At 36.5% G+C, this 57,671-nt stretch carries 60 protein-coding genes, 2 riboswitches and 1 other annotated feature (1 of these 63 only partly in view); of the genes, 45 read left to right on the forward strand and 15 right to left on the reverse strand.

Annotation, left to right across the window (positions count from 1 at the left end; translation table 11 throughout):
• Positions 1-20: 20 nt before the first annotated feature.
• The 18 genes from B5P42_RS11805 (at position 21) to B5P42_RS11895 (ending at position 18,100) form a co-directional block, all read left to right on the forward strand.
• Positions 21-2,093: a sigma-54 interaction domain-containing protein gene (locus tag B5P42_RS11805; RefSeq protein ID WP_113734244.1), complete on the forward strand. Its 2,073-nt coding sequence runs from the start codon at positions 21-23 to the stop codon at positions 2,091-2,093.
• Positions 2,094-2,288: 195 nt separating this feature from the next.
• Positions 2,289-3,188 carry a phosphate butyryltransferase gene (gene yqiS, locus B5P42_RS11815; RefSeq protein ID WP_113734246.1) on the forward strand — a complete coding sequence of 300 codons (900 nt, stop codon included), beginning with the start codon at positions 2,289-2,291 and terminating at the stop codon, positions 3,186-3,188.
• Positions 3,189-3,223: 35 nt separating this feature from the next.
• Positions 3,224-4,324 carry a leucine dehydrogenase gene (locus B5P42_RS11820; RefSeq protein ID WP_113734247.1) on the forward strand — a complete coding sequence of 367 codons (1,101 nt, stop codon included), beginning with the start codon at positions 3,224-3,226 and terminating at the stop codon, positions 4,322-4,324.
• An 87-nt stretch (positions 4,325-4,411) separates the two neighbouring features.
• Positions 4,412-5,515 carry a butyrate kinase gene (gene buk, locus B5P42_RS11825; RefSeq protein ID WP_113734248.1) on the forward strand — a complete coding sequence of 368 codons (1,104 nt, stop codon included), beginning with the start codon at positions 4,412-4,414 and terminating at the stop codon, positions 5,513-5,515.
• A 4-nt stretch (positions 5,516-5,519) separates the two neighbouring features.
• Complete coding sequence (gene lpdA / locus B5P42_RS11830; protein ID WP_002033960.1) at positions 5,520-6,941, forward strand: dihydrolipoyl dehydrogenase; 1,422 nt, start codon at positions 5,520-5,522, stop codon at positions 6,939-6,941.
• A 27-nt stretch (positions 6,942-6,968) separates the two neighbouring features.
• Positions 6,969-7,970, forward strand: a complete 1,002-nt coding sequence (gene bfmBAA, locus B5P42_RS11835; RefSeq protein WP_002033961.1) for a 3-methyl-2-oxobutanoate dehydrogenase subunit alpha — start codon at positions 6,969-6,971, stop codon at positions 7,968-7,970.
• 13 nt (positions 7,971-7,983) lie between these two features.
• A complete protein-coding gene (gene bfmBAB, locus B5P42_RS11840) occupies positions 7,984-8,967 on the forward strand; it encodes a 3-methyl-2-oxobutanoate dehydrogenase subunit beta (RefSeq protein WP_000290070.1) in 984 nt (327 codons plus the stop codon).
• Positions 8,968-8,982: 15 nt separating this feature from the next.
• A complete protein-coding gene (locus B5P42_RS11845) occupies positions 8,983-10,290 on the forward strand; it encodes a dihydrolipoamide acetyltransferase family protein (RefSeq protein WP_113734249.1) in 1,308 nt (435 codons plus the stop codon).
• Between the two features lie 340 nt (positions 10,291-10,630).
• Positions 10,631-11,809, forward strand: coding sequence for an FtsW/RodA/SpoVE family cell cycle protein (locus tag B5P42_RS11850; protein ID WP_000831174.1), 1,179 nt, complete (start codon positions 10,631-10,633; stop codon positions 11,807-11,809).
• Between the two features lie 106 nt (positions 11,810-11,915).
• Positions 11,916-12,620: a DUF421 domain-containing protein gene (locus B5P42_RS11855; protein ID WP_113734250.1), complete on the forward strand. Its 705-nt coding sequence runs from the start codon at positions 11,916-11,918 to the stop codon at positions 12,618-12,620.
• 73 nt (positions 12,621-12,693) lie between these two features.
• On the forward strand, positions 12,694-13,152 hold the full coding sequence (locus B5P42_RS11860) for an NUDIX hydrolase (protein ID WP_107886369.1): 459 nt from the start codon (positions 12,694-12,696) through the stop codon (positions 13,150-13,152).
• Positions 13,153-13,295: 143 nt separating this feature from the next.
• Complete coding sequence (locus B5P42_RS11865) at positions 13,296-13,709, forward strand: BrxA/BrxB family bacilliredoxin (protein WP_002015097.1); 414 nt, start codon at positions 13,296-13,298, stop codon at positions 13,707-13,709.
• A gap of 250 nt (positions 13,710-13,959) precedes the next feature.
• Positions 13,960-14,739, forward strand: a complete 780-nt coding sequence (locus tag B5P42_RS11870) for a transporter substrate-binding domain-containing protein (RefSeq protein ID WP_044442658.1) — start codon at positions 13,960-13,962, stop codon at positions 14,737-14,739.
• Positions 14,740-14,775: 36 nt separating this feature from the next.
• Positions 14,776-15,435, forward strand: a complete 660-nt coding sequence (locus tag B5P42_RS11875; RefSeq protein ID WP_016100640.1) for an amino acid ABC transporter permease — start codon at positions 14,776-14,778, stop codon at positions 15,433-15,435.
• A complete protein-coding gene (locus B5P42_RS11880) occupies positions 15,428-16,150 on the forward strand; it encodes an amino acid ABC transporter ATP-binding protein (protein WP_002088545.1) in 723 nt (240 codons plus the stop codon). Before B5P42_RS11875 ends, B5P42_RS11880 begins: the two co-directional genes overlap by 8 nt.
• A 100-nt stretch (positions 16,151-16,250) precedes the next feature.
• On the forward strand, positions 16,251-17,219 hold the full coding sequence (locus B5P42_RS11885; RefSeq protein WP_002033971.1) for an aromatic acid exporter family protein: 969 nt from the start codon (positions 16,251-16,253) through the stop codon (positions 17,217-17,219).
• A 16-nt stretch (positions 17,220-17,235) separates the two neighbouring features.
• Positions 17,236-17,796 (forward strand): L,D-transpeptidase, encoded by a 561-nt coding sequence (locus B5P42_RS11890; RefSeq protein WP_002015103.1) that lies wholly within the window; start codon positions 17,236-17,238, stop codon positions 17,794-17,796.
• Positions 17,797-17,860: 64 nt separating this feature from the next.
• Positions 17,861-18,100, forward strand: coding sequence for a DUF3894 domain-containing protein (locus tag B5P42_RS11895; protein WP_002088543.1), 240 nt, complete (start codon positions 17,861-17,863; stop codon positions 18,098-18,100).
• Positions 18,101-18,190: 90 nt separating this feature from the next.
• Here the strand turns inward: B5P42_RS11895 and prli42 are convergent, their stop codons facing one another.
• A complete protein-coding gene (gene prli42 / locus B5P42_RS31985) occupies positions 18,191-18,283 on the reverse strand; it encodes a stressosome-associated protein Prli42 (RefSeq protein WP_000549036.1) in 93 nt (30 codons plus the stop codon).
• 188 nt (positions 18,284-18,471) lie between these two features.
• On the opposite strand from prli42, the gene B5P42_RS11900 reads away from it, so the two are divergent.
• On the forward strand, positions 18,472-19,017 hold the full coding sequence (locus B5P42_RS11900) for a GNAT family N-acetyltransferase (protein ID WP_002015105.1): 546 nt from the start codon (positions 18,472-18,474) through the stop codon (positions 19,015-19,017).
• A 127-nt stretch (positions 19,018-19,144) separates the two neighbouring features.
• Positions 19,145-20,263, forward strand: coding sequence for a tripeptidase T (locus tag B5P42_RS11905; protein ID WP_002015107.1), 1,119 nt, complete (start codon positions 19,145-19,147; stop codon positions 20,261-20,263).
• A gap of 51 nt (positions 20,264-20,314) precedes the next feature.
• On the opposite strand, the gene B5P42_RS11910 is transcribed toward B5P42_RS11905, so the two are convergent.
• On the reverse strand, positions 20,315-20,521 hold the full coding sequence (locus B5P42_RS11910) for a hypothetical protein (RefSeq protein ID WP_002129020.1): 207 nt from the start codon (positions 20,519-20,521) through the stop codon (positions 20,315-20,317).
• Between the two features lie 142 nt (positions 20,522-20,663).
• On the opposite strand from B5P42_RS11910, the gene B5P42_RS11915 reads away from it, so the two are divergent.
• Positions 20,664-21,902: a DNA polymerase IV gene (locus B5P42_RS11915; RefSeq protein WP_002088539.1), complete on the forward strand. Its 1,239-nt coding sequence runs from the start codon at positions 20,664-20,666 to the stop codon at positions 21,900-21,902.
• Positions 21,903-22,120: 218 nt separating this feature from the next.
• Here the strand turns inward: B5P42_RS11915 and mgtA are convergent, their stop codons facing one another.
• On the reverse strand, positions 22,121-24,826 hold the full coding sequence (gene mgtA / locus B5P42_RS11920) for a magnesium-translocating P-type ATPase (protein WP_113734251.1): 2,706 nt from the start codon (positions 24,824-24,826) through the stop codon (positions 22,121-22,123).
• A gap of 330 nt (positions 24,827-25,156) precedes the next feature.
• Positions 25,157-25,324: riboswitch (M-box (ykoK) riboswitch) on the reverse strand.
• A gap of 197 nt (positions 25,325-25,521) precedes the next feature.
• Positions 25,522-25,773 carry a DUF3932 family protein gene (locus tag B5P42_RS11925; RefSeq protein WP_000656495.1) on the reverse strand — a complete coding sequence of 84 codons (252 nt, stop codon included), beginning with the start codon at positions 25,771-25,773 and terminating at the stop codon, positions 25,522-25,524.
• Between the two features lie 189 nt (positions 25,774-25,962).
• On the opposite strand from B5P42_RS11925, the gene rnz reads away from it, so the two are divergent.
• From rnz to sdaAA, 4 genes are all read left to right on the forward strand, one after another.
• The gene (rnz, locus tag B5P42_RS11930) at positions 25,963-26,886 is read left to right on the forward strand and encodes a ribonuclease Z (RefSeq protein WP_002014952.1); all 924 of its coding nucleotides are present in this window, start codon (positions 25,963-25,965) and stop codon (positions 26,884-26,886) included.
• Between the two features lie 561 nt (positions 26,887-27,447).
• Positions 27,448-27,585, forward strand: a complete 138-nt coding sequence (locus tag B5P42_RS32585; protein ID WP_002066987.1) for a hypothetical protein — start codon at positions 27,448-27,450, stop codon at positions 27,583-27,585.
• A 45-nt stretch (positions 27,586-27,630) separates the two neighbouring features.
• Positions 27,631-28,290 (forward strand): L-serine ammonia-lyase, iron-sulfur-dependent subunit beta, encoded by a 660-nt coding sequence (sdaAB, locus tag B5P42_RS11940; RefSeq protein ID WP_002088527.1) that lies wholly within the window; start codon positions 27,631-27,633, stop codon positions 28,288-28,290.
• Positions 28,291-28,308: 18 nt separating this feature from the next.
• Positions 28,309-29,187: an L-serine ammonia-lyase, iron-sulfur-dependent, subunit alpha gene (sdaAA, locus tag B5P42_RS11945; RefSeq protein WP_113734252.1), complete on the forward strand. Its 879-nt coding sequence runs from the start codon at positions 28,309-28,311 to the stop codon at positions 29,185-29,187.
• A gap of 57 nt (positions 29,188-29,244) precedes the next feature.
• Here sdaAA and proI read toward each other — a convergent pair whose 3' ends face one another.
• Positions 29,245-30,084, reverse strand: a complete 840-nt coding sequence (gene proI / locus B5P42_RS11950) for a pyrroline-5-carboxylate reductase ProI (protein WP_002066991.1) — start codon at positions 30,082-30,084, stop codon at positions 29,245-29,247.
• A gap of 165 nt (positions 30,085-30,249) precedes the next feature.
• Here proI and B5P42_RS11955 point away from each other — a divergent pair, with 165 nt between their 5' ends.
• Positions 30,250-31,203 carry an MBL fold metallo-hydrolase gene (locus tag B5P42_RS11955; protein WP_002014957.1) on the forward strand — a complete coding sequence of 318 codons (954 nt, stop codon included), beginning with the start codon at positions 30,250-30,252 and terminating at the stop codon, positions 31,201-31,203.
• Between the two features lie 9 nt (positions 31,204-31,212).
• The gene (locus B5P42_RS11960; protein ID WP_044442686.1) at positions 31,213-32,007 is read left to right on the forward strand and encodes an SDR family oxidoreductase; all 795 of its coding nucleotides are present in this window, start codon (positions 31,213-31,215) and stop codon (positions 32,005-32,007) included.
• Between the two features lie 29 nt (positions 32,008-32,036).
• Here B5P42_RS11960 and B5P42_RS11965 read toward each other — a convergent pair whose 3' ends face one another.
• Positions 32,037-32,222, reverse strand: a complete 186-nt coding sequence (locus B5P42_RS11965; protein ID WP_002014960.1) for a YqzH family protein — start codon at positions 32,220-32,222, stop codon at positions 32,037-32,039.
• A gap of 224 nt (positions 32,223-32,446) precedes the next feature.
• Here B5P42_RS11965 and argC point away from each other — a divergent pair, with 224 nt between their 5' ends.
• From argC to B5P42_RS12000, 7 genes are all read left to right on the forward strand, one after another.
• Positions 32,447-33,484, forward strand: coding sequence for an N-acetyl-gamma-glutamyl-phosphate reductase (argC, locus tag B5P42_RS11970; protein ID WP_044442688.1), 1,038 nt, complete (start codon positions 32,447-32,449; stop codon positions 33,482-33,484).
• A gap of 10 nt (positions 33,485-33,494) precedes the next feature.
• Positions 33,495-34,718 (forward strand): bifunctional glutamate N-acetyltransferase/amino-acid acetyltransferase ArgJ, encoded by a 1,224-nt coding sequence (argJ, locus tag B5P42_RS11975; RefSeq protein WP_113734253.1) that lies wholly within the window; start codon positions 33,495-33,497, stop codon positions 34,716-34,718.
• Between the two features lie 11 nt (positions 34,719-34,729).
• Positions 34,730-35,497 carry an acetylglutamate kinase gene (gene argB / locus B5P42_RS11980; protein ID WP_044442690.1) on the forward strand — a complete coding sequence of 256 codons (768 nt, stop codon included), beginning with the start codon at positions 34,730-34,732 and terminating at the stop codon, positions 35,495-35,497.
• Positions 35,494-36,654 carry an acetylornithine transaminase gene (locus B5P42_RS11985; protein WP_060749642.1) on the forward strand — a complete coding sequence of 387 codons (1,161 nt, stop codon included), beginning with the start codon at positions 35,494-35,496 and terminating at the stop codon, positions 36,652-36,654. Before argB ends, B5P42_RS11985 begins: the two co-directional genes overlap by 4 nt.
• A gap of 12 nt (positions 36,655-36,666) precedes the next feature.
• Positions 36,667-37,617 carry an ornithine carbamoyltransferase gene (gene argF, locus B5P42_RS11990; protein ID WP_002014968.1) on the forward strand — a complete coding sequence of 317 codons (951 nt, stop codon included), beginning with the start codon at positions 36,667-36,669 and terminating at the stop codon, positions 37,615-37,617.
• Between the two features lie 148 nt (positions 37,618-37,765).
• Positions 37,766-38,317, forward strand: coding sequence for a DUF2062 domain-containing protein (locus B5P42_RS11995; protein ID WP_002167705.1), 552 nt, complete (start codon positions 37,766-37,768; stop codon positions 38,315-38,317).
• Between the two features lie 58 nt (positions 38,318-38,375).
• Positions 38,376-38,579, forward strand: a complete 204-nt coding sequence (locus tag B5P42_RS12000) for a hypothetical protein (protein ID WP_113734254.1) — start codon at positions 38,376-38,378, stop codon at positions 38,577-38,579.
• A 24-nt stretch (positions 38,580-38,603) separates the two neighbouring features.
• On the opposite strand, the gene B5P42_RS12005 is transcribed toward B5P42_RS12000, so the two are convergent.
• A complete protein-coding gene (locus tag B5P42_RS12005) occupies positions 38,604-39,050 on the reverse strand; it encodes a MarR family winged helix-turn-helix transcriptional regulator (RefSeq protein WP_113734255.1) in 447 nt (148 codons plus the stop codon).
• A 71-nt stretch (positions 39,051-39,121) separates the two neighbouring features.
• The gene (locus B5P42_RS12010) at positions 39,122-39,901 is read right to left on the reverse strand and encodes a GDSL-type esterase/lipase family protein (RefSeq protein WP_113734256.1); all 780 of its coding nucleotides are present in this window, start codon (positions 39,899-39,901) and stop codon (positions 39,122-39,124) included.
• Positions 39,902-40,263: 362 nt separating this feature from the next.
• Here B5P42_RS12010 and cpdB point away from each other — a divergent pair, with 362 nt between their 5' ends.
• A complete protein-coding gene (gene cpdB / locus B5P42_RS12015) occupies positions 40,264-42,675 on the forward strand; it encodes a bifunctional 2',3'-cyclic-nucleotide 2'-phosphodiesterase/3'-nucleotidase (protein ID WP_113734257.1) in 2,412 nt (803 codons plus the stop codon).
• A gap of 49 nt (positions 42,676-42,724) precedes the next feature.
• On the opposite strand, the gene nhaC is transcribed toward cpdB, so the two are convergent.
• Positions 42,725-44,098: a Na+/H+ antiporter NhaC gene (gene nhaC / locus B5P42_RS12020; protein WP_113734258.1), complete on the reverse strand. Its 1,374-nt coding sequence runs from the start codon at positions 44,096-44,098 to the stop codon at positions 42,725-42,727.
• A 277-nt stretch (positions 44,099-44,375) separates the two neighbouring features.
• Positions 44,376-44,595 (reverse strand) — a binding site (T-box leader).
• Between the two features lie 142 nt (positions 44,596-44,737).
• On the opposite strand from nhaC, the gene B5P42_RS12025 reads away from it, so the two are divergent.
• The 8 genes from B5P42_RS12025 (at position 44,738) to B5P42_RS12060 (ending at position 51,499) form a co-directional block, all read left to right on the forward strand.
• Entirely contained in the window at positions 44,738-45,094 is a 357-nt protein-coding gene (locus B5P42_RS12025) for a hypothetical protein (RefSeq protein ID WP_113734274.1), read from the forward strand.
• Positions 45,095-45,171: 77 nt separating this feature from the next.
• On the forward strand, positions 45,172-46,605 hold the full coding sequence (gene bioA / locus B5P42_RS12030) for an adenosylmethionine--8-amino-7-oxononanoate transaminase (protein ID WP_113734275.1): 1,434 nt from the start codon (positions 45,172-45,174) through the stop codon (positions 46,603-46,605).
• Positions 46,605-47,333 carry a dethiobiotin synthase gene (gene bioD, locus B5P42_RS12035; protein ID WP_113734259.1) on the forward strand — a complete coding sequence of 243 codons (729 nt, stop codon included), beginning with the start codon at positions 46,605-46,607 and terminating at the stop codon, positions 47,331-47,333. The genes bioA and bioD overlap by 1 nt, the downstream gene beginning before the upstream one ends.
• A complete protein-coding gene (gene bioF / locus B5P42_RS12040; protein WP_113734260.1) occupies positions 47,299-48,486 on the forward strand; it encodes an 8-amino-7-oxononanoate synthase in 1,188 nt (395 codons plus the stop codon). The genes bioD and bioF overlap by 35 nt, the downstream gene beginning before the upstream one ends.
• Positions 48,483-49,223: an alpha/beta fold hydrolase gene (locus B5P42_RS12045; protein WP_113734261.1), complete on the forward strand. Its 741-nt coding sequence runs from the start codon at positions 48,483-48,485 to the stop codon at positions 49,221-49,223. Before bioF ends, B5P42_RS12045 begins: the two co-directional genes overlap by 4 nt.
• Positions 49,189-49,998, forward strand: a complete 810-nt coding sequence (bioC, locus tag B5P42_RS12050) for a malonyl-ACP O-methyltransferase BioC (RefSeq protein WP_012261666.1) — start codon at positions 49,189-49,191, stop codon at positions 49,996-49,998. Before B5P42_RS12045 ends, bioC begins: the two co-directional genes overlap by 35 nt.
• 1 nt (position 49,999) lies before the next feature.
• Complete coding sequence (bioB, locus tag B5P42_RS12055; protein WP_002014986.1) at positions 50,000-50,998, forward strand: biotin synthase; 999 nt, start codon at positions 50,000-50,002, stop codon at positions 50,996-50,998.
• 180 nt (positions 50,999-51,178) lie between these two features.
• Positions 51,179-51,499: a hypothetical protein gene (locus B5P42_RS12060; protein WP_002088493.1), complete on the forward strand. Its 321-nt coding sequence runs from the start codon at positions 51,179-51,181 to the stop codon at positions 51,497-51,499.
• Between the two features lie 23 nt (positions 51,500-51,522).
• Here B5P42_RS12060 and ribH read toward each other — a convergent pair whose 3' ends face one another.
• From ribH to B5P42_RS12085, 5 genes are all read right to left on the reverse strand, one after another.
• Positions 51,523-51,984, reverse strand: coding sequence for a 6,7-dimethyl-8-ribityllumazine synthase (ribH, locus tag B5P42_RS12065; protein ID WP_000230892.1), 462 nt, complete (start codon positions 51,982-51,984; stop codon positions 51,523-51,525).
• An 18-nt stretch (positions 51,985-52,002) separates the two neighbouring features.
• Positions 52,003-53,196, reverse strand: coding sequence for a bifunctional 3,4-dihydroxy-2-butanone 4-phosphate synthase/GTP cyclohydrolase II (ribBA, locus tag B5P42_RS12070; protein WP_002167711.1), 1,194 nt, complete (start codon positions 53,194-53,196; stop codon positions 52,003-52,005).
• 12 nt (positions 53,197-53,208) lie between these two features.
• The gene (gene ribE, locus B5P42_RS12075) at positions 53,209-53,853 is read right to left on the reverse strand and encodes a riboflavin synthase (RefSeq protein WP_002088492.1); all 645 of its coding nucleotides are present in this window, start codon (positions 53,851-53,853) and stop codon (positions 53,209-53,211) included.
• Positions 53,835-54,947 (reverse strand): bifunctional diaminohydroxyphosphoribosylaminopyrimidine deaminase/5-amino-6-(5-phosphoribosylamino)uracil reductase RibD, encoded by a 1,113-nt coding sequence (gene ribD, locus B5P42_RS12080; protein ID WP_016092279.1) that lies wholly within the window; start codon positions 54,945-54,947, stop codon positions 53,835-53,837. The genes ribE and ribD overlap by 19 nt, the downstream gene beginning before the upstream one ends.
• Positions 54,948-55,256: 309 nt before the next feature.
• Positions 55,257-55,400: riboswitch (FMN riboswitch) on the reverse strand.
• A gap of 190 nt (positions 55,401-55,590) precedes the next feature.
• Positions 55,591-55,797 (reverse strand): CDGSH iron-sulfur domain-containing protein, encoded by a 207-nt coding sequence (locus tag B5P42_RS12085; protein WP_002128981.1) that lies wholly within the window; start codon positions 55,795-55,797, stop codon positions 55,591-55,593.
• A 283-nt stretch (positions 55,798-56,080) separates the two neighbouring features.
• Between B5P42_RS12085 and B5P42_RS12100 the strand changes: the two genes are divergently transcribed.
• The gene (locus B5P42_RS12100) at positions 56,081-56,326 is read left to right on the forward strand and encodes a DUF2552 family protein (RefSeq protein WP_002014992.1); all 246 of its coding nucleotides are present in this window, start codon (positions 56,081-56,083) and stop codon (positions 56,324-56,326) included.
• Positions 56,327-56,336: 10 nt separating this feature from the next.
• On the opposite strand, the gene B5P42_RS12105 is transcribed toward B5P42_RS12100, so the two are convergent.
• Entirely contained in the window at positions 56,337-57,260 is a 924-nt protein-coding gene (locus B5P42_RS12105) for an alpha/beta hydrolase (protein WP_002014993.1), read from the reverse strand.
• 82 nt (positions 57,261-57,342) lie between these two features.
• Here B5P42_RS12105 and B5P42_RS12110 point away from each other — a divergent pair, with 82 nt between their 5' ends.
• On the forward strand, positions 57,343-57,671 hold the 5' portion of the coding sequence (locus B5P42_RS12110; protein WP_113734262.1) for a GNAT family N-acetyltransferase. Its footprint extends 148 nt past the window's final position; 329 of the gene's 477 nt are visible here — the first part of the coding sequence; the start codon lies at positions 57,343-57,345; its stop codon lies off the right edge, out of view.

A 57,671-nucleotide genomic window follows, 5' to 3' on the forward strand; every position in this document is an offset into this window, starting at 1 on the left:
TTCGAGAGGAAGTGTAATATATGAAACAAAATGTGTTAATTGTTGGAGCAGGTGAAGGTGGGAGTACACTGCTGAGTCTGTTGCAAAATTCGAATATATTTCAAATTATAGGGGTTATTGATATTAATCCAATTGCGAAAGGATTACAAATCGCAAAGGAATATGGGGTTCCGATTGCTGATAGTGTGACTCCGTTTCTTTCTATGCATATTGATGTAATGTTTGATATGACAGGTGATTATGATTTACATAAAGTGTTATTAGGAAGTAAGCATAAAGATACTCTTCTTATACCAGGGGATATTGCGAAAATTGTTACGAGATTAGCGCATGAGAAGGAAGGTTTGATCGGACAGCTAGAGGAACAAACGCAACAAGGGAATTTAATTTTAAATTCAACGCATGACGGTATGATTGTTATAGACCAAGAGGGACAAGTTCGTCTGTTTAATAAAAGTGCAGAGCGTATTATCGGATATAAGAAAGAAGAGGTGATAGGAAAATATATTTTAGAAGTTATTCCAACGAGTAAGTTGCTTCGTATTATACGCACGAAAAAAATAGAAGTGAATCATGAACTGACGTTAGAGAATGAAAAAAAGATTATTACAACGCGTATTCCGATATTAAAAGAAGGTGGAGAGGTTCAAGGGGCATTTGCGATTTTTAAAGACATTACAGAAGTTGTAGATTTAGCGGAAGAAGTTACAGACTTAAAAGAAATTCAAACGCTACTTGAGGCGATTATTAACTCATCTGAGGAAGCAATTTCGGTTGTTGATGAGAAAGGAAGAGGACTAGTTATAAACCCTGCTTATACGAAGTTAACGGGTTTGACTGAAGAAGAAATTATTGGGAAGCCGGCTACAACTGATATTGTGGAAGGTGAAAGTATGCATATGAAAGTACTTCGGACGCGCCGAGCGGTACGAGGAATACATATGAAGATTGGGCAAAAAAAGCGAGATGTAATTGTAAACGTAGCACCGGTTATTGTCGATGGAATATTGAAAGGGAGCGTCGGGGTAATTCGCGATGTATCAGAAATTCAAAAGTTAACAAATGAATTGAATAGGGCAAGACAAATTATTCGAACGTTAGAAGCAAAATATTCATTTGATGATATTGTTGGTGATTCAGATGAAACGACGGCAGCTATTGAACAAGCAAAACTTGGAGCGAATACACCGGCAACAGTATTACTTAGAGGGGAATCTGGTACGGGGAAAGAGTTATTTGCACACGCTATTCATAACAGTAGTAATCGAAAATACAATAAGTTTGTACGAGTAAACTGTGCTGCTATTTCTGAGACTTTATTAGAAAGTGAATTATTCGGTTATGAGGAAGGCGCGTTTTCTGGAGCGAAAAGAGGCGGGAAACGAGGATTCTTTGAAGAAGCGAATAATGGAAGTGTTTTTTTAGATGAAATCGGAGAGTTATCTGCAAATACGCAAGCGAAGCTCCTTCGTGTGCTACAAGAAAAAGAAATTGTGAAAGTAGGGGGAACGAAAGCGATACCTATTAATGTTCGAGTGATCGCTGCGACGCATGTGAATTTAGAAAAAGCTATTTTAGAAGGGAAGTTCAGAGAGGACTTATATTATCGTTTAAATAAAATCCCGATTCAAATTCCTTCCCTTCGTCAGCGTAAAGGAGATATACCAGCGATTGCAGAAAGGTTAATTCAAAAAATTAATCAAGATTATGGTCGTAATGTAGAAGGACTCACCGATTCAGCCGTTTCGTATTTACAATCATATGAATGGCCAGGGAATGTTAGGGAACTTGAAAATATTTTAGGACGAGCTATTATCTTTATGAATTATAACGAGATATATATTGATGTACATCATTTACCGCCTTTACATAAAGAAGAACAAGTAGAGACGAAACAAAATAATTTATTACCTGAATTAGAAGAGAAGGCCCTTGAACACCTAGTGACAGAATTTGAGGGGAATATTATCCGTGAATATTTAGAGAAATTTGATGGGAACAAAACGAAGACTGCAAAAGCGTTAGGAATTTCAGTTCGAAACTTATATTACAAGCTAGAAAAGTATGACTGCGCAAAAAATAGCATGCAATAAATTGCGTACCGTGCAATTTATTGCGTGGTATACAAAAAGCGACAAAACGAGACAGAATATTTCGTTGTTTTCCAAAGTATTGATTTTACTGCATTTTGAATGCGTTTTCATTATTGGTAAGACCACTTTTGAAAGTTGGCACGGTATTTGCTTAATGAATAGACGAGGGACGACGGAAAGGGTTGATTACAAAATATGAAGTTAGAACACTTAATTGATCAAGCAGCAGGACAGCCTAAAAAAACTGTGGCTGTAGCAGTAGCTGAAGATCATGAAGTAATTGAAGCTGTAGCGAAAGCAATCAAGTTACAGCTAGCTCAATTTCGTCTATATGGAAATCAAGATAAAATAATAGGGATGCTACAAGAGCATGGGCTACAAACTTCAGAACATATTGAAGTGATTGCAGCAGCGTCAAGTGCTGAGGCTGCAGAACTTTCTGTTAAATCTGTAAGCAATGGCGAAGCAGATGTGCTAATGAAGGGGAACATCCCAACAGCAAATATTTTGAAAGCTGTATTAAATAAAGAGTGGGGACTTCGTAAGGGCAGCGTGCTTTCACATGTTGCAGCGTTTGAAGTTCCAAATTACGATCGTCTTATTTTTGTTACAGACGCAGCGATGAACATTGCACCTGATGTAACACAAAAAGCTGCTATTATACAAAATACTGTAGAAGTTGCCCAGGCAATAGGAATTGATTTGCCAAAGGTAGCGCCAATTGCAGCGGTAGAGGTTGTTAATCCTGCGATGCAAGCGACAATTGATGCAGCGATGTTAACTCAAATGAATCGCCGCGGACAAATTAAAAATTGTGTCGTTGATGGACCACTTGCTTTAGATAATGCAGTATCACAAATTGCAGCAGAACATAAAGGCATAGTAAGTGATGTAGCAGGTAAGGCAGACATTTTACTCGTCCCAACGATTGAAGCTGGAAATGTGCTATATAAATCACTCGTCTATTTTGCAAATGCAAAGGTAGGAGCGATGATTGCTGGCGCTAAAGCACCGATTGTTTTAACATCACGTGCTGATTCAGCAGAAACAAAAGTATATTCATTAGCATTGGCAGTTGCGACTGCTTCAAAATAAACCAAATAGGGTAAAACAATTAGGGGGAAACGACAATGACATTAGAAATCTTCGAATACTTAGAAAAATATGATTATGAGCAAGTGGTATTTTGTCAAGATAAAGAATCTGGTTTAAAAGCAATCATTGCAATCCATGATACAACACTTGGACCAGCTCTTGGTGGAACAAGAATGTGGACATATGATTCTGAAGAAGCGGCGATTGAAGATGCATTGCGTCTTGCAAAAGGGATGACATACAAAAATGCAGCAGCTGGTTTAAACTTAGGTGGTGCAAAAACAGTAATTATCGGTGATCCACGTAAAGATAAAAGCGAAGCGATGTTCCGTGCATTAGGACGCTACATTCAAGGACTAAACGGACGTTACATTACAGCTGAAGATGTTGGTACAACAGTAGATGATATGGATATTATCCATGAGGAAACTGATTTTGTAACAGGGATTTCACCATCATTCGGTTCTTCTGGTAACCCATCTCCAGTAACTGCATACGGTGTTTACCGTGGTATGAAAGCAGCTGCAAAAGAAGCATTTGGTACAGATAACCTAGAAGGAAGAGTAATTTCTATTCAAGGTGTTGGTAATGTAGCATATCACCTATGCAAACATTTACACGCTGAAGGAGCAAAATTAATCGTTACAGATATTAATAAAGAAGCTGTACAACGTGCAGTAGAAGAATTCGGTGCAACAGCAGTTGAGCCAAATGAAATTTACGGTGTTGAATGTGATATTTACGCACCATGTGCATTAGGCGCAACAGTTAATGATGAAACTATTCCACAACTTAAAGCAAAAGTAATCGCAGGTTCTGCAAATAACCAATTAAAAGAAGATCGTCACGGCGACCTTATTCATGAAATGGGTATTGTATACGCACCAGACTATGTTATTAATGCAGGTGGCGTAATTAACGTAGCAGACGAATTATATGGATACAATAGAGAACGTGCATTAAAACGTGTTGAGTCTATTTATGACACAATTGCAAAAGTAATCGAAATTTCAAAACGCGATGGCATAGCAACTTATGTAGCAGCAGATCGTCTAGCTGAAGAGCGCATTGCAAGCTTGAAAAACACTCGTAGCACATATTTACGCAACGGTCACGACATTATTAGCCGTCGCTAATCATTCATATGAAACTTTTACGAAAGGTGTGGTTACCTCTTATGAGGTTTCCACTTCCTTTTAAATTTATTAGTGGAGGTAGCAACATTGTCCTTAAATCGAATTCTTGTTATTAATCCGGGTAGTACATCCACAAAAATTGGTGTTTTTGATAATGAAAGACCCGTTTTAGAAGAAACAATTCGTCATGATGAAGAACAAATCGGAAAATATAAGCGAATTATCGATCAATATGAGTTTCGAAAGGAAACAATTTTAGAAGTTCTACATTCTCACGGTATTAACATTTCAAAATTGAACGCTGTTTGTGGTCGTGGTGGATTACTTCGTCCAATCGAAGGTGGCACGTACACAGTAAACGATGCAATGTTAGAAGATTTAAAAAATGGATTTAGCGGTCATCACGCTTCAAATCTCGGAGGCATTCTAGCTTATGAAATCGCTTCTGGATTAAATATTCCTGCATTCATTGTGGATCCTGTCGTTGTAGATGAAATGGAACCGATTGCTCGTATTAGCGGTATTGCCGGTATGGAACGTAAAAGTATTTTCCATGCATTAAACCAAAAAGCGGTTGCTCGTAAAGTAGCAGATGAATTAAATCACAAATATGAGGATTTAAATTTATTAGTTACACATATGGGCGGTGGTATTACAGTTGGTGCTCATAAAAAAGGAAAAGTTATCGATGTTAATAATGGCTTAAACGGAGAAGGACCATTTAGTCCAGAGCGTGCTGGTACAGTACCAGTAGGACAATTAGTTGAAATGTGTTTTTCTGGTGAGTATTACCGAGACGAAATGGTTAAAAAACTTGTCGGACAAGGTGGACTTGTAAGTCTTATCGGTACAAACGATGCAATTAAAGTAGAACAAATGGTTGAAAAAGGTGATCCTGAAGCAACTCTTATTTATAAAGCAATGGCGTATCAAGTTGCAAAAGAGATTGGCGGAGCTAGTGCTGTACTTCACGGGAAAATCGATGCAATCGTATTAACTGGTGGACTTGCGTACAGTAAAATTCTTGTTGATGAAATAAAAGAACGTGTTCACTGGATTGCAGATGTTATCGTACATCCAGGAGAAGATGAATTACAAGCGTTAGCAGAAGGAGCACTTCGTGTATTACGTGAAGAAGAAGCTCCAAAAGAATATATTGTACGAGAAAAACAAACAGTAGCTAGGGGTTGAGATAATGGCAAGAGAATATGATTTAGTCATCGTTGGCGGCGGTACTGGTGGATATGTTGCTGCTATTCGTGCATCACAACTAGGGTTAAAAACTGCACTTGTTGAAAAAGAAAATCTTGGTGGTACTTGTTTACACAAAGGATGTATTCCTAGTAAAGCTCTTTTACGTAGTGCGGAAGTATACGCAACTGCTAAAAAAGGAGAAGAGTTCGGAGTTATTGCAAGTAATGTAGAACTAAACTTTGCTAAAGTACAAGAGCGTAAAGAGAAGATTGTAACGCAGCTTCATAAAGGCGTTCAGCATTTAATGAAACAAGGTAAAATTGATGTGTTTGAAGGTATTGGCCGTATTCTTGGCCCATCTATTTTCTCTCCAATGCCAGGTACAATTTCAGTTGAACTTGCAAGTGGAGAAGAGAATGAAATGTTAATTCCAAAAAATGTACTTGTTGCAACAGGTTCTCGTCCAAATTCATTACCAGGATTAGAGTTAGACGGAGAGTATGTAATGTCTTCGGATCATGCCCTAAAAATGGAAACGCTTCCTAGCTCAATCATTATCGTTGGTGGCGGTGTAATTGGTATTGAGTGGGCATCTATGCTTGCTGACTTCGGTGTAGAAGTTACTGTATTAGAATATGCGAAAAACATATTACCACTAGAAGATAATGACGTTTCAAAAGAAATGCAACGTCTATTCAAGAAAAAAGGTATTAAAGTGGTAACTGGTGCAAAAGTATTACCAGAAACATTGGTAAAAGATAATGGAGTAACAATTCAAGCTGAACATAACGGTGAGAACAAAGCATTTAAAGCAGAAAAAATGCTTGTATCTGTAGGAAGACAAGCGAATACGCAAAATATGGGCTTAGAGAACACAGATATTGTTGTGGAAAAAGGATACATTCAAACAAATGAGTTTTATCAAACGAAGGAATCTCATATTTACGCAATTGGAGATGTAATCGGTGGCTTGCAACTTGCTCACGTTGCTTCTCATGAAGGAATTGTTGCAGTAGAACATATCGCTGGTAAAGAAGTTACACCAATTGATTATTCTATGGTATCAAAATGCGTATATAGTAGTCCAGAAGTTGCTTCTGTCGGCTTAACAGAACAAGAAGCAAAAGAAAAAGGCTATAAGTTAAAAGTCGGTAAGTTCTCATTCCGTGCAATCGGAAAGGCACTTGTATACGGAGAATCAGACGGTTTTGTAAAACTTGTAGTTGATGAAGAAACAAATGACATTCTCGGTGTTCATATGATCGGACCACATGTAACAGATATGATTTCTGAAGCTGGTCTTGCAAGAGTACTTGATGCAACACCTTGGGAAGTAGCACATACAATTCATCCGCATCCATCATTATCTGAGGCGATTGGTGAAGCTGCACTTGCTGTAGATGGAAGAGCGTTACACGCATAAAAATGTGGATTTAGGAGGTTATGAAAAATGGCAGAAGTAAAAGAAAAGCGCCATGAAGAGCTTGGCTTAAGTGATGAGCAAGTATTAGAAATGTTCCGTACGATGTTACTTGCACGTAAAATTGACGAACGTATGTGGTTATTAAACCGTGCAGGTAAAATTCCATTCGTAATTTCTTGTCAAGGACAAGAGGCTGCACAAGTTGGAGCGGCGTTCGCTCTTGATAGAGAGAAAGATTATGCATTACCATACTACCGTGATATGGGTGTTGTACTAGCGTTTGGTATGACAGCTAAAGAGCTTATGTTGTCTGCTTTCGCAAAAGCTGGAGATCCAAACTCTGGTGGTCGTCAAATGCCTGGTCACTTCGGTCAAAAGAAAAATCGTATTGTTACAGGATCATCACCAGTAACAACGCAAGTACCACATGCAGTTGGTATTGCACTAGCTGGAAAAATGGAGAAGAAAGATTTAGTAACGTTCGTTACATTCGGAGAAGGCTCTTCAAACCAAGGTGACTTCCATGAAGGGGCAAACTTTGCTGGTGTACACAAACTACCTGTTATTTTCATGTGTGAAAATAACAAATATGCAATCTCTATTCCAGTTGAAAAACAATTAGCATGTAAAAACGTATCAGATCGTGCAATTGGTTACGGTATGCCTGGATATACAATAGACGGAAACGATCCGCTTGCAGTATATAAAGCTGTAAAAGAAGCAGCAGACCGCGGTCGTCGTGGTGAAGGTCCGACTTTAATTGAAGCAGTATCATATCGTTTAACAGCACATTCTAGTGACGACGATGATCGTGTTTATCGTGATAAAGAAGAGGTAGAAGAAGCGAAGAAAAAAGATTCAATTATAACATTTGCAGCTTATTTAAAAGAAGTTGGTGTGTTAACTGAGGAATTTGAAAAACAAATGCTAGACGAAATTATGCATATCGTAAATGAAGCAACAGAATATGCAGAAAATGCTCCGTATGCAGCACCTGAAGATGCATTGAAGCACGTATACGCAGAATAGGGGGGAACGTTTCATGGCTGTAATGTCTTATATTGATGCTATTACATTAGCAATGCGCGAAGAAATGGAACGCGATGAGAAAGTATTCGTTTTAGGAGAAGATGTTGGTAAAAAAGGTGGCGTGTTTAAAGCGACACACGGTTTGTATGATCAATTTGGTGAAGATCGTGCGCTTGATGCACCGCTTGCAGAATCTGCAATTGCTGGGGTAGCAATTGGTGCGGCAATGTATGGTATGCGTCCAATCGCTGAAATGCAGTTTGCTGATTTCATCATGCCAGCAGTAAACCAAATTGTTTCTGAGGCAGCAAAAATTCGTTATCGTTCTAACAACGATTGGACTTGTCCAGTTACAATTCGTGCGCCATTCGGCGGGGGTGTTCACGGTGCATTGTATCATTCACAATCTGTAGAAGCGATGTTTGCAAACCAACCAGGTTTAAAAATTGTTATCCCTTCTACACCATATGATGCAAAAGGCTTATTAAAAGCTGCAATTCGTGATGAAGATCCAGTATTATTCTTTGAGCATAAGCGTGCATATCGCTTAATTAAAGGTGAAGTGCCAGAAGATGACTATGTATTACCAATCGGAAAAGCAGATGTAAAACGCGAAGGTGATGATATTACTGTTATCACTTACGGATTATGTGTTCACTTTGCTCTTCAAGCAGCTGAGAAGTTAGCACAAGATGGAATCTCTGCACACATTCTTGATTTAAGAACGGTATATCCGTTAGATAAAGAAGCGATTATTGAAGCGGCTTCTAAAACAGGTAAAGTTCTTCTTGTAACAGAAGACAATAAAGAAGGAAGTATTATAAGTGAAGTGGCAGCTATTATCGCTGAAAATTGCCTGTTTGATTTAGATGCACCAATTGCACGTCTTGCAGGCCCAGACGTTCCAGCAATGCCATATGCACCAACAATGGAAAAATTCTTTATGGTAAATCCAGATAAAGTTGAAAAAGCAATGCGTGAACTTGCGGAATTTTAATCGGGGGGACTATACATGGCTGTAGAAAATATCACAATGCCTCAGCTCGGGGAGAGCGTTACAGAGGGTACAATTAGTAAATGGCTCGTTAATGTTGGCGATCACGTAAACAAGTATGATCCGCTTGCAGAAGTAATGACTGATAAAGTAAATGCTGAAGTGCCATCTTCTTTCACTGGTATTGTGAAAGAATTAATCGCTGGTGAAGGTGAGACGTTAGCTGTAGGTGAAGTTGTTTGTGTCATTCAAGTAGAAGGCGCAGATGAAGTAGCAGCGACAGCTGTTGAGGAAAAAACAAAAGAAGAACCAAAGGCAGAAGTAGCTACGCCTGAAAAAGCACCGAAAGCAAAACAACCAACTGATGGAAAACCACGTTTTTCACCAGCTGTTTTAAAACTTGCGGGTGAGCATAATGTTGATTTAGATTTAGTAGAAGGTACGGGAGCAAATGGCCGTATCACTCGTAAAGATATTTTAAAGCTAGTGGAATCTGGAAATATTCCGCAAGCAGGTGCGAAGAAAGAGGAAGCGGTAGCAGCAGTAGTAGAAGCACGTCCAGAAGCAGCGCCAGTAGCACAAAAAGTAGAAGCTGCAAAACCAGTTTCTGTACCAACAATGCCTGGCGATATCGAAATTCCAATAACAGGTGTGCGTAAAGCAATTGCAGCAAATATGTTACGCAGTAAACATGAGGCACCTCATGCTTGGATGATGATTGAAGTAGATGTGACAAACCTTGTATCATACCGTAACTCAATTAAAGGCGATTTCAAAAAGCGTGAAGGCTTTAACTTAACGTTCTTTGCTTTCTTTGTAAAAGCAGTAGCACAAGCGTTAAAAGAATATCCTCAAATTAACTCAATGTGGGCTGGCGATAAAATCGTTCAGAAGAAGGACATTAACCTTTCTATCGCTGTTGCAACAGAGGAAGAACTATTTGTACCAGTAATTAAGCACGCGGACGAAAAAACGATTAAAGGCATCGCTCGTGAAATTACAGAGCTTGCAGGAAAAGTACGTACGAAATCGTTAAAAGCGGACGAAATGCAAGGCGGAACATTTACAATTAATAACACAGGATCATTCGGTTCTGTTCAATCTATGGGTATTATTAATTACCCACAAGCGGCTATTTTACAAGTTGAATCAATTGTAAAACGCCCAGTAATTATGGATAATGGTATGTTCGGTGCTCGCGACATGGTTAACTTATGTTTATCACTTGATCACCGTGTACTAGATGGCTTAATTTGTGGTAAGTTCTTAGGACGTGTAAAAGAAATTTTAGAAAATACGTCAGAAAACAATACATCTGTATATTAATAAAAAGCTCGCTTATGCGAGCTTTTTATCATCTTATTTCTTCATCTGCATCCTACTATATGTACAAAACTTTTCCCAGTAATCTTACAATGAACGATTATGTATTAGGAATTTACGAAAATACATTGCTGATATATGGTATATAGATATAAAATAAGAAAAGAATAATTTTTTTGGCAAATCTTACTGATGAAACTGTAGTATAATATATTGTATTGTATGAAAAAGAGAGTTATTCTATATAAGTGTTTTATAGATAATGTGTAATCAGTCGTCAAAACATGAAGAATGTTGACTCCTGGTTTTTTATTTTGCTGTAACAATGTTTCAGGAGGATGTCATGAAAAGAAGTACCGAGTTTCTAAAAAGTTTAGATGTAAAATTAATTTTAATTTTGTGTGCATTTTGTGTTATAAGTATAACTGCTATATATAGCAGTCAGCAAACCGGACAGTATGGAGATGCAAACTTTGCTATGAAGCAGGGAGTTAACTACATAATTGGGGTTGTATTGTTACTTCTTGTTGCTAGCATCGACTTAGATCAGTTGCAAAAATTGTCTTGGCCGCTTTATATTGCTGGGTTTGCTTCACTTATTCTTTTGAAAGTATTACCACCATCAGGTTTCACACCTGAAAAGTTAGGGGCAAAAAGGTGGTTCGTTTTTCCAGTACTTGGACAAATTCAGCCATCCGAGTTTTTCAAAATCGCATTGCTTCTTGTAGTAGCAAGTATAGCAGTGAAGCATAATGCACAGTATATGGCAAGGACATTCCAAACGGATTTAAAATTAGTAGGTAAAATTATGCTAGTATCCCTCCCGCCTATGGCCGTTGTATATAGCCAACCGGATACAGGTATGGTGTTCTTATATGCAGCAGCTATCGCATGTATTTTATTTATGTCAGGAATTCAAAAGAAATTAATTGCGTTATGTACAGTCATTCCGGTGACCATATTGTCTACATTAATATTTATATTTGTAAAATATCCAGATTTCTTCTTTAATAAATTAGTTACTTTGTTAAAACCTCACCAACAATCACGTATTATAGGTTGGCTAAATCCATTTGAGAATGCAAATGAAGGCTATCAAACACAGCAATCGATTTTAGCTGTAGGTAGTGGAGGTATGGAAGGGAAAGGATTCGGCGAAGGGAACGTCTATATTCCAGAGAAACACACTGACTTTATTTTCGCTACAATTGCCGAAGAAGGTGGATTTATAGTAGCGGCGTTAGTTGTATTCTTGTTCCTATTACTACTATATCGAACAATTATTATCGGTTATTCTGCTGATAATTTATTTGGTACATTATTATGTGCTGGATCAATAGGAATACTAACGGTTCAAATATTCCAAAACATCGGTATGATCGTTGGATTAATGCCTGTAAAAGGTATCGCATTACCTTTCTTATCATATGGGGGAAGTTCCTTATTTTCGAATATGATTATGATGGGGCTCATATTATCGGTACGGAAAACGTATAAAAAATATATGTTTTCAGTTAAGTAAAAAAGCTAGTTCGTGTAAAAACGAACTAGCTTTTTTACATATATGCCCTTAAACGTTGCAAACTAAGACAGAATAGCAGTTTGAGACGGGTAAGGAGTGCAAAGTGATGCATATGCATATTTTTGAAGGAGCACGGCATCTATCTAATAGTGAATGGGTTATTCGAGCTATCATAGCATACATATTTTTAATATTAGTTGCGAAAGCGATGGGACAAAGGTCCATCGCACAACTTCGTTTTTTAGATGTCGTATTAGTATTATTGCTTGGTGGGAATATTTCTAACGCATTATCTGATGAAAAAGTGGGGTTACTCGGCTCGATGATTACAACGTTCATACTCGTTGTACTTCACATTATAAGCTCAGTCTTAATGTTGAAATGGGATAGATGGAGACGCTTTTTAGAGCCAGCACCTATTATTCTTATACATAATGGTTCCATTGATTTTAGCAATTTGAAAAAAGCGAGAATTACGGTGGAATATTTATTTTCGGAACTTCGTATGCGAAATGTGAGCGATATTCAAACGATTAAATTAGCATTGTGGGAAGCGAATGGTGTTGTTTCTATATTTCAGTATCCAGAATATGAAGCAGTTTCGCGGCTTGATCTGAAAGTGGCGGGAAGAAGATCTCCAGTTTCTTTTGTATTAGTAAAGGATGGGAGGGTTCAGCAAGATGTTCTAGCTTTAGTAGGAAAAACAGAAGAGTGGGCGAGAGAATTTCTAGAGAAGAGTGCAGAAGTCGAATCCATTATGTTAGCTACAGTAGATGAAGCGCATAAAATAAATGTTTTGTTAAAAAAATGAAAAATAGACGCATTTTGTCGTTTCATACATATGATACAATAGTGTGGACAACGAAAAAATGGGAGGTGTTTCCATGGGATATGTAGAGGAATTACGAAAAGTAGTTGGTCATCGCCCTTTAATTTTAGTTGGTGCTGTTGTACTCGTTATAAATGAAAGTGGATATGTATTATTACAGCAAAGAACAGAGCCTTACGGAAAATGGGGGTTGCCTGGCGGGCTAATGGAGCTTGGTGAATCACCAGAAGAAACAGCTTACCGTGAAGTATATGAAGAGACAGGAATAGAAGTAAAGAACCTCCGATTAATCAATGTATTTTCTGGAGCGAACTATTTTTCAAAATTAACAAACGGTGATGAGTTTCAATCCGTAACGACAGCCTATTATACCGATGAATACGAAGGGAATTTTGTTATGAATAAAGAAGAAGCGGTTCAGCTTACATTCTTCCCGGTAACAGAGCTACCTGATTATATTGTAGGATCGCATAAAAAAATGATTGTTGAATATATGAAAATTATGGAAAAGTGACAAAAAGGTGTTAGATCAGGGCTCTAACACCTTTTCTATGCCTAAATACAAGTAAACTTACTTGTATTTCATAAACATTAACTGGTAAGATACAAATAGGTAGAATTAGAGGAGGGAAAAGATTGATTAACTTTAACTTTTTTATGAATGATGTTGTCCGTCAAGCGCGTGAAGAGATTGTCTCTGCGGGATATACAGAATTGACGACACCAGAAGCAGTCGAAGAAGCATTTAAAAGAAATGGTACAACACTTGTAATGGTAAACTCTGTATGTGGTTGTGCAGGTGGCATTGCTCGTCCTGCTGCTGCACATTCCGTACATTATGATAAACGCCCTAACCACCTTGTAACGGTATTTGCGGGTCAAGATAAAGAAGCAACAGCAAGAGCTCGTGAATATTTTGAAGGATATCCACCTTCATCTCCATCATTTGCGTTATTGAAAGATGGAAAAATTGTAACGATGGTAGAACGTCATGAAATTGAAGGTCATGAACCAATGCAAGTAATTGCAAAACTACAATCTTATTTCGAAGATAATTGCGAAGAACTATAAGGAAGAGAAAAAGGCGGTACGTTCACGATCAAGTGGGTGTACCGCCTTTTTTATTTAGTTTTTAAAATAATTAAATATGCAGGAAGTTTTTATTTTATGCATATTTTTATGCATTAACAACAGCTTTAATGCTGTTTTTGTATTTATTTTTATTTTAAATATTGCATAAAAATGAAAGTGCTGATACAATACAAACATCGAATAAATATTCTATTAAACTTTTAAATATACATTATTAGGGGGAAGAAAGATGAAGAAGTTATTATCAATATCATTTGCACTTATTTTAATTGTAAGTATGTTCAGTGCTTGTAGTAATGGGGAAGAAAAGGCGAATGGCGAAAATAAAAAAGTACTCGTTATGGGGACTTCGGCAGACTATAAACCGTATGAATACGTGGAAGCTTCAAAAAGTGATGAAATTATCGGCTTTGATGTTGATATTGCCAAATATATCGGAAAAGAACTTGGGTACGAAGTGAAAGTGAAAGACATGGATTTCGGCGGATTATTAGCATCTCTTAATTCAGGAAAAGTTGATTTCGTTATGGCAGGTATGACGCCAACTGCAGAGCGTAAAAATAATGCTGATTTCACAGATATTTATTTTGTTGCTAAAAATATGATCGTTTCAAAAAACGGCTCTAATATTAAATCGTTAGAAGATTTAAAAGGGAAAAAAGTAGGGGTACAAACAGGGTCAATTCAAGAAGAAAAGGCAAAAGAATTTCAGAAACAAGTCGATTTCAAAGCTGAGGGACGTGACCGTATACCAGAAATCGTACAAGAAATTAAAGCTGGTCGTTTTGACGCTGCAATTATAGAAGACACAGTTGCAAAAAATTATTTAGAAAAAATGAAAGAACTACAAGGAATTGAAATTCAAGAAGCACCAGAAGAAGTAGGTGCAGCAATTGCTCTTCCGAAAAATAGTGATAAAACAGAAGAATTTAATAAAGTAATTAAGAAAATGCAAGAAAATGGAGAAATGGATAAATTAGTGAAGAAATGGTTTGGCAGCGGAAAATAAGCTGCCTTTCACTTTTCTGTGAGGGGAATGAAAAGGATGAATCTAGATTTTTCGGCAATTACGCCTTCAATACCATATATATTAAAGGGATTAGAAGTTACATTGAAAATTGTAGCTACATCAGCTGTGGTAGGATTTATTTTAGGAACGTTATTAGCACTTTGCAAAATTGCTAGAATACGAGTATTAAATATTGCAGCAGATATTTATACGTCAATATTTCGTGGCACACCGCTAGTATTACAATTAATGATTATTTATTTCGGTGTTCCGCAAATGATGGGTTATGAGATACCAGCCTTTTTAGCAGCTGTACTTGCATTTAGCTTAAATTCAGGTGCATATATGTCAGAAGTAATTCGTGCCGGCATTCAAGCAGTCGATAAAGGACAAACAGAAGCAGCAATGGCTTTAGGTATTCCGTACAGTAAAATGATGAGAAATATTATTTTTCCTCAAGCTTTAAAAAATATATTACCAGCACTTGTGAATGAGTTTGCGACACTTACGAAAGAGTCGGCTGTAGTAACCGTAATAGGAGCGACTGATTTAATGCGCCGTGCTTATATTGTAGGTGGTGAAACATTTAAATATCTTGAGCCATTACTTTTTGTTGGACTTATTTATTATATATTAGTAATTATTCTTACATTAGTTGGGAAAGCGATTGAAGGGAGAATGAAGAAAAGTGATTAAAATTGACAACCTTCATAAATCATTTGGGAAAAATGAAGTATTAAAAGGAATTACAACAACGATTGAGAAAGGAGAGGTTGTTGCAATTATTGGACCGTCTGGATCTGGAAAGTCAACGTTTTTACGCTGTATGAATGTATTAGAAGCGCCGACAGATGGTCACATTTGGATTGGAACGGAAGAAGTAACGAATCCGAAAACAAATATTATGCACGTTCGTGAAAATGTCGGAATGGTATTTCAACATTTTCACTTATTCCCTCATATGACTGTATTAGAAAATATTACGTATGCTCCTATCAATGTAAAAGAAGTAACGAAGCAAGAAGCTGAAAAAAAAGCTGAGAAACTTCTAGAAAAAGTGGGGTTATTAGATAAGAAAGATGCATATCCAAATCGTCTTTCAGGAGGACAAAAGCAACGTGTAGCAATTGCAAGAGCGTTAGCGATGGAACCGGAAGTTATGTTATTTGATGAACCTACCTCTGCGCTAGATCCAGAAATGGTGAAAGAAGTGTTAGAAGTTATGAAATCATTAGTTACGACAGGAATGACGATGGCAATCGTTACACATGAAATGGGATTTGCAAAAGAAGTAGCAGACCGTGTTCTCTTTTTAGATGGTGGAAAGCTCGTAGAAGATAGTAATCCGGAAGAGTTTTTTACAGCACCAAAAAGTGACCGTGCAAAAGAATTTTTGCAAAAGATATTGTAATATGTGAAGGGTACGTGAATAATAGGTAGAAAAGGATGACATTGCGTCATCCTTTTTTTATACTATTTTTAAATACATTTATACATATAGGAGTAATGATATGTTTAAAATTGGATATAGAACAGTGAAAACAGCGCTTGGAACGGGAGCGGCAGTTTTTATTGCTCAGTTATTAGGATTAGAATTTTATAGTTCAGCTGGTATTTTAGTCATTTTATGTGTGCAAAATACGAAACGAAAATCCGTTCAAGTATCGTTGCACCGTTTTTTAGCTTGTGTATTATCAATGGTATTTGCGTTTTGTATTTTTGAAACGATTGGTTATACACCACTTGCGATTAGCGTATTACTGCTTACCTTTATTCCAACTGCAGTTATGTGCAAAATTCAAGAAGGGATTGTCACGAGTTCGGTTATCGTTATGCATCTGTATTCATTAAAGCAAATTACATGGTCTATAGTTGGTAATGAAATTGCTATATTAACGATTGGAATTAGTGTCGCTTTATTAGTAAACATGTACATGCCAAGCAGTGAGAATAAACTGAAAGAGTATCAAGGAAAAATAGAAGAGCATTTCAGAACGATTTTGTTTGAAATGGTCGTTTATTTACGGAATCGAGATAGTAATTGGAGTGGGGCCGAATTAATTGAAACAGAAATGATGCTGAAAGAAGCGAAAGATTTATCATTTAAAAAACTTGAGAATGAATTTATGCGTGAAGATGACTATTATTATCGGTATTTTGATATGCGTATGCAACAATTTGAAATTTTGGAGCGCATGATACCATTAGCTGCATCACTATCTTGGACGTATGAACAAGCTGATATGATTGCAGACGTAATTGAAAATATAGGGAATTCTATTCGACCTGAAAGTACAGGGGTCATTTCGTTAAGACAACTTCAAGAAATGCGAGAAGTATTTAGAGAAATGCCTTTACCAGTCTCGCGAGAAGAATTTGAAATACGTGCAAAACTTGTTCAACTTGTTTATGAGATGGAGCAATATTTACTCATTAAAAGTCGTTTTAAGGGAAAGGATAATATAAAAGAACTTATTTAGAAGGTAGGAACTATATATGCCGTATCTTCTTTCTTTATTATTATGTCTTTCTCTATCACCGATCTGGCCTCTTGGTGATAACCCACGTGCTGGAGATCCTTTTATAATTGTAAATAAAGCAACGAATAAACTAGCTTATATCGATGATGGGAAGATCCAAAAGGTTTTTCCAGTAGCGACAGGGAAAACAAATGAATTAACCCCAGAAGGAACCTTTGACATTGTATTGAAGGCGAAGGATCCCTATTATATTGCGAAGGATATTCCTGGGGGCTCTCCCAAAAATCCACTTGGATCGAGATGGATGGGATTTAATGCAAGAGGAACGGATGGAAGTAAGTATGGGATACACGGGACAAACCAACCTAGTTCAATTGGAAAATATATTTCGCAAGGATGTATAAGAATGAAGAAACATGATGTGGAATATTTGTTTGATCGTATTCCAATTGGAACGAAAGTATCGATTGTGAAATCGAAAAAAACATTTCAGCAATTGGCGAAGGAAAAAGGGGCCATAGTATTTGGAAAAGTCAACGAAACGGTTGGCTTTTTCTTTTATTATAAGTTGTCTTGACATGTGTACATAACCATGCGTTAATGAGAATATATAAAGATAATTGAGTAAAGGGGTTGCTCATATGTATTTAAATCCAAAAATTTCTTACATGCAGTTTTGTGTTGGTTTTCTATTTGTTATTACATTCATATTGGCAACTTTTAATATATGTTCTTACGTTGTAGCGATTGTATTTATGGCATTACTCAATCTTACTTTTGTTATTGGGGCATTTCAGCAGAAACAATATACAAGTTTTGTAATAGCACTTGTAATGGCCTTTTCCTTTAGCATTGTAGCAATTGTAATATATATAAAATAAAATGTTCATTACAAGATAGACTATCTCGATTTCGAGATGGTCTATTTTGTATGTGTAAGCAGTAAAAAAAGGACGAGTGAATCGTCCTTTTTACCAAAACATACTTGCGCCAGTAAGTAATGTTGTTACAAGCATAGAAATTAGCATTATATAAACCATAATTTTTTGAGCTTTTTTATGCATCGTTAAACCTCCTTGCAAATCAGTACAATTTCATTGTAACGAGAAATGAAATTGTGGACAAGGGGAGAGAAAGGACAAAATTCGGGAAGGGGGTGCAAAATATTACAGGAAATTTGAGCATACGTAGAGAATATGTTAAAAGATAGATTATTAATTTTTTGTTATGCAAGCTGAAGAATGGAGATACAATGATGAAAATATACGAAACAGATCGTTTACATTTAAGAGAAATTGATGAGTCGTATGCGGAAAAAGTTCTTCAATATTACGACAAAAATCGTGAATTTTTAAAAGCGTGGGAAGAGTATAGACCGGAGGGGTTTTTCACGTTAGATTATCAAAAGAAAAAGTTACAAAAGGATAGAAAAGAGTTCGCGGAAGGCAAGATTATCAGGCTTTGGATTTTTAAAAAGGGTGATGATACAAAAATTATTGGATGTATTTCATTTAATCTAATTGTTCGCGGAATTTATCAATCTTGTGTACTTGGTTATAAATTAGATAAGGAAGAATTGAATAAAGGTTACACAACAGAAGCGCTTAGAAAAGCAATTCAAGTTACCTTTGAAGAATTTCATTTACATCGTATAGAAGCACCAATTATGCCACGAAATTTAGCATCTATACAAGTAGTGACGAAGATAGGATTTCAATATGAAGGTGTATCTCGAAAAATGCTAATGGTAAATGGCATCTGGGAAGATCATATGCGCTGGGTATTGTTAAACGAGTAATAGAAGGCAGATGGGTATCTAGATGTGTTAACCATCTGTTTTTTGTCTTGTATTTCGAAACTTTTGCGGAATTCTGTTATAATTAATGTTGTTACATACATAATGGTAGTGCAGGAGGCGCAGTCTTATGATTAATCAAGAACGTTTAGTAAATGAATTTATGGAGTTAGTACAAGTAGATTCTGAAACGAAATTTGAAGCAGAAATTTGCAAAGTGTTAACAGAGAAATTTACTGCTTTAGGTGTAGAAGTATTTGAGGATGACACGATGGGTGTGACTGGTCATGGTGCAGGTAACTTAATTTGTACTTTACCAGCAACAAAAGACGGTGTTGATACAATTTATTTCACTTCTCATATGGATACAGTAGTTCCTGGTAATGGAATTAAGCCTTCTATTAAAGATGGATATATCGTATCAGATGGTACTACAATTTTAGGAGCCGATGACAAAGCTGGATTAGCATCTATGTTTGAAGCAATTCGTGTCTTAAAAGAGAAAAACATTCCTCATGGTAAAATTGAATTTATTATTACAGTTGGAGAAGAATCTGGTCTTATTGGCGCAAAAGCGTTAGATCGCGAGCGCATTACAGCAAAATATGGTTATGCATTAGATAGTGATGGAAAAGTTGGTGAAATTGTAGTTGCAGCGCCAACACAAGCGAAAGTGAATGCGATTATTCGCGGGAAAACAGCTCATGCTGGCGTAGCACCAGAAAAAGGTGTATCTGCAATTACTATCGCAGCAAAAGCAATCGCAAAGATGCCACTTGGTCGTATCGATTCTGAAACAACTGCAAATATTGGACGTTTTGAAGGTGGTACACAAACAAATATCGTTTGCGATCATGTTCAAATCTTTGCAGAAGCTCGTTCTTTAATAAATGAGAAAATGGAAGCACAAGTTGCAAAAATGAAAGAAGCATTTGAAACAACTGCAAAAGAAATGGGTGGTCATGCAGACGTTGAAGTAAACGTTATGTATCCAGGATTTAAGTTTGCTGCTGGCGATCACGTTGTAGAAGTTGCGAAACGTGCAGCTGAAAACATTGGTCGTACGCCTTCTCTTCACCAAAGTGGTGGCGGAAGTGATGCGAACGTAATCGCAGGACATGGTATCCCAACAGTTAACTTAGCAGTTGGTTATGAAGAAATTCATACAACAAATGAAAAAATTCCTGTTGAAGAATTAGCGAAAACAGCAGAATTAGTTGTAGCTATTATCGAAGAAGTAGCGAAGTAAGTAATAAAGTCAAAAAGACGTGTGAACCAATTATGGTTTACACGTCTTTTTTTATTTTGATTCAATTGCTTTCACAAGGCGGATAAGCCAATATAAGAAGACCCACGGAAGTACATAAGTTGTTGCAAAACGTATGAAATGAGAGAAGATTCCTAAAGCGTAAATGTTAATGTTAAAAAGGGGAAGTAACAAATAATTAATCGCAAGGATTACTATAATAATAATAAATACATAATTGAGTTTATTATGTTGTTTCATAACGATTCACCTCCTTTACAATAATATCCATTTGTTACGTACAGTATAGCAAAAAATAGATAGAGAAAAGCCAATAATTATTATAACGTGTAAAGAAATTTGATATAATGAAGGAACAAATGTTCTTTAAGGGGTGAGTAGTATGCGAGAAATGTATCCGAAAAATGGACGTGTTATTTTACATGTAGATATGAATTGTTTTTTCGCATCTGTCGAAATTGCTCATGACCCATCATTACAAGGAAAGCCATTAGCGATTGCGGGGAATGAAAAAGAGAGAAAAGGGATTATCATAACATGTAGTTATGAGGCGAGAGAATATGGAATACGTACGACGATGCCTCTATGGGAAGCGAAGCGATTATGCCCGCAATTAGTTGTGAGGCACCCTAATTTTACATTATATCGAGAAGCTTCATTTCAAATGTTTCAAATTCTTTCCCGTTTTACAGAAAAAATACAACCGTTTTCTATAGATGAAGGGTATTTAGATATTACAGATTGCTATGCGCTCGGTTCGCCTCTTGAAATAGCGAAGATGATTCAACAAGCGTTACTAACAGAGTTACAGCTTCCATGTAGTATTGGGATTGCCCCAAACCTTTTCCTAGCAAAGACTGCTTCAGATATGAAAAAACCTCTTGGAATTACAGTACTTCGAAAACGTGATATCCCAGAAATTATTTGGCCACGATCAGTTGCAGAGATGCATGGAATCGGAGAGAAAACAGCTGAAAAACTAAAAGACATTCATATACATACAATTGAACAGTTAGCAAAAGGAGACGAGCATATCATTCGCGCTAAAATTGGAAAGCACGGTGTTGATTTACAAAAACGTGCAAAAGGTATGGATGACAGGGAAGTTGATCCGAATCAAATGGGACAACATAAAAGCGTTGGAAATTCGATGACTTTCTCAAAGGATATGGACGAAGAAAAAGAATTACTTGATATGTTAGAAAGATTATCGAAATCAGTAAGCAAAAGGCTACAAAAACGAACTCTCGTTAGTTATAACATTCAAATTATGATTAAATACCATGATCGTCGCACGGTAACACGGAGTAAACAATTGAAAAATGCAATATGGGAAGAACGGGTTATTTTCCAAGCAGCATCACGTTTATGGAAGCAACATTGGGATGGTGATTCTGTTCGTCTGTTAGGTGTTACAGCTACTGAATTAGAGTGGAAGACAGAATCAGTGAAACAGTTAGATTTGTTTTCATTCGAAGAAGATGCGAAAGAAGAGCCGTTACTTGCTGTTATTGATCAAATTAATGAAAAGTATGGAACACCTCTTTTACAGAGAGGTAGTCAATTATTGCGTAAGCAAGAAAAGTCGTTTCAGCAAAAATTAGAAAATAAGTTTATGTAGAAGGTTTTAGAGATTTAAACCCTTCTTTTTTAGATGGAAGAGAGGATCCAGCCATTCGATGTCTCCATTGTCTTTCCATTTCGATGCAAGCTCCTACAATAATTGCTATAAATAACCTTAATACGATGTCATATCATATCATCATGGTCACCTCCATACATATAAGTACATGTTATATTTTTTGAGAATGAGTGAGAAATACCCACTCATTCTCATTTTTACAACCAGCTATGGAATTTTTTAATATAAAGCTTTTTCAGGAATTGTGTTAAGAAAGCATAACCTAATAATATTCCTATGAGCCACGGGAAGTAGCTTACTGGTAATGCTTGTAAACCAATTGCTGCACCAAGTGGTGAGAATGGAATGTAAATTCCGATTGCCATAATACAAGCGGTTAATACAAGAACTGGTATTGATGCTGTACTTTGAATGAACGGAATTTTCTGTGTTCTAATCATATGGACAATTAATGTTTGAGTTAGCAACCCAACGACAAACCAACCAGATTGGAATAGCGATTGTTCTCCAGGTGTATTTGCACCGAACACATTCCACATGACAACGAATGTGATAATATCGAATATAGAGCTAATTGGACCGATGCAAATAATGAAGTTACGCAAGTTTGCAGTATCCCATTTTCTAGGCTTCTCTAGAAATTCCTTATCCATTTTATCCCATGGAATTGAAAGCTGTGAAATATCATAAAGTAAGTTTTGAATTAAGAGATGAATTGCAAGCATCGGTAAAAATGGAATGAAAGCACTTGCCACTAATACACTAAATACATTTCCAAAGTTAGAGCTAGCTGTCATTTTTATATATTTTAAAATATTGCCGAAAGTAGTGCGTCCTTCTAAAATACCTGCTTCTAATATAGTTAAACTTTTTTCAAGTAAAATAATATCGGAAGATTCTTTTGCAATGTCAGTAGCAGTATCAACAGATATTCCAACATCAGCATCACGTAGTGCAACGGCATCGTTAATACCATCCCCCATATAACCTACAGTATGACCATTACCTTGCAATACGCGAATGATGCGGGACTTTTGCATTGGATTTAGTTTTGCGAACACTGTTGTTTCTTCTGCCAGTGTTGCTAATGTTTTATCTGGTAAAGAATCAATTTCGTAACCGAGGACAGGCTCACCTATATTTAATCCCACTTCTTTACAAACTTTTTTTGTAACAATTTCGTTATCGCCTGTTAAGATTTTCACTTGTACGCCATGTTTTTGCAATGCTTGAATTGCAGAAGCAGCAGATGGTTTAGGTGGATCTAAAAAGCCGATATATCCAGTAAGGATCATAGCGGATTCATCTTGTACTGCATAAGCTTTATGATAAGGTTTGTTATCGTTCTTGTATGCTACAGCGATGACACGCATTCCCTCACTATTTAAAGTTTCGCTAAGATGTTTTACATTTACTCTCATTTCTTCAGTGAGAGGGACAATTTGTCCATCAACTTCAGTGTAGTTACAAATTGATAAAATTTCTTCTACGGCACCTTTACAAACCATTGTATGTTCACCTAAAATATTTTTCACGATGACAGACATGCACCGCCGAGCAAAATCGAATGGAATTTCATCTAGCTTTTGAAAAGCTGATGGATCAAATTTATGGTTCTCCTCTGTATGTTCAATAACAGCTTTATCTATTAAATTTTTCAATCCAGTTTGATAGAAGCTATTTAAATAGGCAAAGTGTAATACACGATCGCATTCATTTCCGTTAGGATCTAAATGACGAACTAGGACAACTTTATCTTCTGTTAAAGTTCCAGTTTTATCTGTGCAAAGAATGTTCATAGCACCTAAGTTTTGGATTGAGTTGAGCTGTTTTACAATTACTTTTTGTTTAGACATGTTCACGGCGCCTTTAGCTAAATTAGCAGTTACAATCATTGGCAGCATTTCAGGTGTAAGGCCAACTGCAACAGCAATAGCAAAGAAAAAAGCTTCTTGCCAATCTCCTTTTGTGAATCCATTAATGAGAAGGACAATGGGTGCCATAATAAGCATGAATGTGATTAAGAGCCAACTTACTTTGTTTACGCCTTTATCAAAGTTTGTTTCTGCACGTTTTCCGATAACCTTTTTTGCTAAAGAGCCGAAATACGTATCCGTACTAGTTGAAACAACAACAGCTTTTGCGCTACCGCTAACAATATTTGTACCCATAAAGCAAAGGTTTTCCATATCGAGCGGATTGTAATTTTTTTTCATGTTTTTCGGTAATATATGTTTATTTTCCGTATGGTAGCAGTTTTCGTATTTTTCTACAGGAAGTGCTTCCCCGGTTAAAGAAGACTGATTAACAAATAAATCTTTTGCGGATAAAATACGCACATCAGCTGGCACGATATCACCAGCTGAAAGTGAAATAATATCGCCAGGTACAAGTTCTTCAATTGGAATTTCTGTTGTGTAATTTCGATTTAAATTTGTTACGTTTTTTGTTTCGTCTACAAATCCATCTATTCTAAAGACACTAGCAGTTGTTCGAACCATAGCCTTTAACTTATCCGCCGCTTTCTGAGAGCGGAATTCTTGTAAAAAGCGAATCGTTGCACTTAGCAGTACCATTACAGATACGACAATTGTTCCTTGTATATCATCTGTGAAAAAAGAGAGTGCTCCAAGAGCTAACAAAACAAAAATAAATGGATTTTTAAATGCCAGCAGAAATTGAATGTACCACGGCAATGTTTTATTATGAGCGATTTCGTTCGGACCATATAAAGAAAGTCTACGAGACGCTTCTTGTTTAGAGAGTCCATCTTGTGTTGTTTCTAAGAGTTTTAACGCAGAGTTTACATCCTGTGTTGCAACTTCCACTAATAATTCGTTATTTGCTTTCATGCTATCTTGATCGTAAGCATGCTTCGTTTCTTGTTTTTGTAAATTTAACATTGGTAGTTCCTCCTTTTCATGAAGGAGGAAACAATCTGTTACTCGACTATTTAAAATTGGGAGGAACAGCTTCTTTCCTACCTACATGATGAAATATAAATGTAAAACATATGGGTATCTGGGCCGAATCATCACTTGCCACTGTTCCTCACCTCCGTACAATTAGTAGTTTCTGAATATGCTATGTTTGTTTCATAGTAGGGTGCATAAAGATATAAAAAAGACCTTTACTCAAAACGAGTAAAGGTCTGAATTCGTAGTCAAAAAGAGTCAACAACAAAGACTGTTAGTAAACATAGGTAAAAACAGTTTTTGTGTATGACAAAACATACGCACCTCTCCCTCGTTGAGTTTTAGCACTGTATAGCATAGGTACTGAAACCAGCTACGTTAAAAAAGGCCTTCATTCCGACCTTTCCTGTTGACCCATTGGCGTCTCTCGACATTTTTGGGCAGCAGCGTTTCTCTATACAGGAGCCTCACCTAACAGAGACCATATTCAATTACACGTTGAATATTAGCACTGTAAAATCGTAGTGTCAATATCTTTTTAATCTATTTTTTTTGAAAAATCAAATAGATTTATGATGGCTATATAGTAGGAAATAAGCGGAGTTTTTTGAAATAAGGCGGGAAAATAAATACTTTAATGAACATAAATAAAAAGCACTGATTACAGTGCTTTTTATTATAGATTATGAGATTGTAGCATTTTCAAAAATAACAATTTCTGAACTGTTTGTTGTTGAAACGCGTTGTGCGTAATATGTTAAAGCTGAAGAAATATATGTTGGTAACGAATCATTTGTATGTGTTGTTGTATATTCATGGATTAATTCTTTTAAAGTCGTCCATTCTAATTGTGCTGGGTGATCAGAAACGAAAGAACTTACCCAGCGATCAAATGAAGATGAAAAATCAGTTTGTAAACGAAATGCTTCTTTCATAATAAAACGCTCCCTTAAAATGTAGTATAATCATTTTAACATATAACACGAACGATTACTAAGTTTTTTGAATATAACGTTCGTGTTATATAGTTGTCTAGATGATTGGTTATGTAAATTCGATTTGCCATTTGAAATAACATTCCGTAAGATGAAAGATAGATTATATAAAGAGCTGGAGGAAAGAAAGTGGAATTTGTATTTTTAGGAACTGGTGCAGGTGTTCCTTCGAAAGGAAGGAATGTTTCAGCAATTGCTTTGCAGTTGTTAGAAGAACGAGGACAGACTTGGTTATTTGACTGTGGCGAGGCGACGCAACATCAAATATTACATACATCAGTACGTCCACGCCGCATTGAAAAAATATTTATTACGCATTTACATGGCGATCATATTTTTGGATTGCCGGGTTTATTGGGTAGCCGTTCGTTTCAAGGTGGAACAACAAAATTAACAGTGTACGGACCAAAAGGAATTAAACAATTTATTGAAGTGGCATTATTAGTAAGTACGACACATGTTAAATATCCACTTGAAATCGTTGAGATTACGGAAGAAGGTATTGTGTTTGAGGATAATGAATTTTGTGTAGAAACAAAAAGGTTATCACATGGAATTGAATGCTTCGGATATCGAATTGTAGAGAAAGATATACAGGGAGCTCTTTTAGTGGATAAGTTACTGGGAATGGGTGTGAAACCTGGTCCCGTTTTTAAACGCTTAAAAGATGGTGAAGTAGTTGAATTAGAGAATGGCACAGTGTTAGATGGAAAAGATTTTATTGGCCCGCCTCAAAAAGGAAGAGTTATTACAATTTTAGGCGATACACGATATTGCGAAGCGAGCAGAGAGCTTGCGCAAGATGCTGACGTACTTGTTCATGAAGCGACTTTTGCGGCAGAAGATGAACAACAAGCGTATGATTATTTTCATTCCACATCTAAGCAAGCTGCGAGTATTGCACTTCAGGCAAATGCAAAACGCTTAATATTGACTCATATTAGTTCTCGTTATCAAGGAGATACATATAAGGAATTATTGAAAGAGGCAAGAGAGCTATTTTCTAATACAGAAATAGCTACGGATTTAAAATCATTTCCAGTAGAAAGATAATAATGGTGTGAAAAAATGGTGACGATAGGTTGCCATTTTTTTTATTTCTAAAAAAATTAAAAATAAAACTGTTATCATTTTATTTGTATATAGGATGACACAGAAAGTTTTAATGATGTGAAGATATAGGATAAAAATACATAATACCGATTATTTAGAAAAACTGTTATATAAGTCAGACGACATACGAGTGGTACAAGTAGCGAAAATGGATTTTTATTCAGAACTTTTAAAATTTATTAAAAGTAAGCGTTTTATTAAAAACAAGCTATAATGAGGGCAGATTATAATTTATTGTAGGCTACACGCGTTTTAGCCATTTTTCATAACAAGTGAAGTTGACTAAATCGTGAGAGAGCAACATGGAAATTATAATAGGAAGGATATTACTATTATTTGTACTAAGTCTTTTTTCACTTTTTAGCTTTAAAATATCAAAAGGTATGAAAGCAATGGGAGTTTCACTTGTTTATGCTATGCTTGTAAGGGGTTCTGTGTTAAACTTTGGATTGCTACCAGACTTTATTGTGGACTATCTTATATTATTTTTAAATGCAGGTAATGCTAAGTTTCTTATTTATTATTATAACTGGTATTATTTCAGGATATATTGCTTCACTGTTATTCAAAAACTATCCAATTCTTACAGCGGAACAAATTCGTGGTACGACTGGAACAGCAACCGATTCGGTAGCTTAATAGAATAGTAAATAATTTTTTCATAGAGGTTTAGGGGGAGTTATGATGAAGTATCGCTCAGTGTTTGATATTATTGGTCCGGTTATGATTGGTCCATCAAGTTCACATACAGCAGGCGCGGCAAGAATGGGGCAAGTTGCTCGTCAGCTGTTTCGTCATGAACCAGAGAGAGTTAGCATTTCATTATATGGTTCATTTGCAAAAACATACCGTGGTCACGGTACGGATGTAGCGCTAATCGGTGGAATACTAGGATTTGAAACAGATGATTTACGTATTCCAAGTGCGTTAGATATTGCAAAAGAACGCGGGATTGAAGTGGAATTCATTGAAGAAGATGCAAATGCTCCGCATCCAAATACAGCGAAAATTCGTCTGTATAAAGGTGAAGAGGAAATTGAAGTTGTTGCTTGCTCAATTGGTGGCGGTAAAATTGAAGTTGTAGAATTAAACGGATTCGATCTTCAATTAACAGGCACGAGTCCAGCACTACTTATTGTAAATAACGATCGCTTTGGTGCTATCGCAGCTGTAGCTTCAATCCTTGCTAAGCATGAGATTAACATAAGTACAATGAGTGTTTCTCGTAAAGAAAAAGGAAGAAGAGCGCTTATGGTCATTGAAACAGATGAATTATTAGCAGATGAAGTAATTGCGGAAATAAATGGGCAACAAAATATTTGTCAAGTAACTATTATGGATTAATTGCAGGGGGGACACACCATGTTTCGGAACGCAGCGGAACTAGTGGCGCAAGCTAAAGAGCAAAATGTAAAAATCGCAGAAATTATGATTCAATGTGAAATGCAAACAAGAAATATCTCACGTGAAGAAGTAATTGCTGGAATGGAAAAGAACTTAGTCGTGATGGAACAAGCAGTAGAACGCGGTATTCGTGGTGTAAAATCACCGACTGGTTTAACTGGCGGGGATGCTGTGAAAGTCCAAGCGTATATGCAGAGTGGAAAAGGTTTATCTGGAGATACGATTTTGGACGCAGTGAGTAAAGCTGTTGCGACAAATGAAGTAAATGCGGCGATGGGAATTATTTGTGCAACACCAACAGCAGGATCTGCTGGAACAGTGCCAGGTGTACTGTTTGCACTGCAAGAAAAATTAAAGCCGACACGCGAAGAAATGATTGAATTTTTATTTACAGCAGGAGCTTTCGGTATGGTTGTTGCGAATAATGCTTGTATTTCTGGCGCGGCAGGAGGTTGCCAAGCTGAAGTAGGTTCAGCAAGTGGAATGGCAGCTGCAGCAGCAGTTGAGATGGCTGGTGGAACACAAGATCAAGCAGCTACAGCGATGGCGATTTCATTAAAGAATATGCTTGGTTTAGTATGTGATCCTGTTGCAGGGCTTGTAGAAGTACCTTGTGTAAAACGTAATGCAGCAGGAGCTGCGAATGCCATGATTTCAGCTGATTTATCATTAGCTGGTGTAACTAGTACAATTCCATGTGATGAAGTCATTGAGGCGATGTTTAGAATTGGACAAACGATGCCAGTAGCACTTCGTGAAACAGCAGAAGGTGGCCTTGCAGCAACACCGACAGGTCGTCGTTTGCAAGAAGAGATTTTTGGTAAGAGTAATAACTAAAAGCATATCATATGATTAAAGTAAAAACGGAGCTCAAATAAAGTTGAGCTCCGTTTTTTATTTTTCTTTTGCTATTTCTTCTAATGTTTTTCCAAGATCGTGTGATCGTTTCGTTGCTTGTGTAATACATGAGATTAATGCTTGTTGAAAATTATGCTCCTTTAATACTTCAATACCTGCTTCAGTTGTTCCGCCAGGAGAAGTAATTTCTTTTCGCAAAATAGAAGGGTGTTTTTCGCTTGCTTTTAGCATTTCAGCAGAACCAATCATCGTCTGAAGAATAAGAGATTTTGCAACATCTTCTTTTAAACCAATTTTTTTTGCTGCCTCTTCCAGTGCCTCTACCACGTAATAAATATAAGCTGGTCCACTTCCAGATAATGCAGTGATAGCATGCATATCTTCTTCTTCTACAACAGAGACGAGACCAATCGTTTCAAATAAAGATGTTGCAGTGCGAATATGTTCCTCCGTTGTGTGTTCTGAAGGTGAGATAGCGGTAGCGGATTTTAAAATGGCTGCAGATGTATTTGGCATTGCACGAATAATCGGAACGTCTTTTTGAAGTAGGTTTCTAATTGAATGAGTAGAAACACCTGCTAATAACGAAATAATAAGCAAGTCATTATTTATGTATTCTTTAAGAGGAATAACCGCTTCTGCGACATCTTTTGGCTTCATAGCTAGAAAAAGAATATTCGCATCAGCAAGTAATTCCTTTTTATTATGTGTACCTTTGACACCGTATTTTTTGTGTAACTCCTGTAATCTTGTCTCGTTAGAACGATTACTTACAGTGACGTGTTCTCCCTTAACAACATTTGCGTTTAATAAGCCACCAATAATCGCTTCGGCAATAGAGCCTGCACCGAGAAAGGAAATGTTTTGCATAGACATGATGTGCCTCCTTTAAATTTGGTTAGAAATACTTATAAATGTACATACATTCGTTTTTTTATGGAAAAGACCTCTTTTTATCTGAAAATAATGACAAATTTATAGGGAAGTTGTAAACTGAAGAGGTATTCATTTTTGAACCGGAAAAAGACAGGGGGGCTAAGCATGACGGCGATTCATCGAATGGAGATTCCTGTTCCATTTGCAGTTGAGACAGTGAATGTGTTTTTAGTTGAGGGAGAAACATTAACGTTAATTGATACAGGGACAAATACAGAAGAAGCAAAGAAAGCACTAGAAAGTCAATTAGGTGCATTAGGATATAAGATAGAAGATATTGAAACGGTAGTGATTACGCATCACCATGCGGATCATTGCGGACTTTTAAATACATTTTCTGAAAAAGTAAAGATTATCGGACATCCTTGGAATGAACCGTGGATTACACAAAATGCTGAATTTTTAAAGAGGTATCATGAATTTTTTAAAGAGACAGCCTTGCAGTTCGGCGTTCCAGCAGTATTTCTGAATGGTGAGGCATTATTGACGACGAAGACACTTAAATATTCTTGTAATAGATCGTTAACACATACTGTGAGAGAGGGAGATCGTATAGATTCGTTACCTGGATTTACAGTGATTGAAACCCCGGGTCATGCTTCCACTCATATTTCATTATATAGAGAATCTGATGGAATATTAATTGGTGGGGATGCTCTCATTAGTCATATTTCTTCAAATCCAATATTAGAACCACCATATGAAGGGCAAACAGAAAGAGCGCATCCTTTATTGCAGTACAATCAAACGTTAAAACGTTTAAGTGAAATGAATATTTCACGGATTTTATCAGGGCATGGGGAAGATGTTCTGAATGTGAAACAACTTATTGAAACAAGATTACAAAAGCAAGAGACACGTGCTTTTAAAGTGCTTGAACTATTAAAGGAAAAGCCAATGACAGCATTTGAGGTGTGTGTAAAACTATTTCCGGTATTATATAAAGAGCAATTACCACTTACTATCTCAGAAACTGTTGGACAATTAGACTTTTTAGCATATAATCAACAGGTGATGATTGATGAATCTTCACAACAATTGATTTATTATGCAAAGTAGGTGACAGCAATGACGGGACGTTTACAAGAAAAAGTAATCGTCATTACAGGTGCTTCTAGTGGAATTGGAGAGCAAGTTGCAATGCAGGTTGCAGAGCAAGGGGCGACGCCGGTATTAATGGCTCGAACAGAAGAGAAGCTACAAGCATTAGCAGACAAAATTAAAGTAACGTATAATACGCCTTGCTATTACTATGTATTAGATGTAAGTGAAGAAACGGAAGTACAATCTGTTTTTTCAAAGGTATTACAAGAAGTAGGACGTATTGATATATTGGTAAATAATGCTGGGTTTGGTATCTTTAAAACGTTTGAAGATGCTTCAATGGATGAAGTAAAGGATATGTTTCAAGTAAATGTATTTGGATTAGTAGCTTGTACGAAAGCGGTATTACCTAATATGGTAAAAAGGAACGAAGGACAAATTATTAATATTGCTTCATTGGCTGGAAAAATTGCAACTCCGAAGTCGAGTGCTTATGCAGCAACAAAACACGCTGTATTAGGATTTACGAATAGTTTACGTATGGAGTTATCTAACACAAATGTGTATGTAACAGCAATTAACCCAGGACCGATAGAAACGAACTTTTTTGAAATAGCCGATCAATCAGGTACATATGTGAAAAATATGGGACGTTACATGTTAAAACCAACATATGTAGCAGAACAAATCGTAAAGACGATGCAAACGAAAAAACGTGAAGTAAACTTGCCGAAGTGGATGGGAATGGGGCCAAAGCTCTACGCATTATTCCCAGGTTTATTTGAACGCGTTGCAGGCAAATCATTAAGTAAAAAATAGGAGATTTCCATATGGAAATCTCCTATTTTTTATTTTCCAGTCACATAATCGTAAACGATATCCTCAACAGCCTCGTATACATCAATTTCAGTATTTGAATGAATTATCATTTGAATATGTTTAATTAGCATTTCCTGATCCTCTTTTGAAACAGGATTACATTGATATTGCCGAAAACTTTTTATAATCATTTTCTCAATTAATTTTTTATTCATGTTTTTCCCCGCCTGTATGTATACATGTATTGTTTTATTGTACTTGAAGTGAAATGAAAATACTACTATGCACTATTTTTGCATAAAAATCCACTTGTGTATATTGCTTTTATAGCAAGATTAATATTTTGAAGTTTTTAAAAATTATAAATATTTAATTGACTTTATAATTATGCAATATTATAATCAAACTTAATTTAAAGAATAGATATGAGGAGGAGCTTATGAAAGTCGCAATTATTGGAGCAACTGGATATGGAGGTATTGAGTTAATTCGGTTATTAGAGCAACATCCATATTTTTCGATAGCATCTCTCCATTCTTTTTCACAAGTCGGTGAATTTATAACAAATGTATACCCGCATTTTCGAAATGTTCTTGTCCATACGTTACAAGAAATTGATGCGGAGAAAATAGAGAAGGAAGCTGAAATTGTATTTTTAGCAACCCCAGCGGGAGTATCGGCAGAGTTAACACCAAAATTATTGGCAGTAGGTTTAAAAGTAATTGACCTATCTGGAGACTTTCGTATGATAGATCCCTCGTTATATGAATTGTGGTATAAAAGGCCAGCTGCACAGGAAGAACTTCTTAGGAAAGCAGTATATGGATTAAGTGAATGGAAAAGGCCTGAGATCCAAAATGCAAATTTAATTGCAAACCCAGGATGTTTTGCTACAGCTGCATTATTAGCGGTAGCGCCGTTAGTACGTAGCGGCATGATTGAAGAAGCTTCGATTATTATTGATGCGAAATCAGGAGTATCTGGAGCGGGCAAAACGCCAACAACAATGACTCACTTTCCTGAGTTATACGATAACTTACACATTTATAAAGTTAATCAGCATCAGCACGTTCCTGAGATTGAGCAAATGCTTGCAGAGTGGAATCGTGAAACGAAGCCAATCACGTTTAGTACACATTTAATACCGATATCACGAGGGATTATGATTACACTTTATGCAAAAGTGAAAAAGGAAATGAAAATAGAGCAACTTCAAAAGTTGTATGAAGAAACGTATGAATACTCAGCTTTCGTTCGAGTTCGCTCGCAAGGAGAATTTCCAAGTCCGAAAGAAGTAAGGGGCTCAAATTATTGTGATATTGGGATAGCTTACGATGAAAGAACAGAAAGAGTTACGGTCGTTTCTGTTATAGACAATATGATGAAAGGTGCGGCAGGGCAAGCAGTTCAAAATGCAAATTTATTAGCGGGACTAGAAGAGACAACGGGTTTACAGCATATGCCGCTTTATCCATAAGGGGGAAATTATGATTAAAGCATCGTCTATTACAAAATTAGCAAATGGTTCAATTGTTACACCAAAAGGCTTTTTGGCAATCGGTACTGCAAATGGTCTGAAAAAGGTGAAAAAGGATATGGGTGCAATCGTTTGTGAGGTGCCAGCATCATGTGCCGCTGTGTATACAACAAATCAAATACAAGCAGCGCCGTTGCAAGTAACGAAGGATAGCATAGCAGCAGAAGGGAAATTACAAGCAATTGTTGTAAATAGCGGCAATGCAAATGCTTGTACGGGGATGAAAGGATTGCAAGATGCTTATGAGATGCGAACATTAGGAGCGGAACACTTTGGAGTAAAAGAAAAGTACGTCGCAGTCGCTTCAACAGGTGTAATTGGAGTACCTTTACCGATGGATATCATTCGAAAGGGAATTGAATCTCTTGTGCCAACAAAGGAAGTAAGTGAAGCTTATTCTTTTTGTGAAGCAATTTTAACGACAGATCTTATAACGAAAGAAACTTGCTATGAGATGATAATTGATGGGGAAGCAGTGATCATTGCTGGGGTCGCAAAAGGATCAGGGATGATCAAACCGAATATGGCAACGATGCTTAGTTTTATTACAACAGACGCCAATATAGAGCATGAAGTATTGCAAACAGCATTATCACAAATTACGAATCATACGTTTAATCAAATTACGGTGGACGGAGATACTTCTACAAATGATATGGTCATCGCTATGGCAAGTGGATTATCAGAAACGAAAACGATGAATATGGAACATGAAGACTGGGAAACTTTCGTAGTTGCTTTACAAAAGGTATGTGAAGATTTAGCGAAAAAAATTGCACAAGATGGTGAAGGTGCTACGAAGTTAATAGAAGTAAACGTGTTAGGGGCTAGAACAAATGAAGAAGCAAAGAAAATTGCAAAACAAATAGTCGGTTCCAGTCTTGTGAAAACAGCGATATACGGTGAGGACCCAAATTGGGGACGAATTATTAGTAGTACTGGACAGAGTGAAGTAATTATTAACCCAAATACAATTGATATCACTCTTCAATCTATCGCCGTATTAAAAAATAGTGAGCCTCAAATGTTTTCTGAAGAGGAAATGACAAAGAAATTACAAGAACATGAAATAAAAATTGAGGTGTGTTTACATTTAGGAGATGAAACGGGATCAGCTTGGGGCTGTGACTTAAGTTATGAATATGTGAAAATAAATGCTTGTTATCGTACATAAGGAGAGAGAAGATGAGTGATTATATTGTAGTTAAATGTGGCGGTAGCATGTTGAATCGATTAAATAGTGTCTTTTTTGATTGTATAAAGAAATTGCAAAATAAGTATAAGGTTGTTATTGTCCATGGCGGTGGCCCAGAAATTGATGCCAAGTTAGAAGACGCTAATATCGAGATAGAAAAGAAAGATGGATTAAGAGTAACGCCGAAAGAGGTTATGGATGTTGTTCAAATGGTGCTATGCGGAAGTACGAATAAAAAATTCGTAATGAATTTACAAAAACATGATTTACTTGCGGTGGGGCTTTCAGGATGTGACGGTAATTTACTTCAAGTTCAACCTGTTGGCGAAGCGATAGGATATGTAGGAGAAGTAAGTTATGTAGAAACAGCCCTATTGAAAGGGTTGATAGATATGAATTATATTCCTGTCATTGCCCCAATTGGGATAAATGGTAATGAGGTTTATAACATAAATGCAGATACCGCTGCAGCTGGAATTGCAGCCGCACTATCCGCAAAAGAACTCATTTTTATAACGGACGTAGATGGAGTATTACACGAAGGAAGATTGGTAAAGAAAACGGATGAATATGAAATTCTTACTTTTATAGAACAAGGCGTCATTACAGGTGGAATGATTCCGAAAGTACAGGCGGCACTTACATCGTTAAAAATGGGAGTGAAAAAGGCTAGTATCGTAAATGGTACAAAGGATTTTACTGAGGTTACAGGAGAGTGTGTTGGAACTACGGTAACAAAAGGAGTGAGTATCGTATGACAAGCCATCTTTTTCAAACATATGGAAGAAGAGAAATTGAATTTCTAAAGGGCAATGGGGCGAAAGTTATTGATAAAAGTGGTGAGCAATATTTAGATTTCACTTCTGGTATTGGAGTATGTAACTTAGGACATTGTCATCCTACGGTTGTAAAGGCAGTAGAAAAGCAACTTAGAAATATATGGCATATATCTAACTTATTTACGAACTCCTTACAAGAAGAGGTCGCATCATTATTAACAGAAGATACAGCATTAGATCATGTGTTTTTTTGTAATAGCGGGGCGGAGGCAAATGAAGCGGCTTTAAAGCTAGCACGTAAGCATACTGGAAAATCTCTCGTAGTAACATGTGAGCAATCTTTCCACGGGAGAACATTTGGAACGATGAGTGCAACAGGGCAAGATAAAGTGAAAGAAGGATTCGGTCCATTACTTCCGTCTTTTTTACATATACCATTTAACGACATACGAGCATTAGAGGAAGTAATGAATGAAGAAGTTGCGGCGGTAATGGTAGAAGTTATTCAAGGAGAAGGAGGAGTAATATTAGCTGATCCATCCTTTTTGAAGGAAATTGAAAAACTATGTAATCAGTACAATTCTCTTTTTATTATAGATGAAGTACAAACTGGAATAGGCAGAACAGGAACACTATTCGCTTATGAGCAAATGGGAATAATTCCTGATATCGTTACCATCGCAAAGGCGCTTGGGAATGGTATTCCAGTTGGAGCGATGATTGGCCGAAAAGAACTAGGTTCTTCTTTTACTGCCGGGTCACACGGTTCAACTTTCGGTGGGAATTATATTGCTATGACTGCAGCGAAAGAAGTATTGCAATTCATTAAGGAACAATCGTTTTTTAAAGAGGTACAGGAAAAGGGCGAGTACGTATTAAAGAAATTGCAAGAAGAATTACGACACGTTGAATGTGTTCAAAATATTCGTGGGAAGGGACTTATGATTGGAATCGAATGCAAGCATGAGGTTGCAAATGTCATAGAACAACTAGAAAAAGCAGGACTTCTCGTATTACAAGCAGGGCCTAATGTTATAAGACTATTACCACCACTTATTGTAACGAATGAAGAGCTAGAACAGGCAATATATATGATAAAAAGAGTGGTTTGTACAAAAAATGCATCAATAATATAAGGGGGAAATTTCATGTCAACTGTACAAGTACCGAAATTAAATACGAAAGATCTTTTAACGTTAGAAGAATTGACGCAAGAAGAAATCATTTCTTTAATTGAGTTCGCTATATATTTAAAAAAGAACAAGCAGGAGCCTTTATTACAAGGGAAAATATTAGGTCTCATTTTTGATAAACATTCAACCCGTACTCGCGTTTCTTTTGAAGCAGGAATGGTACAGCTCGGAGGACATGGAATGTTTTTAAGTGGAAAAGAGATGCAAATTGGCAGAGGAGAAACGGTGTCAGATACTGCGAAAGTACTATCTCATTATATTGATGGAATTATGATACGCACATTTTCGCATGCGGATGTAGAGGAGCTTGCAAAAGAGTCCAGTATCCCAGTTATTAACGGTTTAACTGATGATCATCATCCTTGCCAAGCATTGGCAGATTTAATGACGATATATGAAGAAGTTCATACGTTTAAAGGAGTTAAATTAGCTTATGTAGGTGATGGGAATAATGTATGTCATTCACTATTGCTAGCGAGTGCAAAAGTCGGAATGAATATGACTGTTGCAACTCCCGTAGGGTATGAGCCGAATGAAGAAATTGTTAAAAAAGCATTAGCGATTGCTGATGAAACAGGGGCTGAAATTGAAATTTTGCATAATCCTGAATTAGCGGTAAGTGGAGCAGATTTTATTTATACTGACGTTTGGATGAGTATGGGCCAAGAAGGAGAAGCAGAAAAATATACTTTATTCCAGCCTTTCCAAGTAAATAAAGAGCTTGTTATACATGCAAAGCAAACATATCGTTTCCTGCACTGCCTGCCTGCTCATCGTGAAGAAGAAGTAACTGGAGAGATTATAGATGGGCCACAGTCTATCGTTTTTGAACAAGCTGGTAACAGGTTGCACGCGCAAAAAGCTTTATTAGTGAGTTTATTTAAAAATATAGAAGAGCCTTCCTAAAAGGGAGGTTTTTTTATATGGAAATGTCGGATGTATATTTAGTTAATTATCTCTATATCATTTATAATAAAAAGAGAAAACTAAATTTGTTTTTCATATCATGTAAGGACATACTAGATAAAAAAATATAGTTAAAGAGATGATGAATTTGAAAACAACTAAGAAAACATATTCGTTTTTTCAGCGGATGTGGAGAATATTAAAGTTTCAATATTTTAAGTTGCTTCGATCGCCAGAAGGAGCAAAGAAAGTGTCGCTAGGTTTTGCTATTGGATTTGGTTTAGAAATGTTGGTGATTTATACGGCATCGCTCGTATATTTAATATTTTATCCAATTGTAAGGTTAGCAAAGGGATCTTTTCCAGCCGCAGTCATTGGTAATATTATTGGGAAAATATCGTTTCTCCCAGTATTTTTATTTCCGTTTGCTTATGCGCTAGGAAAAATGATTTACCCATTTCATGTACAGAAAATACATCATGAACCATTTACGATATCAGATTTGTTTTCGAGCCATATTTTTACGATGTTAAAGAGCTTATTACAGAGTGAAGTATATGTATTAATTGGTATGACGATAATAGGAATTGTGTGTGGGGTAATTTCATATTTCGTTGTGCATTATTTATATGAAAAGAATCGTAAGTTACGTTTGAAGAAAAGAAAGAAACAAGTGAGAGAACCACTTGTTCAAATATAAAGAATGTCACATTCATTTTCTCCTTTGAATATGTTTAAGAAAAAGGGGGAGAGAATGAATGTATTATTATTACGTACCGCAAGTATACCCATATGTAAATTATTATCCTGTAACTGGAGTGAGACAGCAATTCGGAGTATATCCGCAGCAACAAATACAGCAAATGCAACAGCCTGAGCAGCAACCTGTTCAAGAACGAAAACCGTATTTAATGACATGGCCGTATTCAAATGTATACTATGGTAATTATTACGAATCATAAAGCTGCTTCTATTTAGAAGCAGCTTTATGCGTTTGTTTTCAAAATTAAATTTTGAATGGTTTTAAGAGAATAAATGAGCTTTTCACGCTCTTCCTCAGATAATGTTTGAAAATTTCCTTTTAGTTTGCCTAAAATGAATTGCTGATACTGACTTACTAACATTTTCCCTTCAGTTGTTAGGGAAATTAAAATGACCCTTCGATCTTTTTCGCTATAATGACGCTCTATTAGCTCTTCTTGAATAAGTTTGTTTAATAGAGGGGTCATGTTAGGCCGTGAAATCGCTAGCCGCTTGCCAATTTCTGAAACTGCTAATGTACCATTTTCATGCAAAAGCAGTAACACTTGCGTATGTGATGGCGGCATATGTCTTTGAGAAGAAAACTCTCCAGGAAGCATAAATTTGCGATAAAAAAGAGGCACTAGCGAAAGAAGATGATCAACAATACGTTCCCACTCGCGTGATTCCATATAACGGCCCCCTTCCACTATCATTGTAACAAAAAAGACAAGGTATAAAAATAGAATTGTTTCATGGTACCTTAATATTTGTAGGATAACACTTGCTTTGTAAATGTATTGGCAATAATCGTATAACCGTTATCATTTGGGTGTACTTGGTCAAATAGTAAATCTTTTTTATCCTTCGATATTAATTTGCGAATTGGTAAAACAATCGACGGTTGATGTGCTTTTGAAATGGAATAAATAGAATCATTCCAACCATCTAAAAACATATCTGCATAACTTGCGATGGAGTCATCTAGTTGTAAAGGGTTATAGAGTTCAGATAGAATGAGTAAAGCATTCGGATTTTGATCTCGAACGGTCTTTACAATATTTTTTACATCCGTTTCAAAACGGGCTTTTTCTTTATTTAACATTTTAATACCATCTATAACACCTACATCACGATTTAAGCGGAATAAATTATTTCCTCCAATATTAATAGTAATTATATTTGCTTCCCTAATTTTTTGTTGAACTTCTTCTGACTGGACTTTTTTAACGAGACGATCTGTAGTGAGACCATTTACACCGAGGTTTTCTACCGTAATTGGTTTATGAATTTGTCCTTCTAATTGTTTAGAAGCTAATTCGGCAAATCCCCCTTGTGTAGATCCATATCCTTTTGCAAGTGAATCACCTAATACGAGGTGATAAAAGGAATCATTCGTTTGCTTATCAATCCAGCTGGAAGCAGATGTTTTTTCTGTTTTTCTTTCATTTTCTTTTTGTTTTGTCTCATCGTTCTTTTCAAAATTAGAATAAGAAATGATTAGAAGGAGGAGACAAACAATTGTTAAGATGACTTTTTTCATAAATTCATCCTCCTTGTAATTGGTAATTGTATCATATTCAGCAGTATAAGCAATGTAAGGGCATATTATATGTTTATGAAAACTTTACAATAACTTTACAGAAAATTTGTTGAAGTTTGTCAAAAAATATTGACGATACGAAAGAACTTTATATATGATAATGTCAGATAAGGTGAAACTTTAATTAGTGGGGCACTTCCTATTAATTGTTAGTCTTCATCAATCGGGCGTTTAAGGGGACTACTCGTTAGCGCAGGATGAAATAAAAATCGTGTCTCTAATAGAAGAAAAAAGGTATGTGGTTAGAGACTGATTGAGATTCATTTCATTATTTTGGGGTAATCGTATAAGGGGGATTTTTTGTGAAAAAGTCAAAAAAAATGCTAGCTGGAGCAACACTTGCTATTGGTGTTATAGCACCGCAAGTAATGCCAACAACAGCTCATGCAGATGAGAACACTGGGGAGAGTACAGTTAACTTACGAATTCTAGAAACATCAGATATTCACGTTAACTTAATGAATTACGATTATTATCAAACGAAAACAGATAATAAAGTAGGTCTCGTACAAACGGCAACACTCGTTAATAAAGCACGTGAAGAAGCGAAAAACTCTGTCCTATTTGATGATGGAGATGCATTACAAGGGACACCGCTTGGAGATTATGTAGCGAATAAAATAAATGATCAGAAGAATCCTGTTGATTCTAGTTATACACATCCATTATATCGTGTAATGAATTTAATGAAGTATGACGTCATCTCTCTTGGGAACCATGAATTTAACTACGGTTTAGATTATTTAAACAAAGTGATTAGTAAAACAGAATTCCCAGTTATTAACTCAAACGTCTATAAAGACGATAAAGATAATAATGAAGAGAATGACCAAAATTACTTTAAACCATATCATATTTTTGAAAAAGAAGTAGAAGATGAATCTGGTCAAAAGCAAAAGGTGAAAATTGGTGTAATGGGATTTGTTCCACCCCAAGTTATGAACTGGGATAAAGCGAATTTAGAAGGAAAAGTGAAAGCAAAAGATATAGTTGAAACAGCGAAGAAAATGGTGCCAAAAATGAAAGCAGAAGGTGCAGATGTTATCGTTGCACTAGCGCATTCCGGTGTTGATAAGAGTGGATACAACGTTGGCATGGAAAACGCGTCGTATTATTTAACAGAAGTTCCTGGTGTAGATGCAGTATTAATGGGACATTCACATACTGAAGTGAAGGATGTATTCAATGGTGTTCCTGTTGTAATGCCTGGTGTTTTTGGAAGTAACTTAGGTATTATTGATATGCAATTGAAAAAGGTAAACGGAGAATGGGAAGTACAAAAAGAGCAATCGAAGCCGCAACTTCGTCCGATTGCTGATAGTAAAGGGAACCCATTAGTACAATCTGATCAAAGATTAGTTAATGAAATTAAGGATGATCATCAAGCGACAATTGATTATGTGAATACAGCTGTAGGAAAAACGACAGCGCCAATTAATAGTTATTTCTCATTAGTACAAGATGATCCTTCTGTACAACTTGTGACAAATGCACAAAAATGGTATGTAGAAAAGCTATTCGCTGAAAACGGACAATATAGTAAATATAAAGGAATTCCAGTATTATCTGCAGGAGCACCATTTAAAGCGGGTGGCCGAAACGGTGCTACATATTATACGGATATTCCAGCTGGAACGTTAGCAATTAAAAACGTGGCAGATTTATATGTATATCCAAATACGTTATATGCTGTAAAAGTAAATGGGGCACAAGTGAAAGAATGGCTTGAAATGTCTGCAGGTCAGTTTAATCAAATTGATTCAAAGAAAACAGAAGAACAGCCGTTAGTAAATATAGGCTATCCTACATATAACTTTGATATTTTAGATGGCTTAAAATACGAAATTGATGTAACACAACCGGCGAAATACGATAAAGATGGTAAAGTTGTAAATGAAAATACGAATCGTATTGTAAATATGACGTATGAAGGGAAGCCAGTAGCTGACAATCAAGAGTTCATCGTAGCTACAAATAACTATCGTGGAAGTAGCCAAACGTTCCCTGGTGTAAGTAAAGGGGAAGTTGTATACCAATCACAAGATGAAACACGTCAAATTATTGTGAAATATATGCAAGAAACACCAATTATTGATCCAGCAGCAGATCAAAATTGGACGTTTAAGCCGATTGTTGCAGATAAATTAAATACAACATTTGATTCTTCACCAAATGCACAAAATCATATAAAGAAAGATGGAAAGATATCATATGTTGGACCATCTGAAAATGAATTTGCTAAATATGCAATTGATATAACGAAGAAGAATGATGATAAGGAAACTGGTGGAGAGAATCCAACGATACCGCCAACAGGTGAAGGCAATAACGGAGAGAATCCAACGACACCGCCAACAGGTGAAGGCAATAATGGAGAGAATCCAACGACACCACCAACAGGTGAAGGCAATAATGGAGAGAATCCAACGGCACCGCCAACAGGTGAAGGCAATAACGGAGGAAATCCAACGACACCACCAACGGATGAAGGTAATACTGTTAATGAACCAAAACAAGATGGAAATAATACAGGATCTGGACAAACTACAACGGATAATCAAAACTCAAAAGAAACAACAACTGTAAGTGAAAATAAAGAAGAACGTGATTTACCGAAAACAGGTACAAGTGTTGTTTCTACAATTGGAGCAGGTTTGGCGTTTGTTGGAGCGGGATTACTTCTGTTATTTAGAAGAAAGAAAGCGAATAGATAGCGGAGAAATATAAAAAGGATTACCGATTAAGGTAATCCTTTTTATTATATTATGAAACTGGTACTGTCTTTTCTTTCTTCCATGAAAGACCAAATCCAGTGAAACCAACAATAATTGTTAAGATCGGGCAAGCTAAACAGAAGATTGCGAATGGAACGTAATCAAATGTCGGAACGCCAAGGACGTTCGATAAAAATACGCCACTTACTCCCCATGGTACGAGCGGGTTAATAACTGTACCTGCATCTTCTAATACTCGTGATAAATTACGACGTTCTAAACCGACTTCATCGTATTTGTTAGCGAATGCTTGTCCTGTTAAAACGATTGATAAGTATTGTTCGCCAAGTAAGAAGTTTACACCAATTGCAGTTGAAGCAGTAGAAATAATTAAGCGTGTGCTATTTTTTACGAAGCTAGAGATGATATTCATCAGCTGCGTGATAATGCCCATTCCTTGTAGTAATCCTCCCATACAAAGAGCTAGGAAAATAAGTGCAATCGACATCATCATACTTTGTAGACCACCGCGAGATAGTAAGCTATCAATGTCTTTAATACCAGTTTTAGAAACGTAGCCGTCTTGCATAATTTTCATTAAATCAGCTAAAGAAGTGCTAGGTTTAAAAATAAAGAGAATAATAAGTCCTACCACAATTCCTGCAAGCAATGTTGGAACTGCTGGAACTTTTTTAAATGCGAATAGGAACAGTAATAAAATTGGAATAAGTGTAACGATAGAAATCGTTGTGTTTTTTTCTAACGTGCTAATAAAGTTAGTGAAGTCAACGTCTCCACTAATACCGCTTCCTAAAATGAAAAATGCGATAAAAGCAATAATGAAAGCAGGAACTGTTGTCCAAAGCATGTTGCGAATATGCTCAAATAAATCTACACCCGTTACAGCAGGAGCTAAGTTTGTTGTATCAGATAAAGGAGACATTTTATCTCCAAAGAATGCACCAGAAATAATTGCACCAGCGATCAGAGCTGGATCGTATCCGAGAGCACTACCCATTCCCATAAAGGCAAGCCCTACTGTTGCGGCAGTTGTAAATGCACTACCGATACTTGTTCCAACAATTGCACAAACAACAAAAACAGTTGGGACGAAAATTTTAGGAGATACAAGCTGGAAGCCGTATACCATTAAAGTTGGAATTGTTCCAGCAGCGATCCAAACACTAATTAATACGCCCACAAGTAAGAAAATAAAAATAGATGGAATACCAGCTGAAATACTACTGATCATCCCTTTTTCCATAGTAGACCAAGAGATTTTTTTCATAAATCCAAATGCTAATAAAAGAACGATACCAAATAAAATTGGGATGTGTGGTGAAACTTCTAATTTGATAACACTAAAGCCAATACAGAAAAAGATAAATAATGTTAAAAGAACAGATTCAATTTTTGAAACCATTGTTTTTCCCTCCTAAGTAATTTAAAATAGCTCTTTTTTATATAAAATTCGCCAATATTGTATATTTCCTTCTAAAATTTAGAATTTTGTGACAAATTACCGGTAATTGTCAACATCTCAATATGATACGGAAATGATTGGATAAAAAAACGCCCCTGCATATAATTATGCAGGGACGAAGAAATCGCGGTACCACCCTAGCTTGTGAAAGGAATGTATCACAAAATAAAGGGTCATATGATATGCGCTCATAAAATAAAAACGCCCCTGCAATATATGCAGGGACGAAAAATTCGCGGTACCACCCTAAATTGTGAAACAGTTTCATTTCACCACTCTTTAGACATAACGGTCTAAACCGTCTTTCACTACTCCTCACGTTTCGTAAAAGAAGCTCCAGGGGGTAATTCATAAATCGCTCTGTACTGGTTCGCACCGACCACCAGCTCTCTGAAATCAGAAAACGAAATACTACTAAATCCTATCAACGCCGATTCATATGATGTTAGTTAAATTTTTATCATATATTCATCATACATGTCAATAAAAACATTCGATATTTTTTTAGGGAAATAAAGGAGAAATGTTTTTCATACTGTAAAAATGTGCGTTATAATGAATTTGAAAGGGGAGGAAAGAGTGAAGAAAAAAATAATTCTTTTTACCACCTTACTAGTCGTTGGCGGAAGTGCTGGAATTTACACAGCTTTTGCAGCTGAATCAGAGCAGTCGAAACAAAAGCAAATACAGCAGTCAGAAGTGAAGAAAGTGAAAGAAACTGAAGAGAAGAAATCGATGGAAAAAGCAGCTGCGAAACTAGGAGTTTCTACTGAGGGGAAAACAAAAGAAGAGGTTACAAAAGAAGTAGATAACGCTAGATTTGAGCAGCGCCATGATTTGTTAATTGAGCATGCTAAGCAACTTGGAATTGATACAGAAGGAAAAAAAGATGAAGAGATTATTTTAGAAATTGGAAAGATACAACATGGAAAGTAGAACAACTTATCGTATGATAAGTTGTTCTTTTTTGAGAACTGTTTGATTTAAAAATAATTGACAGTCATTTGTTTTTAATGTTAACTATATTTATAAATAAGTTAACATTGGGGGTGACAATTGTGGCTGTTAATAGTAACACGAGTGAAAAATCGTCTTATACATATGAAGAATTATCGAAGAAGAATAAAGATTACGTATGGCACCCATTTACACAAATGAAAGATTATTTAGAAGAAGATCCTGTCATTATTGAACGTGGAGAGGGAAGAAAGCTATACGATGTAAATGGAAATGAATATTGGGACGGTGTTTCGTCTATTTGGTTAAATGTTCATGGGCATCAAGTACCGGAACTAGATGAGGCAATTCGTGAGCAATTAAATAAAATTGCCCATTCTACTATGTTAGGACTTGCTAACGTTCCATCTATTTTATTAGCGGAAAAAATAATTGAAGTTGTGCCAGAAGGTTTGAAGAAAGTATTCTATTCAGACTCCGGTTCTAGCGCCGTTGAAATTGCAATTAAGATGGCCTTTCAATATTGGCAGCATAAAGGAAAACCGAAGAAACAAAGATTTGTTACATTAAAAGAAGCGTATCACGGTGATACAATTGGAGCTGTTTCAGTAGGAGCGATAGACTTGTTTCACCAAGTGTATAGTTCACTTTTATTTGAGGCAATTAAAATGCCGTATCCATATACATATCGTTCTCCTTATGGAAATAATAAGGAGGAAATTGTGAAAAAACATTTAGAAGAAATGGAAGAGCTGCTGAAAGAAAAGCATGAAGAAATTGCGGCGATTATTGTAGAGCCTTTAATGCAAGGTGCTGGCGGTATGATTACAATGCCAAAAGGATACTTAAGAGGGCTCCGCAATTTATGTACAAAATATAACGTTTTATTTATTACAGATGAGGTAGCGACTGGATTTGGGCGTACCGGGAAAATGTTTGCATGTGAACATGAAAATGTAACGCCAGACATTTTAACAGCCGGAAAAGGTTTAACAGGTGGATATTTACCAGTTGCAATCACCGTAACGACAGATGAAATTTATAATGCCTTTTTAGGAGGCTATGAAGAACAAAAAACGTTTTTCCATGGTCATAGTTATACAGGGAATCCGTTAGGGTGTGCCGTAGCAATTGCAAATTTAGAACTATATGAAAAAACTAATTTAATAGAAGATGTTGCGTATAAAGCAGAATATGTAGCGGCACAATTAGAAGCTCTTAATGAATATAAGCACGTAGGAGATATTCGTCAGTGTGGGCTAATGGTTGGTATTGAACTTGTGAAGAATAAGGAAATGAAAAAATCGTTTGAATGGACAGAAAGAGTCGGCGTTCAAGTATGTAAACGTTCAAGAGAGCTGGGCATGATTTTGCGACCACTCGGTAATACGATTGTATTTATGCCTCCTCTTGCATCTACGGTGGCTGAGATTGATGAGATGTTACGCATTTTATATAAAGCAATCTCGGATGTTACGGAGGGAGAGTAATGAGTGGTTTCTTTATAACAGCAACGGATACAGAAGTTGGCAAAACGGTAGTGACAGGAGCATTGGCAGGTATATTTCGAGAGCGTGGACATAATGTTGGTGTATATAAACCGTTGCAAAGTGGACATGTTGCATCAAATCCTGAGGGTGATGCAGCAAGATTAAAAGCATTATCGGGTGTACCGACAAAAGAAGATAAAATTTGTCCTTATTCCATTGAAGAACCACTTGCTCCGAGACTTGCTATGAAAAGAGCTGGAAGGACGGTAATGTTAAAAGGAATTACTGCTCACTATAATGAACTACTAAAAGAGTTTAATAGCCTATTGGTAGAAGGAGCTGGTGGGCTTGCCGTCCCATATACAGAAGATGCTTTAGTGATTGATTTTGCAAAAGAATTAGAGCTCCCTCTTATTGTAGTAGCGCGTCCGACACTAGGGACAGTTAATCATACTGTCTTAACAATTTCTTATGCAAAGGCACACGGTTTAACAGTAGCAGGTGTAATTTTGTCTGGTTGTAAAGAATGTGAAAAAGAAAGAGTACAAGAAAACAAAGAAATGATTGAGGAGTTAAGTGGAGTACCTGTTTTAGGTTTATTACCATTCCTTGAAGGTGAGTTTACAAGGGAAGAATTATTGGAATCGGCAAAAGAACATATTATGATTTCAAAATTAGAGGAGCTCATCCAAAATGAATCAAATGTGGCGCACACATCTTCAATCTAAAGTAGAACAATTAAAGGAGCAAGGGCAGTATCGTAATTTACATGTAACAGAGAAAGCGGAAGAGACATGGCTTATTCGAAATGAGAAAAGGATGCTAAATTTAGCATCAAATAATTATTTAGGGTTAGCTGGAGATGAAAGGTTGAAAGAAGCTGCTATTGTCTGCACAAAAAAATATGGAACTGGAGCGACTGCCTCTCGTCTCGTTGTAGGAAATTATCCACTGTATGAAGAGGTTGAGAGAAGTATATGTGATTGGAAAGGTACTGAAAGAGCATTAATCGTAAATAGCGGGTATACAGCAAATGTAGGTGCTATATCTGCTTTAGCCTGTCGTCACGATATGGTTTTTAGTGATAAATTAAATCACGCAAGTATTGTTGATGGAATTATATTAAGCGGAGCAGAGCATAAAAGATATCGTCATAATGATTTGGATCATTTAGAAAAGATGTTGCAAATAGCGTCACGAGAAAAGAGAAAATTAATCGTAACAGATACGATTTTTAGTATGGATGGAGATATTGCATATTTGAGAGGCTTAGTTCAGCTGAAAGAGAAATACGGGGCGATCATTATAGTTGATGAAGCACATGCAAGTGGAATATATGGAATCGGTGGAGCCGGATTATCTCATGTAGAAAAAGATATTGCTCAAAAAATGGATATACATATGGGGACGTTTAGTAAGGCTTTAGGGTGTTATGGTGCGTATTTAACGGGTGATTCTATTTATATAGAGTATTTACAAAATATGATGAGAAGCTTGATTTTTACTACAGCTTTACCACCAGGAACATTAGGGGCGATCCGAAAAGCAATTGAAATTGTGAAAGGAGATAACGAAAGAAGAGAGCGACTTATAGAGAATGGTGCATATTTCAGGACGCATTTACAAGAAGCTGGTTTTGATATTGGGAATAGCTCAACTCATATTGTACCGATTGTAGTTGGGTCAAATGAAAATACTTTACGGTTTAGTGAAAGGTTACAAGAGGTAGGTATCGCAGCCATTGCAATTCGTCCGCCGACTGTTCCAGTTGGTAGTTCTCGAGTCCGTTTTGCAGTTACGTCACAACATACAATAGCCGATTTAAAATGGGCTATTCAGCATATTATACGCATTAGTAAAGAAGAGGGGTTTTTAGTATGAAAGAGCTAAAGCTTATTTTTATTCCAGGATGGGGAATGGAAGAAGGTGTTTGGACTTTGGTTCTGCCGTATTTTAAAGGATATTCTGTTCAATGTATAGATTGGCGTAACGTGAAAGAACAAAGTGAATTTGCGGGGCGAATAATAGATGTAGCGCAGGATGAAAATGTAATTTTAGTTGGATGGTCACTAGGAGCGTTAGCGGCAGTACAAGCTTATAAAAAGATTAAGGCCCAAGGTATGGTACTAATTGGTGGTACCGCTAAATTTACCAATACAAGTGACTATACAAGTGGATGGAATTCCTTGCATGTAGAACGTATGAAAAAGAATTTAACGAGAAAAAAAGAAGATACTTTGAAGCGTTTCTATGAAAATATGTTTACAAAAAGTGAGCTGAGGGAGAATACGAGTTTTGAAGAGATTGCGCAGAAGTTTAAAGGAGACTCGATTCAGTCTTTACAATTAGGCTTAGATTATTTAATAGAAACAGATATGAGAAATGAAGTAATAGATATGAAAGCCCCGCTGTTACTCCTTCATGGAGAGCAGGATGTAATATGTCCATTGTCTGCAGCCCATAGTATGGCGAATAATACGAATGCCAATCTAAAAGTAGTAAGCGGTGCTGGGCATGCATTATGTGTAATGAATTTTGAATATTGCGCAAATGAAATCATTCAATTTGTAGAGGGGATACGACATGATCAACAAAACGTTACTGCAAAAACGGTTTAACGGGGCGGCTGTATCCTACGATCAATATGCAAATGTACAAAAAAAGATGGCGCATTCGTTACTTTCTACATTGAAGGAACGATATAGTGAAACATCATCGATACGTATTTTAGAACTTGGATGCGGGACAGGATATGTAACAGAGCAATTATCAAACTTATTTCCGAAAGCTCATATTACAGCTGTGGATTTTGCTGATGAGATGATTGCAGTCGCGAAAACTAGAAAAAGTTTGGGAAATGTGATGTTTCGATGTGAAGATATTGAACAATTAAAATTAGAAAATCCATATGATGTCATCATTTCAAATGCTACATTTCAATGGCTTAATGATTTAAAAGAGACAGTGAAAAATTTATTTAACTATTTGTCTGAAGAAGGAATATTATTATTTTCCACGTTTGGTAATACGACTTTTCAAGAATTGCATACGTCTTTTCAGCGTGCTAAGAAAGAAAAGGGGATACACAATTGTACTTCAATAGGACAACGATTCGTTTCGAAAGAACAGTTAGTGAATATATGCAAAAATCCATTAGGAAATGTACATGTTTCTGAAACGTGTTACATAGAAAGCTTTACAGAAGTTAGGGAGTTTCTACATTCTATTCGAAAAGTAGGGGCAACCAATAGTAATGAAGAGTCTTACTGTCAAAGCCCTTCACTCTTTCGTACGATGCTTCGTATATACGAAAGAGACTTCACGGGAAAAGAAGGGATAATGGCAACATATCATGCTTTATTTACGTATATAACAAAAGAGGGGAAGAGATGAAATGAAACAAGTACAAACAAAAAGGGATTGGAAAAAACTTGCATACGACGTAGTAGAAGAGAAAATGATTACGAAAGAAGATGCAATTGCAATATTAGAAGCTGATGATACAGAAGTTTTAGAAATTATGAATGCAGCTTACATCATTCGCCATCATCATTTTGGTAAGAAAGTAAAGTTGAACATGATTATAAATACGAAATCTGGATTATGTCCTGAAGATTGCGGGTATTGTTCACAGTCTATTATTTCAGAAGCACCGATTGATAAGTATGCATGGTTAACACAAGAGAAAATTGTTGAAGGAGCGCACGAAGCAATTCGTCGTAAAGCAGGTACATATTGTATTGTTGCATCTGGTCGTCGTCCGACGAATAAAGAAGTAAATCACGTTATTGGAGCAGTTAAGGAAATTCGTGAAACGACAGATTTAAAAATTTGCTGTTGTTTAGGATTTTTAAATGAAGATCAAGCAGGTCAGTTAGCAGAAGCTGGTGTGCATCGTTATAATCACAATTTAAATACGCATGCCAACAATTATGATAGCATTTGTTCAACGCATACGTATGACGATCGTGTTGATACAGTCCAAAAAGCGAAGCAAGCCGGTATTTCTCCATGCTCTGGAGCAATTTTCGGAATGGGAGAAACGATTGAACAGCGCGCTGAAATTGCATTTGAATTACAACGTTTAGATGCGGATTCTATTCCATGTAATTTCCTTGTTGCTGTAAAGGGTACTCCGCTTGAAGGACAAAAAGAATTAACACCTGTAGAATGTTTAAAAGTGCTGGCGATGATGCGTTTTGTAAATCCAACAAAAGAAATTCGTATTTCAGGTGGTCGAGAACTTAATTTACGTTCTGTACAGCCACTTGGTTTATTTGCAGCAAACTCTATCTTTGTCGGGGACTATTTAACAACAGCTGGACAAGAGCCGACTGCGGACTGGGGTATGATTGAAGATTTAGGATTTGAGATTGAAGAATGTGCGCTATAAGATAGATGAAAAGCAAACTCTTTAAAGGGTTTGCTTTTTTTGTAAATAAAATGTAATAAAAGTCCATTAACGCTTGATAGTAGTCACTTTTGGACGAGAAAAATAATTTTGTGGACGAATTTTCCAAGCCCTAATTGTACATAGTAAAAATGTAATTTATATCGGGTTGGAGGATTTTACATGTACAAATACATATTAACTATTATGACCTGTCTGATTTTAATAAAAGCGATAAGTGCTGATCCAGTTAAGGCGGCTGAAAATCCTGAACAAAAAGAAATGCAACAAAGAATTGAACAGCATTTTCGAACGAAAGCTGAACATTTTGGGCTTGAAACAGAAGGAAAAGATTTAAAAGAAGTGAGGAAGGAAATTTCTATTATAGAAGAAGCGGAAAAGAGAGAAAATGTGTGGAGAACAGCACAAGCTCTTCGTATAAAAACAGAAGGAAAAACGATGGATGAATTAATAGAAGATGTACGAAAAAAGGTGAGAAAATAAAAAAAGAGGCCGTAGCCTCTTTTTTAAGCCCATTGTTTTGATAAATGAGCCATTTCGATCGCAGCAACTGCCGATTCATATCCTTTATTACCAGCTTTTGTACCTGCACGTTCAATCGCTTGTTCAATTGTTTCTGTCGTTAATACACCGAAAATAACTGGAATGTCCGTTTGTAGTGATAAAGACGCAACACCTTTTGCTACTTCATTACAAACGTAATCGTAATGTGTTGTAGCACCGCGAATTACTGTACCTAATGTAATAACAGCATCATATTTTCCGCTATTGGCCATCTTTTTAGCGATTAAAGGAATTTCAAATGCACCAGGAACCCATGCAACATCAATATCATTCTCTTCTACACCGTGACGCTTTAATCCATCTAAAGCTCCGCCAAGTAACTTACTTGTAATAAACTCATTAAAACGTCCAACAACAACCCCAACTTTTAATCCTGTACCAACTAAATGACCTTCGAATACCATAATGTATCTCTCCCTTAATTATAAGTTTAGTAAATGTCCTAATTTGCTTGCTTTCGTTTGTAAATACGTTTTATTTTCTTCTTTTGTTGGCATTTGCAACGGTACACGCTCGGTTACTTCTAAATCGTAACCTTGTAAGCCAGCAATTTTTCGTGGATTATTCGTTAATAATCGTAAACTTTGTAAGCCTAAATCTTTTAAAATTTGAGCGCCAATACCGTAATCACGAAGATCAGCTGGGAACCCAAGTTTTTCATTTGCTTCTACAGTATCTAACCCTTCTTCTTGTAACTTATAAGCGCGAAGCTTATTCAGAAGGCCAATGCCTCGTCCTTCTTGTCTCATATAGAGAAGAACACCTTTTCCTTCACGCTCAATTTGAGCAAGTGCAGCATGTAGCTGTGGTCCGCAATCACAGCGGCACGAACCAAATACATCTCCTGTTAAGCATTCTGAATGAACGCGTACAAGTACAGGTTCGCCTGTTGAAATATCACCTTTTACGAGCGCGATATGTTCTTTCATATCTAATGAGTTAGAATAGCCAATTGCATGGAAAGTACCGAAATCTGTAGGTAATGTAATTTCCACTTCTCTCGTCACAAGTGTTTCGTGATGGCGGCGATAAGCAATTAAATCTTCTATTGTAATCATTTTTATATCAAATTGTTTTGCGCACTCTAGTAAATCAGGTACACGTGCCATCGTACCGTCCTCATTTATAATTTCGCAAATGACTCCAGCTGGTTCTGCTCCGCAAAGTTTGGCTAAATCGACAGCGGCTTCTGTATGACCAGCACGGCGCAGTACACCGCCTTCTTTCGCAATTAATGGAAAGATATGTCCAGGGCGATTGAAATCAGCGCCTTTTGATGCAGGGTTTAACAATTCTTGTATTGTAGTTGCACGTTCATGAGCGCTAATTCCTGTTGTTGTAGAAACATGATCAATGCTCACTGTAAACGCAGTGTGATGTGAATCTGTATTATGAGATACCATTGGTTCTAACTGTAGACGTTCTGCGTACTCCTCCGTAATGGGTACACAAACGAGACCACGACCGTGTGTAATCATAAAATTAATCGTTTCTGGTGTAATGTACTCTGCTAAAGCAATAAAATCGCCTTCATTTTCTCGGTTTTCATCATCACATACGATAACAACTTTTCCTTGTTTTAAATCTTCTAGAGCTTCTTCAATACGATGAAACATTGTGCTTCCTCCTTATAGAAATCCGTTTTCTTGTAAAAAGCTTTCGGTCATTGAACCAGTTCTTTTTGCGGGCTTTGAGATAAAGCGTTCAATATATTTTCCAATCATGTCACACTCAATGTTTACGATGTCCCCGGCTTTTTTTTCTCCGATTATAGACTCGCTTACTGTGTGGGGGATGAGTGAAATTGTAATTGAAGATTCGTCTATATCAAATATTGTTAAGCTAGTGCCATCAACAGCAACGGATCCTTTATGCAAACAATAGCGTAGTAATTCATCAGAAATTGCTATTTTGTAATAGATGGCATTGTAATGTTGTTTTTTAGTTAAAATCGTACCGATGCCATCGATATGTCCGGTGACGAAATGTCCACCGAATCGTCCGTTTGCAGCCATCGCCCGTTCTAAATTCACTTTGGCACTTGGCTTTAGCATACGAAGTGATGTTGCTTTCATTGTTTCAGGCATTGCGTCGACAGTGAATGAAGTAGTCGTAAAAGTAGTTACTGTTAAGCAAATGCCGTTAACTGCGATACTATCACCTAATTTGACATCCGATAAAATTTGCTTTGCGCTAATAGTTAGCTTCATTGCTTCACCACTTTGAGTCATGCTTGATATCGTTCCTAACTCTTCTACGATTCCTGTAAACATTCCGTCACCTCGCTTTTTAAGGTTGCAACAATTTTTATATCATTACCGATTTGTTTCATCTCTTGAATTGTTAAGGAAAGTGCATCTTGTAACTTCGAAAAACCAGCTCCGCCAAATAAGGTGGGTGCATCTTTTCCACCAATTAATTTCGAGCTTATATAGGTCACGATTTCATTAAAACTATTTGTTTTTAAGAAGTTTGCATGCACCGTTTGACCACCTTCAACGAACAGAGAAAGAATTTGTTTCTCACCGAGTAGGGATAGGACATCTTGTATTTCAATTTGCTGTGTTTTCATTTGGAATACAGCTATATTGTTAGATTCATAAGACGCTATTTTCTCTTTGTTTACATCCTTACCGACAATAATCCATGTCGGAGTTAAGCCATCTGTTATGACATGAGAAGATGGCGGCGTTCGTAAGTGGGTATCTAAAATAACGCGTATAGGATGTTTACCTCCGTTTGGAATTCGTGTTGTTAAGTGTGGATTATCAGTTAGAACTGTATTCACACCGACTAGAATAGCATCATGTATATGACGATATTGGTGAACGTCAGCGCGTGCTTCTTCGCCTGTAATCCACTTACTTTCACCGGTTACAGTTGCTGTTTTTCCATCTAAGCTCATTGCTGTTTTTATTGTTACAAAGGGACGTTTCGTTTTCATATAGTGAAAAAAGTATCGATTTAATAAAGTGGCTTCCGCCTCAAGAACACCAGTAGTCACCTTAATCCTAGCTTCTTCCAATATTCTTTTTCCATTGCCGGAAACGAGTGGATTGCAATCAAGAGTAGCAATTACAACACGCTGAACTCCTTTTTCAATGAGTAATTCACAGCAAGGGGGTGTTTTTCCAAAATGGCTACACGGTTCAAGTGTTACATAAACGGTAGCGTCTTTTGCTCTTTCACCAGCCATGTGAAGAGCATGAACTTCAGCATGTTCTTCACCAGCACGCATGTGGGCACCCATTCCAACGATTTTCCCATCTTTAACAACAACGGCACCAACCATAGGATTTGGGCTTGTTTGTCCCGATGTTCCTTGTGCTAACTGCAAGGCAATCCTCATATATTCTTGATCTGTCATTCTTTTCACCTCTCCTGAAAAAATCAAAAAACCCCAAGGATTTTATATCCTTGGGATTTGGGAGACGTGATTTCTAGAAATATAGTTCGAATACGAAAGTATAGGAAAGAAACCTAACGATGACTGATATTTTGGCATAAGGAAAAAACCTAGCAAAATATCAAATTCTTTCAACGCTAGTCGTATCTTTTTATTTCAGTATAGAAACATAAGTATACAAAATAAAACATATATAAAGATTCAAAATGAAACTTTAAAAATATGCATACTGAAATAAAAGTGTATTCGCTATATAAAATTACTAGAAAACATATCCTTCTCCCATCCAGACTATACTGTCGGCCCTAGAGTTTCACTAGATCCACCGTTTTCGCGTTGAAAACGGGTCACGGACTTAGAAGCTATCGCTTCATCACCGCCGGTTGGGAATTTCACCCGACCCCGAAGGATGTTGTTTGCTCACATTATAGCACAAAAAAGAAAAAAGCATAGTAAAAAATGTTCGAATGTGAAGAATTGTTTGAAAATATATGCCGATTTGAATGGGGACGAAAGTAATAGAAATGTTGAAAGGGGAAGGGCTGTATAGGCTTTGATCAAAAGAAAAAACATGCACAAATAAATGTGCATGTTCTTTAAATATTTATTCTGCTTCTGGTGCTCTAACAACAGACTCGAATTTTCCTTTATGCGAAGCATCGCAATAAGGCATGTTTTTTGATAAACCACAACGACATAAAGAAAATGCCGGTTTTGCTGGGAATACATTCCCTTGTGAGTCAACTAATTCCACGTCCCCTGTAACGCGAAAAGAGCCATTATCATTCACTTTAATTTGTAATTTTGCCAACGTTATCCCTCCTTTCCAAACGCTTACTCTCATCATATAATTAGGGAGAGTACTTGACAATATAAAGTGAAACTTTAATCAGTGGGGGCATCCCCACTGATTATTAGTTGAACCAATCGGGCGTTTACGGGCAGTTAATCTCCCACCTTACTTCTTTGCCTAAGCTGAATTTTGAGGTGGGAGTCTTACTGCCCGTTAATGCGGGATAAAAAGAGCACTTTGTTTGAGAGAGAAGAGAGTGTTATAATAGTTTTTATAACTGACTAGAGTAAGGTGACGAAAGATGGATAAAAAATTACACACACTACAAAATATTGCAAATGAGCGCACATGGGCATCATTTTTGAATGATAATCATCCATATAGTTTACTTCATTGGTCAATCGCAGGTGTAGGACAAGAACCGAAAGATGTTTGGTTACTTCAAGATGAGGTAACTTTTCAAACGACGGAATTCCCAACGCTAGACGAGGCAGTAAAGTGGATTTCTGAAAATATGGAACAAGTTACAGACGTTTTAGCGCAGTAAAAAAACAGGCTTATGCAAGCCTGTTTTTTGTTTCTTTTACATATGTGTTTAAAAATTGATCGATGGCATCTTCGTACTCTTCTTTATTTTCATTATAAGAGCAAGCGTGTGCACCATGTTCTGCAATATAAAGCTGTTTATTATTTTCTTTCGCTTCATAAAGTGATTTCGTCATATCAGATAAAATATAGTCATCATCTTTACTATGAATAAAGAGAACCGGATTGTTAATATTTTTTATACAATCAATTGGTGAAACTTCACGAATTGTATAGCCATCACGAACTTTTAAAAAGGCATTTGCTAAAGGTAATAAAGGCCATTTTGGCAAATGAAACTCAACTTTCAAACGATGTTGTAACTGTCCATAAAAATCCGAGAAAGGACAATCAGCAATATAAAAATCAGCACCATCTTCTACAAGTCCTGCATATTGAAGAAGAGTTGCAGCACCCATAGATTCACCATGAATTCCGAGTGTAATATTCGTTCCGAAACGATCTTTTAGCCAGTCAACTACTGACTTTAAATCATGTTTTTCATAATAGCCATAACTTGTTGTTTTACCACCGGTTTTACCATGACGGCGATGATCATAAATAAATACGTTATATCCTCTATTTAAAAATAAGTTTGCATATTTAACGGAATTCATTTTATTTACAGTCACACCGTGGCAAAAAATCATAAATTTATTGGAATGACCAGCTGGCATGTAATATCCGTGAAGTTCGTATCCGAATTGAGAAGGGATGTGAACCTCTTCTTTTTGAATAGCCTTAAAATCGTCCAAATGAAAATGCTTTTTCGTTTCGCGTTCTAAAACTTCTTCCTCTGTTTTTTTCTTCAAGTACATAACTTTATTTGTAAAGAAAATCCCAATCGCAGTTAGTGCACCTAGTATAGTAAACAATGCTGTAAAAAAACGTTTCATACTTTACCTCATCCTCCAAATACCTCTACATGTGATACACTAACATTGTATCACAATGATGTGAAAAGGGGAGAAATCGTGTATGGTTCATATACAAAAAATCACACCAGAAATGAAAGAAGCAATTCAGGATTTTATGTGTGAAAACTGGGGAAGCTCAATGATGGTCTCGCGAGGCAGAGTACATCAATTAGAAGAATTACCTGGTTTTATTGCACTTAGAAATAACAGAATAGTGGGAATTGTAACATATAAAGTGATAGAAAACATATGTGAAATTGTATCGTTAAATAGTTTTGAGGAAGGGAAGGGGATTGGTACAAAACTGGTGGATTGTGTGTTGCAAGTGGCAAAAGAGAACGAATGTAAAAAAGTTTGGCTTATTACGACGAATGATAATATGAACGCACT

The organism is Bacillus sp. SRB_331, assembly GCF_003264175.1.
GTDB classification, from domain to species: domain Bacteria; phylum Bacillota; class Bacilli; order Bacillales; family Bacillaceae_G; genus Bacillus_A; species Bacillus_A mycoides.

Coding starts and splice junctions, on each gene's coding strand:
- B5P42_RS11805 (WP_113734244.1), top strand. CDS start 21: ATGAAACAAAATGTGTTAATTGTTGGAGCAGGTGAAGGTGGGAGTACA.
- yqiS (WP_113734246.1), top strand. CDS start 2,289: ATGAAGTTAGAACACTTAATTGATCAAGCAGCAGGACAGCCTAAAAAA.
- B5P42_RS11820 (WP_113734247.1), top strand. CDS start 3,224: ATGACATTAGAAATCTTCGAATACTTAGAAAAATATGATTATGAGCAA.
- lpdA (WP_002033960.1), top strand. CDS start 5,520: ATGGCAAGAGAATATGATTTAGTCATCGTTGGCGGCGGTACTGGTGGA.
- bfmBAA (WP_002033961.1), top strand. CDS start 6,969: ATGGCAGAAGTAAAAGAAAAGCGCCATGAAGAGCTTGGCTTAAGTGAT.
- bfmBAB (WP_000290070.1), top strand. CDS start 7,984: ATGGCTGTAATGTCTTATATTGATGCTATTACATTAGCAATGCGCGAA.
- B5P42_RS11845 (WP_113734249.1), top strand. CDS start 8,983: ATGGCTGTAGAAAATATCACAATGCCTCAGCTCGGGGAGAGCGTTACA.
- B5P42_RS11850 (WP_000831174.1), top strand. CDS start 10,631: ATGAAAAGAAGTACCGAGTTTCTAAAAAGTTTAGATGTAAAATTAATT.
- B5P42_RS11855 (WP_113734250.1), top strand. CDS start 11,916: ATGCATATGCATATTTTTGAAGGAGCACGGCATCTATCTAATAGTGAA.
- B5P42_RS11860 (WP_107886369.1), top strand. CDS start 12,694: ATGGGATATGTAGAGGAATTACGAAAAGTAGTTGGTCATCGCCCTTTA.
- B5P42_RS11865 (WP_002015097.1), top strand. CDS start 13,296: ATGAATGATGTTGTCCGTCAAGCGCGTGAAGAGATTGTCTCTGCGGGA.
- B5P42_RS11870 (WP_044442658.1), top strand. CDS start 13,960: ATGAAGAAGTTATTATCAATATCATTTGCACTTATTTTAATTGTAAGT.
- B5P42_RS11875 (WP_016100640.1), top strand. CDS start 14,776: ATGAATCTAGATTTTTCGGCAATTACGCCTTCAATACCATATATATTA.
- B5P42_RS11885 (WP_002033971.1), top strand. CDS start 16,251: ATGTTTAAAATTGGATATAGAACAGTGAAAACAGCGCTTGGAACGGGA.
- B5P42_RS11890 (WP_002015103.1), top strand. CDS start 17,236: ATGCCGTATCTTCTTTCTTTATTATTATGTCTTTCTCTATCACCGATC.
- B5P42_RS11895 (WP_002088543.1), top strand. CDS start 17,861: ATGTATTTAAATCCAAAAATTTCTTACATGCAGTTTTGTGTTGGTTTT.
- prli42 (WP_000549036.1), bottom strand. CDS start 18,283: ATGCATAAAAAAGCTCAAAAAATTATGGTTTATATAATGCTAATTTCT.
- B5P42_RS11900 (WP_002015105.1), top strand. CDS start 18,472: ATGATGAAAATATACGAAACAGATCGTTTACATTTAAGAGAAATTGAT.
- B5P42_RS11905 (WP_002015107.1), top strand. CDS start 19,145: ATGATTAATCAAGAACGTTTAGTAAATGAATTTATGGAGTTAGTACAA.
- B5P42_RS11910 (WP_002129020.1), bottom strand. CDS start 20,521: ATGAAACAACATAATAAACTCAATTATGTATTTATTATTATTATAGTA.
- B5P42_RS11915 (WP_002088539.1), top strand. CDS start 20,664: ATGCGAGAAATGTATCCGAAAAATGGACGTGTTATTTTACATGTAGAT.
- mgtA (WP_113734251.1), bottom strand. CDS start 24,826: ATGTTAAATTTACAAAAACAAGAAACGAAGCATGCTTACGATCAAGAT.
- B5P42_RS11925 (WP_000656495.1), bottom strand. CDS start 25,773: ATGAAAGAAGCATTTCGTTTACAAACTGATTTTTCATCTTCATTTGAT.
- B5P42_RS32585 (WP_002066987.1), top strand. CDS start 27,448: ATGCTAAGTTTCTTATTTATTATTATAACTGGTATTATTTCAGGATAT.
- sdaAB (WP_002088527.1), top strand. CDS start 27,631: ATGAAGTATCGCTCAGTGTTTGATATTATTGGTCCGGTTATGATTGGT.
- sdaAA (WP_113734252.1), top strand. CDS start 28,309: ATGTTTCGGAACGCAGCGGAACTAGTGGCGCAAGCTAAAGAGCAAAAT.
- proI (WP_002066991.1), bottom strand. CDS start 30,084: ATGTCTATGCAAAACATTTCCTTTCTCGGTGCAGGCTCTATTGCCGAA.
- B5P42_RS11955 (WP_002014957.1), top strand. CDS start 30,250: ATGACGGCGATTCATCGAATGGAGATTCCTGTTCCATTTGCAGTTGAG.
- B5P42_RS11960 (WP_044442686.1), top strand. CDS start 31,213: ATGACGGGACGTTTACAAGAAAAAGTAATCGTCATTACAGGTGCTTCT.
- B5P42_RS11965 (WP_002014960.1), bottom strand. CDS start 32,222: ATGAATAAAAAATTAATTGAGAAAATGATTATAAAAAGTTTTCGGCAA.
- argC (WP_044442688.1), top strand. CDS start 32,447: ATGAAAGTCGCAATTATTGGAGCAACTGGATATGGAGGTATTGAGTTA.
- argJ (WP_113734253.1), top strand. CDS start 33,495: ATGATTAAAGCATCGTCTATTACAAAATTAGCAAATGGTTCAATTGTT.
- argB (WP_044442690.1), top strand. CDS start 34,730: ATGAGTGATTATATTGTAGTTAAATGTGGCGGTAGCATGTTGAATCGA.
- B5P42_RS11985 (WP_060749642.1), top strand. CDS start 35,494: ATGACAAGCCATCTTTTTCAAACATATGGAAGAAGAGAAATTGAATTT.
- argF (WP_002014968.1), top strand. CDS start 36,667: ATGTCAACTGTACAAGTACCGAAATTAAATACGAAAGATCTTTTAACG.
- B5P42_RS12000 (WP_113734254.1), top strand. CDS start 38,376: ATGTATTATTATTACGTACCGCAAGTATACCCATATGTAAATTATTAT.
- B5P42_RS12005 (WP_113734255.1), bottom strand. CDS start 39,050: ATGGAATCACGCGAGTGGGAACGTATTGTTGATCATCTTCTTTCGCTA.
- B5P42_RS12010 (WP_113734256.1), bottom strand. CDS start 39,901: ATGAAAAAAGTCATCTTAACAATTGTTTGTCTCCTCCTTCTAATCATT.
- nhaC (WP_113734258.1), bottom strand. CDS start 44,098: ATGGTTTCAAAAATTGAATCTGTTCTTTTAACATTATTTATCTTTTTC.
- bioA (WP_113734275.1), top strand. CDS start 45,172: ATGTTAACTATATTTATAAATAAGTTAACATTGGGGGTGACAATTGTG.
- bioD (WP_113734259.1), top strand. CDS start 46,605: ATGAGTGGTTTCTTTATAACAGCAACGGATACAGAAGTTGGCAAAACG.
- bioF (WP_113734260.1), top strand. CDS start 47,299: ATGAATCAAATGTGGCGCACACATCTTCAATCTAAAGTAGAACAATTA.
- B5P42_RS12045 (WP_113734261.1), top strand. CDS start 48,483: ATGAAAGAGCTAAAGCTTATTTTTATTCCAGGATGGGGAATGGAAGAA.
- bioC (WP_012261666.1), top strand. CDS start 49,189: ATGATCAACAAAACGTTACTGCAAAAACGGTTTAACGGGGCGGCTGTA.
- bioB (WP_002014986.1), top strand. CDS start 50,000: ATGAAACAAGTACAAACAAAAAGGGATTGGAAAAAACTTGCATACGAC.
- B5P42_RS12060 (WP_002088493.1), top strand. CDS start 51,179: ATGTACAAATACATATTAACTATTATGACCTGTCTGATTTTAATAAAA.
- ribH (WP_000230892.1), bottom strand. CDS start 51,984: ATGGTATTCGAAGGTCATTTAGTTGGTACAGGATTAAAAGTTGGGGTT.
- ribBA (WP_002167711.1), bottom strand. CDS start 53,196: ATGTTTCATCGTATTGAAGAAGCTCTAGAAGATTTAAAACAAGGAAAA.
- ribE (WP_002088492.1), bottom strand. CDS start 53,853: ATGTTTACAGGAATCGTAGAAGAGTTAGGAACGATATCAAGCATGACT.
- ribD (WP_016092279.1), bottom strand. CDS start 54,947: ATGACAGATCAAGAATATATGAGGATTGCCTTGCAGTTAGCACAAGGA.
- B5P42_RS12100 (WP_002014992.1), top strand. CDS start 56,081: ATGGATAAAAAATTACACACACTACAAAATATTGCAAATGAGCGCACA.
- B5P42_RS12105 (WP_002014993.1), bottom strand. CDS start 57,260: ATGAAACGTTTTTTTACAGCATTGTTTACTATACTAGGTGCACTAACT.